The following is a 56,817-nucleotide window of genomic DNA, read 5'->3' as shown; positions in this document are numbered from 1 at the left end:
CGAATTGCCACTAGCGCGTCCGTGCTGTAGGCCGCCGCAGCTTGGAGTATCTTCTCGACGATGCGACGGGTTGCGAGCTCGGCGTTTCGCTTAGTCTGGGCCAAACCTGCAGGATCTGTGGCATTTAACCTTTCCCCCAGACTGTGCAGTTGCGCAGCATCTTCATCCGACCAACGTACAAGGGCGTCCAGGGCTTTGGCGTCGATCGTAGCCTTTAGGCTGTTGTAGCTCTGTACTGCCTCCGAAGCAACGTGCTCTGCCGGCGATACGGGCAGGGCCGAAATGTCTCGATCCTGATCCTCCTCCAGAAGCCGCTTCACATCATCACACGCCGCAGCTAGCGCGACGAACATCGCGACAAGCGGTGGCGTATAAGACGCACTACTTTCACTGCGAAGGTAGAACCCGGCTTCTTCACTGTCGAAGACATCCAGTGCAATCAGCGCATCGATTGGTGCTCCGCCAGCATGCCATTCCGACGACTTCACCGCTCCTTGGCTGGCGTACTCGATCTGGCACTTTTGTTCTGCTGGCGCCGCTTCGAAAACATTCGCGTATAGCAACTGCGCTCGGGGCTTGCCGGACGCTTTCTTAAGCAGCCGGGTATAGCCGGACTTTCCTGACCCGTTATTTCCGTAGACGACGGTTAAATTGCCGTCACCAAACACCAGCGGATGCGCGGGAGAAAGGTTCTCAATACCAATCACCTGACTGACGCTGCGTAGACGCACATCTGACCCAGCGGCGACACCGTTGAGTAACTCATGAAATGGGCGCGTCTTCGTAACTGCTCGGCCCGCGTCTGTTTTGATAAGTGCGTATAAATCGGCAAGATCGTCGCGACCTAACTGCCCTTTCTTTAACAGTCGGTCCGCAGCCTCCTGTATCCAGTCGGCTTGTCGGTGCAACCACGCACGTATGTCATCATGAATAGCACCCATCGTAATTCCTCAAGAGATAACTACGGTAAAAAGTGCCTTACTGTAACAGAGACAAACAATTTGCTAGATTGGCTTAGGCGCACCACTCGTATCACTGAGCACTTTTAGGGCCATGGGACAGAGGGGTCGACTGATGACAGGACAAGAAGCGTCGGGTCTCGAAGGTTCGGTAATATTTTTTTATGGTGGCCAGGTGTGGTGAACGGTCTCGCTGAGTTCCGGAACTGAGCGAGTAATCAGCTATCCAGCGCGTGTTTCTTTTGATTGGTCATCCAGTTGTGGGACGCATTGGTGCTGTGAACTGGTCCTGGTCGCTGTCCCAGGTATGCTTGACGATACAGTGCGCAGTAAGTAGCTACGACTGCGACATGGTCTACGTTGGCTCGGGTGGCCAACAAGCCTCCCGCGCGGCAATACCGGGCATTCACCTTCCTGTCCAAGTGTTCGATCGGTCAAGGTCCCCTAATGGCCGATAGCAGTAGGTGCGAATTCAACGCTAACGCATCTGGCTGTACATGTATGCGTACCACTTTGCTCGTATGCATCAGCTTTCTTCATGCTGAGAATATGGCGGGTCCGCTACGCCAGGCCTTGCTCCCGATGTGCTAATCATTCCACAGTCCCAACGGCCAAAGATCCCCAGGTAGGCAATCACTGCATCAGATCGAAATAGGAATGCCGCCCGCTTAGCGTTGCCGGTCATCTCTGTGGCAATGGTCAGTACCCGAAGCAGGTCTTATTTTTCTATGCGAGAAGGGGGCAGACAGTATGCCGCATTGTTAAGCCACGTAGGTAGTCCAGTATGTTCGACTAACGCATCTGCACCCGATTTACATCTTGTCTGGGAACTACGATGCGACCACGGACGCCTTCCTTTCGCGATACGTTGCGCCGCTTGATCTGGCCTGTCGCCGTCATGGTGCTGATACTTCTCGTGTTTTGGCGTCCTGCCGTTCCCATTGCCTCGATGGAGCAGAGCGCCCAACTGTCTGCAGACGATGGGGCGGCGATGTCTGAAGCATCTGGACCGCCTTGGCATTATGGTTCCACCTTGGCTCGCTATACCTTGATCTTATATGCCGATCTGGAATGCCCCTACTGCAGGACTTACGTCCCGCCGTTGATGGCCTGGATCGATCTGCATCCTGACATCCGCCTGCAGTGGCAACATCTGCCGCTATCTATGCATGAGCCTGCGGCTTCTGAACTGGCTGCGCTGGCCGAGTGTGCTGGCGAGGCCGGCGGCCCCCAGGCCTATTGGCGGACGATATCCTGGATTTATCAACACACGCAGGGCGAAGGACTGGGGTTGCCAGATGGCATCTACCCGCCTGATCACGACGCCTTACGTGCTTGCTTGGCGAGCGAGCGCCCGTTAGCAATTGTGAGGGCGCAAGCCGATGGCGCAGCCGACCACGGTATAGCGGCCACGCCGACGCTGCAGTTGCGCGACGAGCGTACCGGCCAATCCTTGTGGCTACAGGGACCGATTCCAGGTGACTCGCTGCTGTCAGCGATGGACCTGCTTGTGACCGATGATCCGGTCTCCGAACTCGCAGAAACGACTGAATTGTCCGCCGTCCCAGACGGTAACAAGCCCAGGTAGCCGGCACTCTTAAAGGCTACGGCGTGGCGTAGACCGCGTTGATTGCACACCCCGTTCCGCACCGCATCCCCTGCGCGGATACCCACCTGATACGAAGGTGGTGGATGCTGATTGTTCGCTCATTGTTCTTTATCGTCCCTGGAGGGTTTGCCCTCTTGGGTACGCGTCCTCCGATCTTATCTATTGGAGGTTTGTTATGTTCCCCACCCCTAATGTCGCCGATTCCGGCGCGCAATTAAGCATTGATCTTACCGATCAGCAGGACGATCGGATCATCCAGCAAGCCATTGCACTCTTGGAACATCGCGTGTTCAAGGCGGGGCCGACACTCGATGGCCCGAAAGCGGTTCGGGATTATCTGCGCTTGAAGTTGATGGCCGAGCCCAACGAGGTCTTCGTTGTGGTGTTCCTCAACAGCCAGCACCAAGTGTTGGCGTGTGAATGTCTGTTCAAAGGCACGGTCACCACGGCGTCGGTCTATCCGCGAGTTGTTGTGCAGCGCGCTTTGGAATTGAACGCCTCTGCGCTGATTTTTTCGCACCAGCACCCGTCGGGCACGACCGAGCCCAGTACGGCAGATCGCGCACTCACTAATCAATTGAAATTCATCTTGGGGATGGTCGATATCCGGGTCGTGGATCATTTCATCATCGGTAAAGGTGAACCGTTTTCCTTTGCTGAGTCCGGCTTGCTGTCGTAGTCCCCCCGGCCGCGCCTACGCTAGCGTGGCACTTTTCTCGTTTCAGTGTTCAACCCCTGTGCGGGCTCTCCAGGCCCGCATGGGTCGGCATAGAGCTCGCACGCCTTCTCAAATATGGGAGTACATCATGCAGCTCAAAACTCATCACTTCGAGGGTGTTGCTTTCATCGCCACCCCGTATCGATCTGGCACCTACCTGCGCAAGGATGTGTTCTGGCGTCAGTTCACCATCACTTGCCAGGGCAATGTGGAATATCCAGAAGACGATCCCGTCTATGGCAGTTGGTGAACGCCGCAAACCCACGTCCTGGGCAGGTGCGGCTTGATTGAGGATGCCATGTCGCTGGCCAACACTCGAGTATTGCACCACGACTTTGATCTCACCGATGCTAGCAACGCATTGAGCTTCGCACCCGAGTTGATCATCGTCCGGGACAGGGGGCAACGCTTGGTGCTCGCCGGACAGGTTCGGGGAGATACCGTGAGATGGTGTATTCCGGTCGCTTCTGATGACGAAACCGAGCAGATCGTCAACGAGGTCGCAGAACTGCGTAGCGAAGCATCGTACGAAGCAGGTTGGGATAATTTCTCCACCGCGCAAGGCCTGCGCTTTCGCGCCCGTGTCCTGGAGGGTCGGCTGGTGGACCGCTTCTGGCGCCACTACACGCATAAGGTCGTGCTGGAGGCAACTTTATAATCCTAGTGGGAGCCTCGCGCTCCCTTCTTTTCGCGTAGTCGGTGGCTTAACGTCACGAGGAACGCTTCAAACCGGACACCCCTCATTTCCGATTGTTTGTCGCTGTTTTGCACACGATGCGTTGCACTACCAGGGTCATGAACTACGGGTGCCGCTCCATGCTTCGTTCTCTATCTCGTGCCCCGGCGATGTGCCTGCCGCTGGCAATAGCCTTGACTGCAGCGCTGTTCGCCTGCACCGCTACCGCAGCGGATGTCTGGATCATTACCGACCGTCAATACCCCGTCCAGGGTACGCCAGACCGGCTGATCGAGTTGGATGCGCCCATGCGCATTGAAGCCGAACTGTCGGCCGATCTTCCGAGCGATAGTCGCCAAGCCGCTGAACTGGTCCAGCACCGTTTGAAGGAAGGAGGCTCCTTGTTGCAGCAACGGCTGGCTGAGGCCTACCAAGGTGTAGCCGACGCCTGGAGCCTGGGTATTACGACCATTCCGGCCATCGTGGTCGACCAGCGCTATGTGATCTACGGCGATACCAATCTCGATCAGGCGCTGACCCGAGTCGAGCAATACCGCAAGGAGCAGCCATGAGCTTACCCCACCTGCGATTCGGAGTCGCCGTGGCGCTCTTGTTTGCCGCGACATCCAGCTTCGCGCTCAACACCGCCACCATTGTGGCTTCCGCTTTGTCGCCATCCTGTCTGGAGTACCGCGTAGTCGGCATCTGCTACTGGCTGTCCTGTGGAGTGGGCGGTTGCCGGATACGCACCTCCATCAAGGTGCGCCACTACGTCCCGGATGCGGTGGTGTCGAGCTATTCAAACACCGGCGCGAACCCCTGGGTGGAAGTACGGCCCATGAGTCTGCCCAATCCCACCGCGCAGGCGGGGGGCGACGGCACGACCAACGAAGGCCATGAGAATAATCTCGCCAAATTCAAGAATAGCGACGTGATCGGTCATCCCGGCGGCGACGTGTTCAACGAGTTCGTCGCGGGTTCTGGATACTTTTGCCAGGGAGCAGGTACAGCCTTCGTGCCGTACCTGCTCAGCACCTTGGATACGTTGGCCTGGCGCTACAACATGCCGGAGGCCGTGTACCCCGAGGCATTGATACCCGGCCAGCGCGAGGTGGGTTCGCGCAGTGGCATGAATCTGTGGGGCAATGTGTACCCGCGCGGTGGCTTTCTGCACCAGACCGATGACTACAAGGCGGGCGCCGTGGTGGCCCAGCGTGCGGGCGACGTCGTGACCCGTCGCGGGCAACCCCATGTGTATCAGCCACTGTTGGCCAATTCTCGGGCGGGTTACTGGCCAGCGGGAGCGCTCATAGAGAGCGATAGCTCAACGGGCAAATGGCAGGAGCTCACACCACGTCTGTCCAACACCTGCACGGTGTTTCCCCATAACGAATCGATGACGCAGGCCCAGCAAGGCGACTACGCCTGGGCGCTGTGGCGTCCGTATAGCTGCTGCCAGCGCCGGGGCCAGACATTCCTGGGCAGTGTGGATTTCAACTGAGCATTCGAGGGCACAACCATGAACCGTCCTGATATGACAAAACCCGCGAGCCTGATCCCGCGCTCATGCCGCCCAGCGGTGCTGGCCTGCGCACTGGCTCTGGCCTGCGGTTTGGCCTCGGCCCAAAGCGGTGGATTCCAGAATAGTGGCAGCGTCATCGGTGATGAGGTCATGTATTCGATTGGTGGCGGGAACGCCGTCTCGATGAGTGGTGCAGCCGGTATGCGCTCCATCGGTGTGGGCGCCGGTTGGAACAGCAACCTGATTTGTGGCGACATGAATATCAGCACGACGATCCAGAACCAACTGAACGGGATCACGAACGGCTTTCAGAACATCATGAGCAGCGTTATACAGAGTGCGACCAGTGCGGTGGCATCGCTTCCCGCGCTGATCATCCAGCGGGCTGATCCAGGGCTGTATAACCTGCTGACCAATGGTGTGCTGCAGGCCCGGTTGGACTTTGACCGGTCCAAGCTCCAGTGCCGCGCCATGGCAGAAAAAATGGCCGACATGGCCGGTGGGCAGATGGGCTGGAACCAGCTTGCCCAGGGTATGGCGCTGCGCGAGGCGGTGGCCAGTAGCGATGCGGTCTCGGCGATCGAACAGGCCGAAACCAGCCGGGGTAACGACGGCGTGCCGTGGGTCGGCGGTGGTAATGCCGGCGGCGCGGGCCAATCTCCGATCAAGGTGGTGGGCGATGTGACTCGCGCCGGGTACAACCTGGTCAATGGCCGTAGCGTGTCTGACACGTCGGCCATCGCCCAATCCAGTTGCGGCAGTCTTTCCTGCCAAACCTGGTCGTCGCCCGATGCGGCGGTGGCCTGGGCGACGCGAGTCTTGGGTGAACAAGAACAACGCACCTGCGAAGCCTGCACCAAGACCCAGACCGTACCGGGCGTGGGCTTGACGCCGCTGATCCAGGAGGAATACGACGCCAAGCTCCAAGCGTTGCAAGAACTGATTACGGGCGCTCGCAACACGACGTTTGAGAACCTGCACGAAGCTGGCAGTGCATCGCTGCCGATCACTCGCGGCGTTGTCGAAGCCCTACGCGACGAACCCGACCAGGACATTCTGGCCCGCCGTTTGGCGTCCGAAGTCGCGCTGGCCTCCGTACTGGAAAAAGCGCTGCTGTTGCAACGCACGTTGTTGACCGGCAAGAAGGAACCCAACGTCGCGGCCAACCAAATGGCGGTGGATGCGGTGAACCAGGAAAGCGACACGCTGGATCGGGAAATCCAGAACCTCAAGACCGAACTGGAACTGCGTCGTGAACTGGCGAATAACTCGCCCATGGCGATTATCCAACGGCATAGCACACGGGCGGCGGGCTCACGCGGTGTCTACCAGGGCGACCCAGTGCCCGACCGTCTGCAGCAATTGCAGCGGTCCGCACCGGGCGGCACACCATGAACGCCGCGTGGCTACGTAAGTGGTTCAACCGGCGCGCTGCTAGAGCGCTGCTGTGGACAGTATTGCTGCTGGTCGTGGCGGTGGCAGCTAATGTCGCGGGCATCTACTTCCTGGGAAGCATTGCTAGCTGGGAGCAGTGGCTGGCAGAGGCCTCTGGCTTTTTCCTGCTGTGGCGCCTGTGCCTCTACGCGGCGACCGCCTACGGGTGGCGGTGGATGCGCCGACGGCTGCTCGCCAGGCAATCCGATGCGGCAACCCGACGCCGATTGCTACGCACGGAGATCGCTGGCGTCCTGGCGCTGGTCACACTGGAGTGCAGTCTGCTGATGCAGAGCACGTAGCGGGAGCGCTGAACCATGACGCTGTTCACGACCGATTACCTGGAGTATTACCTGACGCTGGTGGGCTGGATCGTGCACAACGGCATCTGGTCGGTACTGGTGGCCAGTGGCGTGTTTGCCATCCCCTTTATTGCCATCATCCTGCAGGAGTGGCTCAAAGCCCGTGGCGAAGGCGCCGACGAAGGCAATAAGGGTCTGCTGTCGGCCGCACGTATCGAAACCCGCGTGTGGGTGGCGGTTGTTGTGGTACTTTTCGCTGGCATCCCGTTCATCGACGTGGACCTGAGCCGGGTGCGCTTTGACGATGCCCGTTCCCGCCAATGCGGGGTGAGCGTACCGCAGCCTTCCGATACCGGCTGGAGCCAATCCTTCACCACCCTGAACGACCAAAGCGCCAAGGTGCCTGTGTGGTGGGGGTTTATGCACGCGCTTTCTCGCGGCCTCACCAGCGCATCGGTCGCCGCGATTCCCTGCGGTACCGAGTTGCGTCAACTACGCATGGAGATCGATGCCACACGAATCGATGATCCGGTACTGGCCCAGGAGGTATCGGATTTCTCACATGACTGCTACGGTCCGGCCCGCGCCAAGCTGTTCATGAGCCGTCCAGAACTGGATGACGTGCAGATGCACGATGTCACCTGGATCGGATCGCGGTATTTCGTGGACTCGGCGGGCTATTACGACACCTACCGCTCACGCACCCCGCGCGACGCCTGGCCTTATGACAGCATCCGCGATGCGGGTCTCGCCCAGGTACCCAGTGGCGGTGGCTATCCGACCTGCCGGCAGTGGTGGAGCGACGGGAGCAGCGGGCTGCGGGCGCGCCTGCTGTCCCAGGTTGATTCCGGCCTGCTCAACCGCGTCGCTGGTTGGGCCGGGTTTCTCACCCGTGCCGAGGTCGATGATTCGGTGATCCGCGCGGTCGCTGCGCCGCGCCAGCAAAAACTGAATCAGGGCGCGGTCTATACCGACTACGGCGGCCAGATCGACAAGACGCTGCCCAATGTCGTGACCCGCGCCGCCAGCGACCTTGGCATCACGATCGGCTCGATCGGCTTTTTCCCCGCCATGGATGTGGTGCGCCAGGCGCTGCCCATGGTGTTGTCGTTCCTGAAGATGGCGCTGGTGATCTGCATCCCGCTGGTGCTTATCATCAGTACCTACGAGCTCAAGGCCGTAGTGACGGTCAGCGTGGTGCAGTTTGCCTTGTTCTTTGTGGACTTTTGGTTCCAGCTGGCACGCTGGATCGACAGCACGATCCTAGATGCGCTCTATGGCAGCGGGTGGGGATGGAATCGGCCAGTCACCAATTTTGATCCGCTGATGGGGCTAAATAACAGCTTTGGCGATATGTTGCTGAACTTCGTGATGGCGACGATGTTTCTGGTGCTGCCCGCGTTCTGGATCACTGCGCTAACGTGGGCGGGAGTTAGGGCTGGAAACGCGCTTCAAGGCTTGGCCGATGGTACGCGCGGAGCGGGAGAGGCTGGTCGTGGGGGTTCAAGCGTGCTGATGAGCGCAGCCAGGAAAAGCTAAGGAAGCACCAGTTCAATCGTCTTCAAAGCGTGGGTCTGGATCATCGTTGAACGAAGCGGGGTGATAAAAAATGCTTTTCCGATGATCCCTTTCTTCTGCATTACGCCCTAAGAAGTCATCTTCATCCTGCTCGTTTGAATGCCCCGCAACCCAGGCTGCGGCTACTGCGAACCCCAGCAGCAGCGCCAGCCAGAACGCGGTATAAAGTAGCCCTACCACCACGGCCAACGTGACGATCCACAGCAACGTGCTGACAATAGGAGCAGGTAGACCTTGAGCCACCAGCCAGCCCGACACTTCACGTTCACTGCGCAGATAACCACGCCGTCCGCGAGCAAGCCAGCGGCCAACGCGTTCTGCTTTACTAATGCGGGTTGTCTGGTTCATGATCATCACCTATCCAGGAGACAGAGTTTCGAAAGCGGGTTCGGCTAACTTAGCAGCGCGATATTCAGGCCTTGAACACGCTGAAACATGACGTCGCCCGTCAAGAACACGTGATTCTGGCCCAGTTGCAGGCAGCTGGCCGCCTGCAATGCATCTGGTGTACGCAGCCCATGGCGTACGCGGATCGCCGCCGCTAACTCGACGACCTCCCGGTTCATCTCCACCCACACGAGATCAGGGCGAGCGAAGAACGCATCGAATAGCGCCAATGTGCCCATGTCGTTGGCTTTCATCGGGCCTACGCGACACTCAAGCCAAGAGAGACGGCTGACAGCCGATTCGATTCCTGGGTACGTCTGCGTCGCTTCGGCAAGCTGGTTGCGCACCCGGCTGGCGAAGGGCTCATTGCCTTCGATCAGATAGATGAGGGCACAGGCATCGAAGAATGCAATCACCAGGCGCGCTCTTCCGCCAACGTAGCGTTAATATCATCCTTCTCACGTGTGCCCGCAGATGGCTGCGTCAGCAGCCACTGCAACGCCGTCATCCCTGGGACGACCGATGGTCCCTTGCCTGTGAGGCGCTGGTATTCCGCTTCAGATAACACTACTGCTGCCGACTTATTGCGCTTGATGATATGCACCGGACCTCGCCGCAGGCCTTCTTCAATGGCGGCCATACCTCGGCGCTTAATCTCGGCTACGGTCACGCTATTGTTCATGAAAGCCTCCAAAAAAAGTACTGAAACTGTTTAAATAGTATCAATTTCAGTATCAAACGGCAAGAGGGACGAAGATGTGCACCATTAGCTTATCAATCCGTGGTGTATCTTGAGCGCACCATTGATGCTGCGGGCTGTCATTGTCATCGATTCCTTATTGGCCTGACTAATCAGTAGAAAATGGATTCCTGAGTGTCAAGCTGTCCTCCAGAATCTGACCATGGTTCATATCTTCACTATAGAGCGTCTGGCAACCAGCCGCCGTAGCCGCCGCGACGATGCATGCATCATAAAACGACAGTTTATGACGTTCAGCGATCAATATGGCTTGGTCGTGGATGGTTTCTGTGAGCGGAACAACCTTGCAAAAGCCCCGTACCAGTTCCAGAAACTGCGCAATCTCATCCCAGTTCATCGTCAGCTTGCGGCGGCATACGTGCGTGACCTCATTGAGCACTTGCACACTGATGACCGGTCCAGCCTTCAATAGGCTTTCGGCCTTATCCGCCTTGGTTGAATCCTCCGACAGCAGGTACAGCACCACATTGCTGTCCATAAAATGCTTGAACTTAGTCGCGCGCATTCGCCTCGTCCCGGCTGAAACGGAAATCCGCAGGCAGTTTGCCCCGGAAGGTACGCAGACGCTTCAGCAAGGCTTCAGAACCCGGCTTCTTGCGAACCGCAAACGCGCGCGGGCCGTCCACGACGATCTCAATATCGTCACCTTCTTGCAACTCCAGGGCTTCTACCAGGCTGGCCGGAAGGCGCACGGCCAAGCTGTTACCCCATTTGGCGACTTGCATGCTAATAACTCCTACATTTGATATACATTTCAATTGTATATCTATAGATGCAAATTGCAAGATATGTGCTGACGGGTACAACAGGTTTGGTTGCCAATCCGAGTCTGCCTGTCCCGCATTGATACTGGCGTAGCAAGACCGGATTGCCCTATACCCAAAGGGTTCAAAGGCCAAAGGGCCAGGAAGGGGGAAGGGAATGGAGCCAAGGGGAAAGGCCCTACCTGAAAAGGCAAAAAAGGCTCTCTTGCCTGCCCATTACCAGAGGTTTTACATGCTCTCGCTGTTCCAGCGCAAACGGCTACTGCCAGTTATAGATACGACCGCTATACCCCTGACCGAACCACTCAAAGGGCTGACGCGGCCAGAGTCGGCTGCTTCACTGTTGTCCACGCCTCGACGCCAACGTCTGCTGGAACACATTTGGCAACGCACGTCACTCTCGCGCCAGCAGTTTGCATTGCTGTACCGCGCACCGCTGGAACGTTATGCCGAGCTGGTGCAGCTATTTCCCGCCTCGGAAAGCCATCACCACGCCTATCCGGGCGGCATGCTCGACCATGGGCTGGAAATCGTGGCCTATGCCTTGAAACTGCGCCAGTCTCATCTGTTGCCTGCGGGAACAACACCCGAAGACCAGGCCGCCCAGGCAGAAGCCTGGACTGCGGCGACGGCCTATGCCGCGCTGCTACACGACATCGGCAAGATCGCGGTGGATCAGCATGTGGAGCATGAAGACGGTAGCGCCTGGCATCCCTGGCACGGCCCGCTGACTCGGCCATACCGTTTTCGCTACCGGGAAGGGCGTGAGTATCGACTGCACAGCGCCGCCACCGGACTGCTCTACACACGGGTGCTCGATGGCAGCATTCTGGACTGGCTTAACGGTTTCCCGCTGCTTTGGTCGGCATTGCTCTACGTGCTGGCCGGTCAGTATGAACACGCTGGGGTGCTGGGCGAACTGGTCATTCAGGCTGATCGTGCGTCGGTGGCCCAGGCATTGGGGGGCGATCCCGCACGCGCCATGGCCGCGCCCAAGCACGCACTGCAGCGCAAGCTGCTGGAAGGCCTTCGCTACCTACTAAAGGAAGAGCTGAAGCTGAACCAGCCCCAGGCCTCCGATGGCTGGCTTACCCAGGATGCACTCTGGCTGGTCAGTAAGACGGTTTCGGATAAGCTACGTGCGCATCTGCTCTCGCAGGGCATCGACGGTATCCCAGCGAACAACACTGCCGTTTTTAATGTGTTGCAGGATCATGGCATGTTGCAACCGAACCCGGAAGGCAAGGCCATTTGGAAGGCGACGGTCACGAGCGAGAGCGGCTGGTCGAACACCTTCACCTTCTTGCGCGTGGCACCCGCGTTGATCTGGGAGTCCGGAGAGCGGCCCGATCCATTCGCGGGCACGGTGGCGATCGATACCACGTTGACCAGCGAGGCGGCGGACGCGGCTGTGGCCGAATCGGCACCCGTGGTGGGCCAACCGCCAGCGGATCAGGAAGCTTCACCATCAGCCGGTGATACTGTAATTGTATCGACTTCGGCAGTGTTCCCGGTGCCGCCTCGGGATACGGCTAGTGCGCCGGACGCCATAGACGATCTATTGACGATGATTGGCATGGACGGATCTTCCTCTGCGGTCCACGGCGAGGACTCTTCGTCCAGGGCGACCCCAAATCCAACCGCGCCATCTCCGCTTACTCCAACCACGCAGTTGACGCACGTTGCCAGTTCGCCAGCCCTGGGGGGGCAACCGTCTGGCGAGCATTTCATGGTGTGGCTGAGGGAGGGCATCCAGTTGCGCAAACTCATTATCAACGATGCGAAGGCGTTGGTGCATACAGTGAGCGATACCGTTTACCTGGTTAGCCCCGGCGTGTTCCAGCGTTACGCACAAGAGTATCCGCAGGTCGGTGCGCTAGCTAAACAGGAGAAGCAGCAGGACTGGCAGTGGGTGCAGAAGCGTTTTGAGAAGCTACATCAGCATCGTAAGCAGCCCAACGGACTGAACATTTGGACCTGCGACGTTCTTGGACCACGGAAATCTCGAAGGCTTCACGGCTATTTGTTGGGTGACCCCAGTTTGTTATTCACTGAGTTACCTCCCAGTAATCCCTATCTCAATCTTGTATGATTTAATTTGACCCCTCAACGGACTAACCAGCAATCGCAGTGGGCTTGCTACAACTGTTGCCTATCGGCCGTGTTCTCGAGGTCGGCCAAAATCGGACAATCGGGACGATCATCGCCAGAGCAACACTCGATCAGCGTCTGAAGCGTATTGGCAATTTGTTCCAGGCTGTCGATCTTTTCGCGCAGCTCTGTCATGTGAGCCGTAGCGATACGTTTTACCTCAGCGCTCTGGCGCGATTTGTCGCGCCAGAGGCCCAGAAGCTCATTGATCTCGGCCACCGGAAAACCAAGGTCACGCCCCCGGCGGATAAACCGCAGCATGTGTATATCAGATGCAGAATAATTGCGATAACCCGACTCCCTGCGATTCGCTCGGGGGATCAGTCCAGTCTGTTCATAGTATCGGATCATCTTCGCTGAGACGCCAGAGGCTTTCGCTACTTCCCCAATATTCATTTCAATATCTCCTTTCCAATTACGCCGCCGTCGGCAGTTGAGAGGGTTTGGTGGCCTCTATCGGTGAGCGAAACCCACGCAAGCGTAGCGCGTTGCCCAGGACGAAGACACTGGAAAGCGCCATTGCCCCCGCCGCGAAGATCGGCGACAAGAGGACGCCCCAGGCCGGGTACAGCACGCCCGCGGCCACCGGGATCAGCGCGGTGTTGTACGCAAAGGCCCAGAACAGGTTCTGACGGATGTTGCCGATCGTCGCCCGCGACAGTGCGATGGCGGTGGGCACGCCCATCAGGTTCCCTGACATCAACACCACGTCGGCCGCCTCGATGGCGATATCCGTGCCGGTGCCCACTGCCAAGCCCACATCCGCTTCGGCCAGCGCAGGGGCATCGTTGATACCGTCGCCGACGAATGCAAGCTGTCCATGAGCAGCTTTCAGCTTGCGCACCGCCTCGACTTTGCCTTCCGGCAGGACCTCGGCGATCACTTCGTCGATGCCCAGCTGGCGCGCGATGGCTTCTGCCGTGCGACGGTTGTCGCCGGTGATCATCGCGACCTTCAGGCCTAGCGCGTGCAGCGCGGTGATGGCAGCCGGCGTCGTTTCTTTGATCGGGTCGGCAACCGCGACGATTGCCGCCAGCCGGCCATCGATGGCGGCATAGAGTGGCGTCTTGCCTTCATTACCCAGGCGCTCGGCGGTTGCCGCGAAAACGTCAACCTTGATTCCCAGTTTGCGCATGTAGCGGTCCGCTCCGACTTCAATCAGTTCCCCGTTTACATGTGCTTTCACGCCGAAGCCGGTGATCGATTCGAAGTCCGTGATCTCGGGAATGGCGATGCCTTCGTTGCTGGCGGCGTCGACGATGGCGCGGGCGATGGGGTGTTCGGACTTCGCCTCGACCGCGGCGATCCGGGCTAGCACATCTTGGCGCTTGAAACCTTCGGCGATGTCCAGATCGGTCAGCGTCGGGCGGCCTTCGGTTAGCGTGCCGGTCTTGTCCACGGCGACGACCTTGGCGTCTTTGAGCAATTGCAGCGCCTCGCCTTTACGGAAAAGAACGCCAAGTTCCGCGCCGCGCCCGGTTCCCACCATGATAGAGGTCGGTGTTGCCAGGCCCATGGCGCAAGGGCACGCAATGATCAGAACGGCCACGGCATTGACGAGCGCGAAGGTCAGCGCCGGTTCGGGCCCGAAGACCAGCCAGACCAGGAAGGTCAGCACGGCAACACCCATAACGGCGGGCACGAACCACATGGTCACCTTATCCACCAGCGCCTGGATGGGTAGCTTGGACCCTTGCGCCTGTTCGACCATGCGAATGATCTGCGAGAGCACAGTTGCGCCGCCCACCGCCGTTGCGCGGAAGGACAGTGCGCCTTTCTGATTGACGGTGCCCCCGACCAGCTTGCTGTCCACCGTCTTTGCTACTGGGATGGGTTCGCCGGTGATCATGGATTCATCGACATAGCTTAGTCCCTGAGTGACCTCGCCATCGACGGGTATGCGCTCCCCGGGACGTACCTCGATGATGTCGCCGGCCACGACGTCGGCGATCGGAATTTCAAGCACGGTACTGTCGCGCTGGATGCGCGCGGTTTTCGCCTGCAAGCCGACCAGCCGCTTGATGGCCTCCGAAGTACGGCCCTTGGCGCGCGCCTCTAGAAAGCGGCCCAGCAGGATCAGCGTGACGATGACCGCCGCCGCTTCGTAATAGACGTTGACGGTGCCAGCGGGTAGTAGCGACGGCGCGAAGGTGGCGACCAGGGAATAAGCATAGGCCGCGAGGGTACCGACCGCGACCAGTGAATTCATGTCGGGCGCAAGACGCCAAAGCGCCGGGACGCCCTGGCGGTAAAAGCGCCAGCCCGGCACCGCCAGCACCAGCGTCGTCAGCGCGAACTGGATGTACCAGTTCCATTGCGCGCCGATGGTGCGCAGGATCAGGTCGTGCACGCCGGGAATCAGGTGTGAGCCCATTTCCATCACGAAGACCGGCAGCGTGAGAACGGCGGCAAGGGTCAGGTCGCGCTTGAGCGCCGCGCGCTCAGCGTCTTTGCGCTCGTTGGCGGCGTCCTCGTCGACGGATGTCCCAACGTCTATGGGTTGCGCCGCGTAGCCCGCTGCCGCGATCGCGGTGATCAGAGCGTTGGAATCCACGCTGCCGCGCACGTGGGCGCGTTCAGTCGCCAGGTTTACTGTGGCTTCGAACACACCGGGAACGGCTTTGAGCGCGCGTTCGACCCGGCCCACGCACGATGCGCAGGTCATGCCCTCGACCGCAAGGTCGATGGAGGCGGCGGGTACGCTGTAACCTGCCGCCTCAACGGTGTTGACCAGCGCTTGGCGGTCAATGGGGCTGCGCGCCTTGATGTCGGCCCGCTCGGTCGCCAAATTGACGGTGACCGAATCAACGCCTTCGACTTTGGCTAGGGCTTTTTCGACACGACCCACGCACGACGCACAGGTCATGCCTTCGATCGGCAGACTAATCGCGGTTGTCAACGCGCTTTCCTGTATGGTCAGGGTATTCAAATCCCACCTCCTTGTCGTTCAGTTCAATTAGATAAAGAGAAGGATGCGGCTTCCCATCGTTGGAAGGTCAAGCGTAAAAAACTATGCCCTGCGGTAATTGTGCAAAGAATGCCATCGCCTCATAGTGTCACGCTCATCAATCGCCATTGTGAGCGCAAGGTTGCGGGCGTAGTGGGGCTAATGCTGTATTCCAAAAGAGTAACGGTGCCGTCATCGTCCGGTCAGTGGCCGGCCAATATAGTTGTCATCAAGCGGCTCTACTGCCTCTTTTGAAGTCAACTCACCTTACTCTATTGGAGATGTCACGATGTTTAGAATGCGTCCCGTACTTGTTGCCATTGCCTTTGCCCTGTCCGCAAGCGCAGTCCACGCTGCAGGCTTGCCAAATGGCGTTGTGTATAGCGCCAATGAGGGAGATGGCTCTATTAGCGAAATTAATCTAACTACAGGTAATGTGCGTACGGCTCAAATAGCTGTCGTACCACATAATGTCCAAATCTCCCCCGATGGCAAGACACTGCTTGCCGTTGGTACACCAACCGTGAGGACTGGTGATCATGGGACGCATGGCGGCGCAGGCGAGACTTCGACTTCTGTTAACGCCGATTCGCACGCGGAGGGTGACGCTGGGTTACTAATTCTCAACGCTAGCGAGCTCGGACAGGTACTGGAAGCACTACCTGCTGGGAGCCACCCTTCGCACGTCGTCACCAGTCGGGACGGACGCTACGCCTATATCACGAACGCCGATACAGATCGGGTATCGGTAGTCGACATCCAAGGGAAGAAAGTCACCGCTGAAGTTGCTACTGGAGGTTATCCGCACGGCTTGCGGTTAAGCCCGGACGGACGGGAGCTTTATGTAGCAAACGTTACCGACAATACGGTATCGATCATCGATACCCAAAGCCTTAAAGAGGCTGAGCGCGTTTCTGTCGGCAAAGCACCGGTACAAGTGGCCTTTACGCCCGGTGGCAAACACGTCTATGTGTCGCTACGAGATGAAGATAGTGTGGCAATCATCGACACTTCCACCAGGAAAGTCGTGAAGAACGTAAGCGTTGGACGTAACCCCATTCAGCTCTATGCAGCAGCTGGCGGCAGCAAAATGTACGTAGCTAACCAAGGAAGCGATAGCAATCCTGATGACACGGTATCGGTGATCGACACGAAAAGCCAAAGCGTTATAAACACAGTGGTCACTGGCAAAGGCGCGCATGGCGTAGTCGCGAGCACTGATGGCGGTTTCGTATTCATAACCAACACCAAAGACAACACCGTAAGTGCGATCGACACAAGTACTCAAAAAGTGGTTGCTACCTATCCAGTTGGCCCCAATCCCAATGGGATCACATACCGCAGCATTCGGTGAGGCCAGCACTTTCGATGTAGCCCCGGTATGCTGGGGCTACTCAATCGCAAGCTCGGTTTGGCAAACTAAATTCGGGTTTTTAGCGACACTGGAATGTGTGTAATTGTGATCAGGAGAATTCAGTGAACCAACAACCAGACCTTAGTCCGGCAGAAGTATATGAGCGCTACCTTAGCCGTGCTATCGCAGATCCTTGGACGCGCGTACTGCTTGAATTGGCGTTACCCAAACCCGGCGAGCGAGTTTTGGATATTGCCTGCGGTACGGGCAGTGTCGCACGACAGGTCGCTCCCATGGTTGGGATAAGCGGGCAGGTCCTCGCCCTGGATATCAATTCAGAAATGTTGGAAGTAGGTCGGGCACAACCTTCACCGGCTGGTGCGTCGATACTTTGGCAAGAGGGTGATGCAACTCGCCTCGAACTTCCCGGTGACGCGTTTGATCTTGTGCTGTGCCAACAGGGATTCCAGTTCTTTCCCGACCGAGTGGCTTCAGGTCGTGAAATGCGTCGCGTGTTACGCGATGGCGGTAGAGCGGTTATCAGTGTCTGGCAGTCCCTGAGCCGACATCCCTTGTATGAGGAGTTGTTTACGGCAACCGCTCGCGTTCTCGATGCGCCCATCTCGGATGTCGACGTTGCCTTTTCATTATCAAACCCCGAGGAGCTATACACGTTGCTCAGCGAGGCGGGCTTCCACTATATCGAAATCACTCCACGGTCACTGTTTATTCGCATGCCAGAGCCGGAAAGGTTTGTTCAGTTTTCGATACTGGGTGCCGCAACCTCCGTGCCAGCATTTGCATCTATGGATGCCATAGAGCGCTTCGCTCTTGTGGAGAAAGTAAGGGCGAAGACGCACGCTATCATCCAAGGCTTTCGGGATGGGGATTCTCTTGCATTTTCTATGGAAACAAACATCGCGATTGCAAAATAACCGACCCCCGACTGCGACTTTTCATACCTTCGTTTGTAAGACACGCTTTTCACTTGGTACAATCGTTCCTGCAATGAAGAAATTTCTCCTTATTTTTATGCTGGTTATGCTGCCGCTTCAGGTCTCCTGGGGCGTCGTGAGCGTGTATTGCCAGCCGGAAAGGGAGATATGCATCGAGCCTTGTTATAGCGAAGCTCAAGAGCCGCGTGTCGCTTTAACTGACGGGTCTGAGCAAACGGGTTCAACCTCGGGGTTCTTGGGCCAGTATGAGCATTCGTGCCAAGCGCCTGCGGCGTCGATTATTTCATCTGCACATCAAACTATCCCTTCCTTATCGTCTAGCTTGGCCCCCCAGTTTCAAGAGGCGCTGCTAAGCTTACCGACCTTTTCCGAGCGGCCCGAGCGGCCCCAGTGGCTTTTCCTTGCCTAAGCTGGCACGCCGCTGATTCGACTTCCCTCCTGCTCCACACCTACGTCCTCAGCGTCGTCGCGTTCAATTGAATTTGAGCGTGCGCCCAGCTACTTGCGACGGTAGCGCTTAGTGCCGCATGTAACGGATGGTCCGTTGCAGATCGGCGCTTAGCCTAAATACCGATATCACCTGGTGATTAACGTTTTTGCGAGCAAAGGTCGACGGTGCTTGAAGCCATCAATCTGGACTGCGTGCGCGGTGAGCGACGCCTATTTCATAACCTGAACTTTCAGCTTAAGGCAGGCGAGTGCCTGTTGGTGCGCGGTGAGAACGGTAGCGGCAAAACCAGCCTTTTGCGCATGCTGGTGGGGCTCATGCCTCCGGCTGCCGGCGCCATTGATTGGCGCAGTAGTCCGATTAAGAAGCTGGGCGATGAGTACCGTCGCGAGCTACTGTATTGCGGACACCCGTTGGGCCTGAAGGATGATCTAAGTGCGACGGAAAACTTAATTTTCAGCATGGCGTTGACGGACGAGCTCGTTACCCAGGACGCTGTGTACGAAGCCTTAGGCAAGGCTGGATTGCAGGGTAGGGAGCATCTATCGGTGCGAGCCTTGTCGCAGGGGCAAAAGCGCCGTGTCAATCTGGCCAGGCTCTTGCTGCAAAAACGTACCTTGTGGGTGCTCGATGAACCCCTGACCGCGTTGGATACTCAAGCGGGCCAATGGGTAATACGGGTGATCGACCAGCATCTGAGTGAGGGCGGGATCACTGTCTTGACGACACACCAGGATTTGACCTTGGCAGGCGCGACACACGTTATACGGGTAGGCGTATGAGCGACTCCATTGGCTTATCCGTACTTCGCGGGGTAGTACGTCGAGATTTGAGGCTTGCCATGCGACGCAAGTCCGATGTGCTGACACCGCTTTTTTTCTTTGTCATCGTGGTCAGCCTGTTTCCGTTGGGCATTGGTTCTGAGCGCGACACGTTGCGGCAGATCGCGCCGGGCATTCTTTGGGTGTCGGCGTTGCTGGCGACTATGTTGTCGCTTAATCGGTTGTTCGAACAGGATTATGCCGACGGCACCCTGGAGCAAATGGCCCTTTCACCGGCTCCGCTGGGAATGCTGGTGCTCGGCAAGGTGGTCGCGTATTGGCTGTTGACGGGTTTGCCCTTGACGTTGCTGGCTCCCCTGCTGGCATTGCAATTTGATTTACCAACCCCGTCGTTATTGGTGCTGGCTGCGTCGCTGGCCCTTGGTACGCCGGTGCTTAGCTTTATTGGCGCGATCGGAGCGAGTTTGACCCTGGGCCTGCGAGGCGGCAGTGTCCTGGTCGCCTTGCTTGTACTTCCGCTTTATGCGCCGGTGCTGATCTTTGGCGCGGGTTCGGTAGACGCCGCCGCAGCCGGCCTGGGCGCTACGGCGAATCTGTCGTTGCTGGGCGCCGTGCTGGTTTTAACTGGTTTTTTTGCACCGTTGGCCACGACCGTGGCACTACGGATTGCGTTGGAATAATGAGCAAGTGAATGATTAATTGGTTTAAGTATTCATCACCAAAAATGTTTTATCCCCTTGCCGGCAAGCTGATTCCATGGTTTGGGGTCGCCGCTGCGATTCTGGCGATCATAGGGATGTACGTGGGTTTCTTCATGGCGCCCACTGACGCCCAGCAAGGCGAGGGCTATCGCATCATCTTCTTGCATGTGCCGGTTTCCTGGATGTCGATGTTCATTTATTTGGTCATGGCTTTCTGGGCTGCTGTGGGATTGGCATTTAACAATCGTTTAGCCGCCATGATGGCCTCGGCCTTGGCTCCCACCGGCGCCATGTTCACGTTTCTTTCACTCTGGACGGGCGCATTGTGGGGCAAGCCTATGTGGGGGACCTGGTGGGTCTGGGATGCGCGCCTGACCTCCGAACTGATTCTATTGTTTTTGTACATCGGTTTTATGGCGCTTCAGTCAGCGGTTGATGAGCCGCGGCGCGCGGATAAGGCCGGTGCTGTCCTTGCCCTTGTCGGCGTGGTCAATATTCCAATTATTTATTTTTCAGTGCAATGGTGGAACACCCTGCATCAAGGCGCATCTGTTTCGTTGACACAAGCCCCTTCAATGGCCGCGCTCATGCTAATCGGCATGTTGCTTATGGCCTTGGCGTCATGGATGTATACGGTGGCGATCGTGCTGATGCGCGTGCGCTGCATCATTTTAGAACGCGAACACCATGCTGGGTGGTTAGATGAATTGAAGGAGGTAAAGCAATGAATTGGACAAGTCCTGCTGAATTTTTTGCGATGGGCGGCTATGGGCAATACGTGTGGGGGTCAGTCGCCGTCACCCTGGTCGCTCTTTGCACTGAATGGCTCCTGCTGCGCCAGCGCCGCAAAGCGGCTTTATCGCAAGTGAAGCGCAAGTTAATCCTGAGGGAAGAGGGATCTCGATGAAAAATCGGCATAAACGTATCGCGCTCATTGCTGGTGGCGTGGCCGCATTCGGCATTGCCACAGCCTTAGTGCTCAATGCTTTTCAAAGCAATCTTGTGTTCTTTTTCACGCCTACGCAGGTGAGTGCCGGTGAAGCACCCCAGGAGCGGACGTTTCGCGTCGGTGGCATGGTGCAAACCGGCAGTGTGCAACGCCAAAGTGATGGGCTCACGGTGAAGTTCGTTGTGACCGATACCGCCAAAATGATACCGGTCAGTTATACGGGAATATTGCCCGACCTGTTTAGTGAAGGCAAAGGGGTAGTGGCTCAAGGCAAGCTCGGGGCCGATGGATTGTTCCGCGCTGAAGAGGTGCTCGCCAAACACGATGAGAACTATATGCCCTCTGAAGCGCAGCATGCGCTGGATGAGGCCGCCAAGAACACGATTACTGCGAGGCCATAACGCTCATGATTGCTGAACTCGGTCATTTTTCACTGATTCTGACGCTATTTGTAGCGCTTGCGCAGGGCTGTTTAGCCCTCGCGGGTGCGGCGCGTGGCAATGATGTCTGGATCGCCTTTGCTCGACCTGCCGCGCGCGCGCAGTTTCTTTTAATTATTGTTAGCTTCGCGACGCTGGGCTGGTCCTTCATCGTTAAGGACTTTTCGGTGGCTTACGTCGCCCAGAACTCCAACTCGCAATTGCCCTTGCTTTACCGTATCGCGGCGGTCTGGGGCGGCCACGAAGGATCGCTCTTGCTGTGGCTGCTGATGCAAACAGGCTGGGCGTACGCTGTAAGTGTGTTCTCCAAGCAACTGCCCGATGTCATGGTGGCACGCGTATTGGGGGTGCTGGGCCTGGTCACCGCTGGATTCCTGCTCTTTGTGCTGCTTACCTCTAACCCGTTCGAGCGCCTGGTACCGGCACCCTTGGACGGTATGGACCTGAATCCGCTCCTGCAAGACATTGGACTGATATTTCATCCGCCCCTGCTGTACATGGGGTATGTCGGATTTTCGGTGGCGTTCGCATTTGCCATTGCCGCACTGCTGGCGGGGCAGCTCGACTCGACGTGGGCCCGTTGGTCCCGGCCCTGGGCGACGGCAGCGTGGCTGTTCCTGACCTTAGGTATCGCCTTGGGGAGCTGGTGGGCCTATTACGAACTGGGTTGGGGCGGCTGGTGGTTCTGGGATCCGGTAGAAAACTCCTCTTTTATTCCGTGGCTGGTGGGTACCGCATTAATTCACTCCCTGGCGGTAACTGAAAAGCGTGCCAGTTTTAAAAACTGGACGGTGCTGCTTGCCATCAGTACGTTCTCGCTTTCATTGCTGGGGGCTTTTCTCGTACGGTCAGGCGTATTGACGTCAGTACACACCTTCGCCACCGATCCGCGCCGCGGCGTGTTCATTTTGATGCTGTTCGCCGTGGTGGTGGGCTCGTCCTTGCTTTTATTTGCGCTGCGCGCGCCCAAGGTGGGCATGGGCGGAAGGTTTGAACTGATATCGCGTGAATCCCTCTTGCTGGTGAACAACGTGTTGTTGGCGGTGGCAGCGGGGGCCGTCATTCTCGGGACCTTGTATCCGCTTTTCATCGATGCGCTCGGGCTAGGAAAGCTTTCGGTGGGACCACCCTACTTTAATGCCGTTTTCATACCGCTGATGGTGCCCGCGCTGCTTCTTATGGCGGTAGGCCCGGTTGCTAACTGGAAGTCGGCCAAGATAAGCGCTCTGATGAAACACCTGCATGTTCCGGCTATGGCGGCGCTTGTGGTCGGTGTCGGCGCACCGTTCATGCTGGGGCGTTGGTCGGCGCTGGTGGCTTTAGGCTTGGCACTGGCCACGTGGATTGCCACTGCGGTAGTTAAGGGCATCGTTGACCGTATGCGGGCTACGCGCACTGGGCTGCGAGCCCAACCGCTTAGCTGGCTAGGCATGCATCTGGCCCATTTAGGCATTGCTGTGTTCGTAGCGGGCGTGACGCTCGTCATGGGCTATGAAACCGAACAGGACGTGCGTATGACGCCTGGCAGCACGGTAAGCGCAGGGGGCTATGACTTGAAGTTTCTAGGCGTCAATAAAGCACAGGGACCTAATTATGTCGCAGAAATCGGTGATATCGAGCTGTCACGCGATGGTCGAATCTTGCGTCTGCTTCACCCTGAAAAACGCAGCTACATCTCCTCGGAAATGCCTATGACCGAAGCGGCCATTGACGCCAACGGGTTGCGTCACGTGTACGTCGCCCTGGGTGAGCCGCTCACCGACGGTGCCTGGAGCGTACGGGTTTACTACAAACCATTCGTTGATTGGATCTGGATTGGGTGCATCTTGATGGCGTTGGGTGGGCTGTTAGCCATCAGTGATCGCCGTTATCGACTTAAGCGTCGCGAACGAAAGGCTGCCTTGGTTGCAGGAGGGGCTACATCATGAGCCGCTTTGTATGGCCGTTGGTTGCTTTTGTCGTGCTGGTGGGCTTCCTGGCTTTTGGTTTGACCCTCAAGCCCAGCGAAGTCCCTTCGCCTTTTATTAACAAAGCGGCACCGAGTTTCACGTTGCCTCAATTGGCGTCCCCAGAGGAAACGTTTTCACCGGAAGCCATGAAGGGCAAAGTGTGGCTGCTTAATGTGTGGGCCTCCTGGTGTTATGCCTGCCTTGAAGAGCATCCCGTGATTACGGCGTTGGCTAAGACACATGCAGTGCCCATTGTTGGCCTCAACTACAAGGATGTGCGCGGGGAAGCGATTTCGTGGTTGGAACGCCATGGCAATGGGTATGTGTTGTCCGTATCCGATACGCAAGGGCGCGTGGGTATCGACTATGGCGTTTATGGCGTGCCTGAAACCTTTGTTATCGACAAGGCCGGGTTCATTCGCTACAAGCACATCGGAGCGGTAACCGATACTGCGGTGCGCGACACGCTTTTACCCCTGATACGGGAGCTTGAAAAATGAAATATTGGTGGCTGACATTGTTGTGTGCCGTCATCGCCTTGCCATCGTGGGCGAATAGCGCGGCGACGGAAAAGCGCATGCTGGACATCGCCGCTGAATTGCGCTGCTTGGTGTGCCAGAACGAATCGATCGCGGCCTCGCGCGCCGACCTGGCCGTGGACTTGCGGCAACAGATACGTGAGCAGATTCAGGCTGGTCAAAGTGACACCCAGATCAGGGCATATATGGTTGATCGGTATGGTGATTTCATACTCTATCGCACGCCCTTAAAAGCCACCACGCTATTGCTCTGGTTTGGTCCCATGCTACTGCTGGCCTTTGGACTGCTCGTTCTGGCGACAACATTGCGACGCCGCAAAAGCAGTGTGGCTGACGCCTTGTTAAGCGACGATGAGTGTAAAAGAGCGCAGGCGCTGCTCGCGCAAACCACGGACACCGGAACATCACCATGAATTTGATTTTTACCCTAATTGCCGCTTTACTTGCTGCTGGCGTCACCTGGTGGCTGGTGTTTGTTCTGTGGCGTGGCCCCAAGCTGGACAGCAGTGTCGAGCATCACGCCGTCAATGCGGCGGTACTGCGCGACCAACTGGTTGAACTGGAGCAGGATCGCGCCAACGGTATATTGTCTGTGCCCGATCACGCTGCGGCCCAACAAGAGCTGCAACGACGTGTGCTTGATGAGGCAACACCCGCTCAGGATACCGGGCAACGGCGCCAGAGCAGCAAGTCAGCCGCGATAGCGCTGGCCATCGTCTTACCCGTGGCAGCAACGCTTACCTATCTGGCGATAGGGAACCCCGCTGCGATTACGCCACCGCCGGCCCAAAGTGCTCCCGCTATGACACAAGCCGATGTGCAGGCGATGGTGGACTCGCTCGCTGCGAGGCTGGCGCGCAATCCTGATGACGCGCCTGGTTGGCTCATGCTGGCGCGCTCATATCGCTATTTTGAAAAATATGAAGACGCGGCTGCCGCCTTTGCCAAAGCGGCGACCGTCATCCAGTCGGATCCTTTGGCGCTATCCGAATATGCTGAAACACTCGCCAGAAGCAATCAAGCTGGCTTTAAAGGGGAGCCGACGCAATTGCTGGAGCGCGCACTATCGCTCAATCCCCGGGAACCATTCGCCCTGACTTTGGCGGGCGCCGCAGCGCTTGAGCGCCAAGACTATCCGGCAGCGATTGACTATTGGCAACAGTTATTCGACCTGCTTCCGCCTGACTCGGACGCCGCGCGGGCTGTCGCAGACAGCATAGAGCGAGCTCGTCGAGCACAAGCCGAAACGGTAACCCCCAAGAACTGATGGATGCTGAACGTTAACAATGAAGAACTCTTTTAAGATAATTGCTTGGGCAGCAGTGGCGTTAATCAGCGTGATCGCCATCGCGACCGCCTTGTTTTTGTACCAACGTAACAATGCCTCGAAAAATCTCCTAGGTGGAGTACTTAATGTTGCGGTGGACATAGGGGGGCAGCGATTCATGCGCTGGCATACGCCACGCGAACTGCCTTTGCTCTCCTTCCAGGATCCGACGGGCAAGACCGTGACTTTGGCCGATTTTGAAGGCCGTGTCATATTGCTTAATGTCTGGGCGACCTGGTGCCCCCCGTGTCGGGAGGAGATGCCATCGTTGGACCGGTTAAATGCCAAGCGTGGCGGTCCAGACTTTGAAGTCGTTGCCCTGTCGATTGATCGGGATCCTGATTTGATCAAACCGTTCTATCAGGATTTTGGTATTCGAACGTTAAAGCATTACGTTGACCCGACGACAAGGGTTTCAGACACGCTGCGTGCGCCGGGCGTGCCAACAACGCTATTGATTGATCGAGAAGGGCGCGAAATCGGCAGGGCGATGGGGCCCGCTGCCTGGGATGGCCTGCAAGTTGAAGCCTTGATTGATGGCGCACTGCTGCACGCCTCTATTCGGGACTCAAAGTGATGCGAGATAAGAATAAAGCAGACTACCAACTGGGGATGATGCGATGCTTGAATTAACTGTCATTGGGCTATTAACGGCGTTTTTCGCCGGTATTGCTTCCTTCCTATCGCCCTGTGTTTTACCGCTCGTGCCAGGTTACCTCTCCTATATTGCGGGCGATTCGGTTCAGTCCAGTACCTCTCATACTGAAGCACGTGTGGCTCGCTGGCGAGCATTGGGCCTTAGTGCGTGTTTCGTTGCTGGCTTCTCCATGGTGTTTCTGATTTTAGGGGCCAGCATCACCGCAATTGGGCGTTTGTTTCTATCGTATCGCTATGAACTGAATATTGCCGCGGGCGGCGTTATTGTCGTCGCTGGCCTGATGGTTATGGGCGTTATACGTGCCCCGCTATGGATGCAACGATACTACCGCTTTGAACCGCAGGGCGGCGGCGGTAAGCCTTGGTCGGCGACCGTGCTTGGCATGGCGTTCGGTTTCGGTTGGACGCCGTGTATTGGCCCCGTACTTGGCGGTATTTTGATACTCGGGGCCACGTCTGAGAGCCTTGGGCAGGGAATATTGCTTTTGGGTATTTACGCACTGGGCTTAGGTGTGCCGTTCTTGCTTTCCGCGTACTTCATGACGCCGTTTATGCGTCGAATAGGTTCGTTGCGCCGAACGGGTCGTTATCTTCAGATAATCACCGGTGCGATTCTGGTGCTGATGGGCATTGCGGTGGCAAGTGGACAGTTGGTGCGTTTTGCTATTTGGTTACTGAGGACGTTTCCGGCGCTTGGGGCGATTGGGTAGTTGCGTGGCCTTCCGTGTTTTGCTTCTTGATATCCGGTCAGCCACAACAGCCGTGCTGTTTGCCGTTTTCTTGAACTGGCGGGCATGGCTCGGACCCGTATGAACAATAAACACAGCAGTCGCCGGGTTGTGGTTTCAGAATAGCCCGGCATTGCTTGCACTCGTAGAACCATAGGCAGGCATCGGTCGGCATGGTTTCCGTTTTGACATTCCCACATCGGGGGCAGGTTAGCGTGGACTTTAGGACAACAGCACTCATTCCATATTTCTCATCAGCAGTGTGTGCACATGATCGTGCTCAAGAAAGGCGTGGCGATAATTCGGCGCGCGAAATGCTTCCACGTGCTCCAACAAGAGAGTATTGATTATCTTATTGAACTGCAGTGTTATGGCGCTGACGCCAACATAACGCAAGCATTAAAAAATTGTAATACGAGGCGCATGTAGAGCACAGATCGCGTGAAGATAACGAGATTTTAGAACAAAGTACGGCGCTCAAGGCATTCAACTTGCTGGATAAGGCAAGTGGCATCGCGTAGCGAAGTCGCTTCCTAATCACAGCTTAAATTCTTTGGAGATTAATATGCCTCATGAAAAGTTTCAATCATGCATCGACGCTTGTTATGCTTGCGCTACCGAATGCGACCACTGCGCTGTTTCATGCCTGGGGGAACAAGACGTCAAAGCGATGGCACGCTGCATAAAGCTAGACATGGACTGCGCGCAAATTTGCCGCCTAGCGGCCAGTTATATGGCCAGGGACAGTGAGTTTGCCCAAGCCCTTTGTCGCCTGTGCGCCGATGTTTGCCAAGCTTGCGCGGATGAGTGCGCCAAGCACCAAATGGATCACTGCCAGCGCTGCGCCGAGGCTTGCCGCAAATGTGCCGAAGCGTGTAGGCGGATGGCATAAATGAACTACTGGGCGTACAGTACGCCCGATGCACGATGTGCTTTTTGATCAGCGCCTAGTCTGGCCAGAATGACCGGACGGCGCTGTAGCGCTGTCCGCTTAACTTGGTCCTCATCACGTTTATCAGCAGAGTAGACGTCCCCACAGCGACAATGTCAACCGGCAGATTTTTCGCCCACTGTATATATGGAACGCTTTGTCTTTTGTTCACTAGTGCTGCTGAAACGGGGCGACCGCTTTGTACATATAGCAACAAATTTTTTCCTCCCTCGAGCTCCTTTTCAAAGATGACGAAGATGTAATGTCCGCGCAATCTGCCTGACAGCAGCGAAGTAGTACAGTAGGCTCGTCGCTGGATTTCTGCATAACTCATCCGCCACGCAAGTATAAGGAGCCAACAATGAAATGTGATATGAAGACGATGCTCAAGGCCGGTCTTGGGCTAGCCGTGTTGATTGCTGTCGCCTATGCAGCGTTGCCGGATGCTCGTGAGTGGATTACTGCGGCAAGCCCGTTCTTATTCTTCTTGATCTGTCCGTTGATGATGTTTTTCATGATGAAAGGCATGCAGTCGGGCCACAGCGATAACGAATCAAAGACGAGTGAACCCGCCCAAGCGCCAATGCCGGAAGTCGCTAATGTTGGGGACTACCCACGTGCACTAGAGCACAAGAAAGCACCTTGATACTGGAGCAGGCCATGGGAACCAAACTCACACGAATAGCTCTCCTAATGCTAGCTGTAATTGGGTTGATCGCTATTTTTCGCCTTCGTTTTCATGGGCATCATGATGTTCTGGATGATGAGTAATTGAAGTGAACTCTATGCGTTTTCTGATAGCCATGCTGGTGTTGGCACTGGCGTGGTTACCTGGTATCAGCTCCGCGCAATTTTCTGAAATGCCAGCCGAGTCCACCGGTACTACAGTGTTGGCTTCTGCTTCCTCGAACAGTGGGATTCTGGGCTCCATGCGAAGTTGGTTTGGCGGCGAGAATTCTGATCAAGAGCTGTTGCCACTAAACGAAGCGTTCAAAATCTCGGTGAGGGCACGCGACGCCGATACGCTAGTCGCTACGCTCACTGCAGCAGACGGCTATTATCTTTATCGGGATAGGATTGCGTTCGCTCTTCAGGCGTCATCCAGCGCAGCGATCAAGAACGTCGCGCTACCCCAAGGTAAGCTTAAGGATGACCCCACTTTTGGGCATGTCGAGGTGTATTACGGATCTGTCCAGATCCCAATTACGTTAAATCGGCTGTCTGGATCCATTTCCGATCCGCTGATTCTGCAAGCCTCCTATCAGGGTTGTAACGATCCGACCGGAGTCTGCTATCCACCAATAAATAAAACGCTGTCCGTAGTGCTTGTCGAGGCAGCTCAGACCAGCGCCGCCTCCGCGGGTGCTAACGTCGCGCCAGCGCAAGCTCAAGCAAGTAGCGGCATCCCGCGAAGCACTGCCAAGGTCCAAGTCTCGGAAAAAAGCCTCGTACGAGATCTGTTCGCTCAGGACAATGCGTGGGCGCTTATAGCCGCCTTCTTTGGTTTTGGCTTGGTTCTGGCGTTTACCCCCTGCATGCTGCCCATGATTCCGATCCTGTCGGGAATGATTATTGGGCAGGGGCGCTCGTTAAGCCGCCGCCACGCGTTTGGACTTTCTTTGGTCTATGTGACGGCCATGGCCATAACTTACGCGCTCGCCGGTGTGGCCGCGGGATTAGCAGGGACGATGCTCTCGGCATACCTGCAAAACCCATGGGTGTTGGGCAGTTTTGCGATCGTATTTGTACTGCTTGCACTTTCTATGTTCGGCTTTTATCAGCTTCAGATACCCGCTTCCATACAAAGTCGCCTAGCGGGCGCCGCAAACCGGTCGGCTGGTGGCAAGGTCTTGAGCGTATTCGTCATGGGTGTGTTGTCTGCCGTCATTGTCGGGCCGTGCGTAGCGGCACCTCTGGCCGGAGCACTGCTTTACATCGGGCAGACAGGAGACGTCGTGCTGGGTGGCTTGGCGCTTTTCTCACTCGCCATAGGGATGGGGGTCCCGCTTCTGATTTTTGGCACCACAGCAGGCGCACTTTTGCCTAAGGCTGGCCCATGGATGAAATCCGTGCAGCATTTTTTTGGCGTCACGATGCTGGCTGTGGCCATCTACCTAATTTCCCCGGTCATACCTTCCGTCGTCCATATGAGCTTATGGGCCGTCTTGCTCATTATTTCTGCGATGTACCTGAAGGCGTTGGACCCGTTGCCCGACGGCTCGCCTGGTTTCGTGCGTTTTGGCAAAGGGGTTGGGGTCATTGCACTAATTTCGGGTTTGGCGCTGCTCATCGGCGTGCTGTCAGGAGGCCGCGATGTGCTGCAGCCCCTGAGCGGTTTAAGAGGTGCAGATGCTGCGGCCGCACAGAATATCAGCTCACCCGAGCTGCAGTTCAAGAAAGTCACGAGCCTTGCCGACCTTGAGTCGCAATTGCAGGGGGCTGAAGGCCGCTATGTCATGCTCGATTTCTGGGCAGACTGGTGCATCTCGTGCAAGGAGATGGAGCGCTTCACGTTTACCGATGCCCAGGTGAGAAAGCGCCTGAAAGACGTCGTGCTGCTTAAAGCCGATGTGACCGCGAACGATGCCGAGGATCAAGCACTGCTTAAACGTTTTGGGCTCTTTGGCCCGCCCGGCATTATCTTTTTCGACAGACAAGGGGCGGAGATCGACTTTCAGGTTATCGGGTTTCAGGCGCCCCAGAAGTTCTCGCGCTCTTTAGATTCGGTCATGCCACGTCAGGGAGGTTGAGAGCCAGACGCTCAGTTAAGTCAACCTGGGGCTTTACTTCAGGTAGGATCGCAGCACCTCAGCCAGCTGGTTGACCTCTTGTTCGCGCTCCTTCGTTGTCAAACCCTCGGCAGCGATGTGCTCGCGAATCTGACCTTCCAGCACCTGAACCATGAGACCGTTTACCGCTCCGCGGATAGCTGCAATTTGCTGGAGTATCCCATGACAATCGTTCTGCGCTTCTATCGCTGCTTCCAAGGCCGCCGTCTGTCCATGAATTCGACGTACCCGCGCTAGGAGCCTGTTCTTGTCTTTAACTGTGTGCGCCATTCGAATCTCGCTACGATTTATAGGGTACTGGGGTATAGTATATATTGATATAAATTAAAGGTCCTCCATGAGTCAGACATCGCCTCATCATTGGCAGCATTCCCACGTATTTGATCAAGGCAATCCTGTTGCGCAACGTCGGACCCGCTGGGCCGTATGGCTGACGGCTACCATGATGATCGCCGAGATAATAGGCGGTTGGTGGTACAACTCCATGGCGCTCTTGGCGGACGGCTGGCATATGAGCTCGCACGCCTTGGCGCTTGGGCTTTCCCTCGTCGCCTATGCCGCCGCCAGGAGATACTCGGAAGATCGTCGGTTCGCCTTTGGAACATGGAAGATCGAGATTCTAGGCGGATACTCCAGCGCCATCCTGTTGTTGGGCGTGGCCGGTTTAATGCTTTTTCAGTCAGTTCAAAGGCTCTTTTCTCCAGCCGAAATCCACCACAACCAAGCGATCAGTATTGCCATCGTCGGTCTGCTGGTGAACTTGGCTTGTGCATGGCTGTTACGAGAGGATCATGGGCATCATCACGCGCACCATGCAGGAGAGCACACAGCGCACCACCATCATCATGACCTGAACCTGCGTTCAGCGTACCTGCATGTCATTACCGACGCGGCGACCTCTGTCCTAGCGATAGTGGCGCTCTTGGGTGGAAAGCTTTGGGGCGCCGACTGGCTCGATCCTCTCATGGGGATCGTGGGTGCAGTCCTTGTGACCATGTGGGCGCAAGGGCTACTGCGGGAGACGGGGCGCGTGCTGCTGGACGCGGAAATGGATACTCCGGTGGTGAACGAGGTCCGTGAGGTTTTGCGCCAAAATCCCACAGTGCAAATCACCGACCTTCATGTATGGAGAGTCGGCAAAGGAAAGTATGCGTGTATCGTCTCGCTCGCCACGTTAAGCTCGATCACGGCAGACCAGATTCGGCAGCAACTTAGCATTCATGAAGAACTTGTCCATGTAACCGTGGAAGTAAACACGCTGTATACATGAGAACCAGGCGTAGCCGCTTAGCGTCGCCTAAGTTCATTTGCTTCTTACATGGTGAGGTGTTCATACAGAATGACCGTACCGACACCTATCAGCGCTAACCCGCCAAGAATCTCCGCCCACTTGCCGGCTACATTGCCGACTAATCGGCCTACCATGACACCTAGCGTCACCATCAGGAACGTCGCTAAGCCAATGGCCGCTGCCGTGACCAAAATATTGTTATCGATAAAGGCCAGACTGACGCCCACGGCCATCGCATCAATGCTGGTGGCGAACCCCGTGGCGGCAAGTAACCAAAACGAGTGACGGATCGTAGGAGTGGCTTCGGGCTCTTCAGCCCGAAGGCCAGTGCGTATCATCAACGCGCCCAAAATCAAGAGGAGGGTAAAAGCGATCCAATGGTCCCAATCTGCGACGAACTCAGCTGCGATGGAACCTAGAGCCCATCCAACTAACGGCGTGATGGCTTCGATTACACCAAAAATAATACCGGTTCTTAGCGCTTCTGATATGCGAGGATTGCGAAGGGCAGTACCTTTGCCCACGGCGGCGGCAAACGCGTCGGTTGACATTGCCAACGCCAGGATCATCGTAGAAACAAAATTCATACGGGAGTGGTTCCAGCCGAGCGACACATGGACTTTCCGGTACGACTCGGCAGCGCACTGGAAAAGTCTATGGTCTCGCCATGCCTTTCGGCCGCTTGCGCCATGGCGTTGGAGCCAAGAATGTTGACGCAACCCTTTCGCGCGAAGTCGAAAGTAGGCTACTCCCCAAAGAGGAAACTGAATTCTAACACTTGACGGCATAGGAGCCGATGTGGGTGCTCGCAAGAGCTCAAAGGACTAGATTGGCAGATCTCCAAATTTAACGAATGGATGGATTTTCCCCTAGTAGTCGCCTTTTGTGGATCTATTGTTTGGGATTAAAAGAGTTTCGATACTCGTGCCGAGAGCGTGTTCTTGGATTACAAAAAAGTAATCGGGCTGTTGCCGGTGTGACGGTTATGGTTAATTAATATTAATAGTTACCAGCTTGTTGCTTCCGCCGAGCCGATAGCTTTGAGCTCGATTAGCGCCCCCATACAGGATTTTCTTTGCGTGAAAAGTTCAACAACTTTAGCCATTGCTTGCCGATTATATCGGGCCGTGGTTTGTTAAAGATTCATTAGTGAGAATCGGTATAATCACGTTGAAATGAAAAAGCTCGTGTTAATCCTTGTGCTTGTCCTTCTGCCGCTCCAAGCTTCTTGGGGCATAGTCAGCATATACGTCGCACAAGAGCATGATGCCTGCCTCCATCCCTGCTCCGAAACTCAAGAAACTAAAGCCGGGCAGGGCGATGAGCGCGGCTCAACCACTGCGAGTGCTCATCACGAAGACCGCTTTTGTGGTTTGCATGCCTTAAGCATTGTCGAGACTTATCCCCCTCGAGTAATACCCGTTTTATCTTCCCTCCCTCCTGAAGCCGACGAGCCGCAGCTCCTACGGCAATCTCCCATCGAAAGGCCAGAACGGCCTAAATGGATGGCGTCGGCCTGAAGCGGCACGACGCGCAACTTTTGACCGTGTCGTCCCGTCATCCTTGCAGTAGCTGGGATCGTCAGCGCGGCAGTCTCGTTGAACCGAATCTCATGGGGCAGCCTGATCTGTAGGCGATACCGCTTTCGCACCTACCCGCTCCCAGCACTGCTCAAGAGTCAAGTACCTCGAACGACTATCTTGGAGCAATTCCATGCGCAGCGCATTAGTTCTATTTGGAGCCGCGACGGCACTATGGAGCGCGGCAATGGCTCAGCCGTTGCCGTCCTATATCGACGCGATCCCAGGGAAGCAAACTGAACCAGTAGCTTCGCTGACGCTCAGCCAGGCAGTGAAACTGACCCTGGAAGCCAACTACTCACTTTCTTCCGCTCGTTATACGGCTGAGTCGACTGAAGGCCTCGTCCTTCAGGCCGGCGTGAGGCCAAATCCGATATTGGACGTCGAAGTAGAGGACACGTCCCGTAAGACCTCACGCACCACAACGACCAAACTCAGCGTGCCCATCGAGCTTGGGGGCAAGCGCGACGCGCGCATTGCCAAAGCCGAGCTTACCCGCGATATTGCGCGCCAGGAGTTGCTGCAGACTCGGGCGGATGTTCGGTCCCAGACAGTGGCCAGTTTCTTTGATGTACTGATCGCGCAAGAGCAAGTCGAATTGTCGACTAAAACTGTCGAGATCGCGCGCGACGCATACCGTATTGCAGATCGTCGCGTTGAAGCGGGAAAAGTCCCGCCGCTGGAAGCTGACCGGGCACAGGTGGAACTGGCGAACGCCGAATTGGAGCAGGCCCAGGCGGCCAGCTCCCTGGAGTTGTCTAGGCGTAACCTTTCGGCGCTGTGGGGCAACCCTTCACCGCAGTTCGCCAAAGCGGAGGGGCAGCCCGCTGTTTTGCCGGGGCGCCCTGATTTAGATGACTTGACCGCCGCACTGGAGCGCTCTCCTTATGTGCAAGTTGCACGGCTTGAGTTGGAACGAAGTCGGGCACAGATTCAGGTGGAACGGAGCAAAAGATACCCAGATTTGACTGTAAGCGCTGGCGTAATCCGCAATAACGAGCTAAGCCGAAATCAGGTGATGGTGGGGGTGTCGATTCCGTTGCCATTTTTCGATCGAAATCAAGGAAACGTCTATGAAGCGTCGATGCTGGCCTACAAGAGTCAAGACGACTATCGGGGTCTAAAGGTTCGTTTGCAGACGCAGCTACAACAAGCCGCCAGCCAGTTCGACATTGCCAAAAGCAGATCGGTCAGGCTTGAATCCGAAATTTTGCCCAAGGCCAATACGGCGTTTGAGCGAGCAAAAAGAGGATTTGAGGTAGGAAAGTTCGGTTTTACCGAAGTACTGGACGCGCAGCGAACGTTGTTTCAAGCGCGTGTTCGCCATCTTTCCTCGCTGTCCGACGCTTACCAAGCTCTTGCACAAATAGACCGTATTCTGGGATCGGATTCACTATGAAAAGTACACAAAACAATGCCGTTTCGGGTAACCGCATGAGGCAGTCCGTCTTAATTGCCGTTATTGTCCTGATCGGCGCCCTGCTGAGCACCTTGTTACTGGCAGGGACCACGACTGAGGACGGCGGATCAGAGCATGGAGAACACGCTCATTCCACTGAAGGCACCGACAAGAAGAACGACGGCAAGGAAGCTGAACGTGCTGATGAGAGTGGTGAGGCGCATGGTGGAGAAGGGCAGCACGAGCGCGAGGTGACTTTCACCGAGGCGCAGATTAAGGCGGCGGGAATCACCATGGCCACGTCTAAGCCCGCGCGCATTCAGAGCGCCATCCAGTTGCCTGGCGAAATCGTCTTTAACGCCGATCGTACTGCGCAGGTCGTTCCGCGCCTTGCTGGCGTTGTCCAGGCCGTTACAGTCAATCTGGGTCAAGAGGTTAAGCAGGGTGATGTATTGGCCGTAATAGCCAGCCCCGAGTTGTCCGAGCGACGCAGCGCGTTGAGCGCCGCGCAAAAGCGTCTGACTCTGGCCCGGACCACCTATGAGCGCGAACTGCAATTATGGAAGGAGAAGGTGTCGGCCAAGCAGGACTACCTTCAGGCTCGCCAGCAACTGCAAGAGGTGCAGATCTCTGTGGCCGATGCGCTCGAGCAGCTTCAGGCACTCGGGGCTGACGCGGGCAAACCGGGGGGCTTTAGCCACTTGGAAGTGCGAGCGCCTTTCGATGGAATGGTCATCGAAAAGATATCGCGCTTGGAGAAACGGTAAGTGCTGATGCGCGGATCTTCAAGATATCGGATCTGTCGACGGTATGGGCTGACATTATCGTGCCAGCTGAGGCGCTCGGAGCTGTACGCGTTGGCAGCAAAGCAATCGTAGAGGCTACCGCCTTTGACTCGCGATCGGAGGGCACCGTTTCCTATGTCGGCTCGCTGTTGGGTCAGCAAAGTCGGGCGGCTACGGCTCGAATTAGCCTTGCCAATCCCGATGGGGCCTGGCGGCCTGGTCTGTACGTAAACGTCCAAGTGCTTTCAGGTGAGTCCGAAGTTCTTGTCGCTATAGAGCCCGAGGCAATCCACATCTTGGAGGAAGAGTCAGTGATATTTGTGCGGCACGATAACGAGTTTGTTGCGCAAGCTGTGACGACCGGCCGCCGCGATGCCAACGCGGTGGAGATTGTCGAAGGCTTGAAAGCGGGTGCGCGTTACGCCGTGAAAAACAGCTTTGTCATCAAATCCGAGTTAGGCAAGGCTAGCGCCTCGCACAGTCATTGATCAGGAAATAAGCCATGTTCGAACGTATCATCCGTTTTTCAATCGAGCAGCGCTGGCTGATCATCTTAGCCGTGCTCGGGATGGCCGCGCTGGGCATCTATAACTACCAGCGCCTCCCCATCGACGCCGTACCCGATATCACCAACGTACAAGTACAGATCAATACGCCCGTACCTGGCTATTCGCCGCTAGAGGTCGAGCAACGCATTACTTACCCGCTCGAAACTGTCATGGCGGGCATCCCGAAGCTGAAGGAGACCCGCTCGCTCTCACGCTATGGGCTGTCCCAAATAACCGTCATATTCGAGGAAGGCACCGACATCTATTTTGCCCGGCAGTTGGTGAGCGAACGGCTACAAGGAGCCAAGGATCAGCTGCCCGTTGGTATTACGCCAGCATTGGGCCCGATTTCCACTGGCCTTGGCGAGATTTACTTCTGGACAGTGGAGGCAGATGAAGGGGTGCTCAAGCCAGATGGCACACCTTACACGTTAACGGATTTACGCGAAATTCAGGACTGGATCATTAAGCCGCAGCTGCGCAATGTTCCCGGCGTGACGGAAATCAACACCATTGGAGGGTTCGCCAAGGAGTACCTGATCGCACCGGATCCGGGAAAGTTGCGCTCTTTTGGTCTTACCTTGCAAGATCTGATGGATGCCGTAGATAAGAACAACAACAACGTGGGCGCCGGCTACATCGAACATCGTGGTGAGCAGTCCCTTGTCCGTGTCCCCGGCCAAGTGCAGTCGATGCAGCACATTGGCCAAATCCTTATTGCCAATGTGGACGGCGCACCTATCCGGATTCAAGACGTTGCGCACGTCGGCCTTGGCAAGGAGTTGCGCACCGGCGCGGCGACCGAGAACGGCCGTGAGGTGGTGCTGGGAACGGCTTTCATGCTTATGGGCGAGAACAGTCGGACCGTATCCCACGCGGTTGATAGGAAAATGCAGGAGATCAACCGCAGTTTACCCCAGGGTGTGAATGCAGTGACTGTGTATGACCGCACTGTACTCGTCGACAAGGCGATCGCCACTGTTCAGAAGAACCTGCTCGAGGGCGCGCTCTTGGTCATCGTCGTGCTATTCATGTTCCTGGGCAACATTCGCGCTGCCGTGCTTACTGCGCTTGTTATTCCGCTGGCCATGCTGTTCACGTTTACGGGCATGGTCACCGGCAACGTCAGTGCCAACCTAATGAGCCTGGGGGCACTGGATTTTGGCATCATCATTGACGGCGCTGTCGTGATTGTTGAAAACTGCGTGAGGCGCCTGACACATGCCCAAGCTCGCCATGGCCGACCGCTCTCACTGTCGGAGCGAATGCACGAAGTGTTCGCTGCGTCAAAAGAAGTGCGCCGCCCGTTGATATTTGGGCAGCTCATTATCATGATCGTGTATTTGCCGATCTTCGCCCTTACGGGCGTGGAAGGCAAGATGTTCACTCCTATGGCCTTCACGGTAGTAACGGCGCTATTCGGGGCAATGATCCTCTCAGTCACTTTTGTGCCTGCTGCGGTCGCACTCTTCATTGGAAAGCGAGTTACCGAGAAGGAAAGCGTCTTCATTCGCGGTGCCAAGCGCGTGTATCGCCCCGCCCTGGACTTGGCTATGGCCAATAAACCCGCCGTACTGGTTTTCGCGGCCGTAACCATCGTGCTCTCAGGTCTCATTGGAGCGCGCATGGGAAGCGAATTTATTCCAAGTCTGAACGAGGGGGATTTCGCCATCCAAGCGTTGCGCGTGCCCGCCACCAGCCTGACGCAGTCCGTGGAGATGCAGCAGCAGTTGGAACGTAAACTTTTGAAGGAGTTTCCGCAAATTGAGCGGATCTTCGCACGCACGGGCACCGCCGAGGTCGCTTCCGATGCCATGCCGCCTAATATTTCGGACGCCTACGTCATGCTCAAGCCCCAGGATCAATGGCCAGATCCCGGGTTGCCACGGGATGAGCTCTTGCGCCACGTTCAAGCGTCCGCTGCGCAACTTCCTGGAAGCAACTACGAGTTCTCCCAGCCGATCGAGTTGCGCTTCAATGAGCTAATTTCGGGCGTGCGCTCGGATGTAGCGGTGAAGGTCTTTGGTGATGACATGGGCGTGCTGAATTCGACGGCGACAGAAATCGCAAGGGTGCTCGGGCAGGTACCTGGCGCTACAGGCGTCAATGTTGAACAGACCACGGGCCTACCTGTGTTGACGGTTGCTATTGACCGTTCTCAGGCTGCGCGTTATGGATTGGCCCTTCAGGAAGTGCAGGATGCAGTAGCCGTTGCTGTGGGAGGGCGTGAGGCTGGAACGCTCTTTCAGGGTGATCGGCGCTTCGGGATAGTGGTGAGGCTACCTGAGGCGTTGCGCAGCGACGTTGATGCTATCAAGCGGCTGCCAATCGCTTTGCCGGCCACGATGGGAAGCGCGGTTAGTCACATTCCGCTTGGCTCGATCGCAACGCTGGAAACGACTATGGGGCCCAACCAGATCAGTCGCGAGAACGGTAAACGGCGCATCGTCGTTACGTCCAACGTAAGAGGGCGCGACATCGGATCCTTTGTGTCGCAGGCACAAGAACGCATCCAGGAACAGGTCCAAGTACCAGCAGGTTACTGGATCGACTGGGGCGGCACGTTCGAACAGCTTGAATCGGCAACAAAACGGCTGCAAGTTGTGGTGCCGGTTGCGCTACTGCTGGTGTTCCTTCTGCTCTTTATGATGTTCAACAACATCAAGGACGGGCTGTTGGTATTTACTGGCATTCCTTTCGCGCTTACCGGCGGCATCGTCGCGCTTTGGTTGCGGGGCATCCCGCTGTCAATTTCTGCCGCGGTGGGATTTATTGCATTGTCGGGCGTAGCAGTGCTGAACGGCCTTGTCATGCTGTCTTTCATCCGGGGCTTACGCGAGGAGGGCCTGTCGCTCAATGCAGCGATCCGCGAGGGTGCCTTGACTCGACTCAGGCCGGTGCTGATGACCGCGCTTGTGGCCTCGCTGGGCTTTGTGCCCATGGCGCTGAATACGGGGACGGGTGCGGAGGTGCAGCGCCCGCTTGCCACGGTCGTGATCGGCGGCATCGTTTCTTCGACTTTTCTGACATTGCTGGTATTGCCCATACTGTATCAATTGAGCCACCGCCGTGCCGCTGCTCGAGAAACTGAAGAGTAGTTTTTGATAAGGGGGAGATAGGCATTAGGAGCCGAGTTCGCCTCCTTGCTAGGCAGTAGAACATTCAAAAAATTCGTGGCTATCTATAACTGTGATATTTGCTAGCTGTTTCGACGGACGATGGGCTCTTTTAACAGATTAACGTCGTTGGTATGTACTAAGACCCAGTCGCCGGCAAATCCGGACTAGATGTCGGCCCAGCTACTAGCTTGACGTCCATGGCAGCAAATATTGGAGCATGAACATATTGAACGCCAACTCAAATCGCGCGACTTCTGAGTCGGTGAATCCGCGAATCAAAAGGTATTTGCCAATGGGCTTACAAGCTGTGCCTTCCAGGCGGATTACAAAAAAGTAATCCAGGCGTCACGGAAATGACAGCTGTATTTAATTAAAGTTGAGAAATGGCATCGTGTTGTTTCAGATGATTCCGCAAGCCTTCGGGTTCAATAACGATTCATGCAGGATGCTCTTAGGCGAAGCATCCAACTACGTTAGCTGTTCCTGGGGCACGCAGACGGGGCCGCCCTTCGTCTAGCCACCAGTGGTCGGTTGGTTCGCCCCTATACCAACGCCGCAATTGCGGTGATGAATGTCATTTGTTACATAAGGATTGAGTTCCATGAGCGCGTTGGTCGAGATAATGAGCCCCGAGTTAGATAAGGGTGGCGCGACGGAGTTGTCGGTAGTAATTCCGCTGTACAACGAGCAGGAGGTCATCACGGTTATGTACGAGCGGTTGACTGCAGTGCTCGCCGGACTGCGCGTTGCTTATGAACTGGTCTTAGTGGATGATGGTAGTCGCGACGGTACGCCGGCTATGATGAGGCGGCTGGCCAAAGATGACCCGGCTGTCACGGCTGTATTCCTAAGCAGAAACTTTGGAAAGGAAGCGGCTCTGACAGCAGGTCTAGCGCATGCCGTCGGCGCTGCGGTCGTCATCATGGATGCCGATTTGCAGGATCCTCCAGAGTTAATCCCCCAAATGATGCAAGCCTGGAACGAGGGTGCGGACGTCGTTTGCATGCGCCGCAGCTCAAGAGCAGGCGAAACCTGGTTCAAGCGCCGCAGCGCACATCACTTCTACCGAGTGCTCAATGCTGTCAGCGACGTGGAGATCCCACCCGATACCGGTGATTTTCGCTTGTTAAGCCGCAAGGCTATCTATGCCCTGCAACAGTTGAACGAGCGGAATCGCTACATGAAAGGCTTGTTTGCCTGGATAGGCTTGCCCACGACAGTCATTGAGTATGATCGGATGCCGCGTGTGGCGGGCACTACCAAATGGAACTACGCCAGCCTGTTTAACCTCGCCTTTCAGGGCATTACTTCTTTCTCCACCGCTCCGCTGCGCCTTGTCGTCGCTGGAGGCCTGCTGACGGCATTTCTTGGCATTATTTTCGCCCTGTGGATTGTTGCCAAGACGCTTGTCTTCGGCGACCCAGTGCAAGGTTACCCTTCCCTCATTGCCATGATTACATTTCTTGGTGGTGCCCAATTGCTGTCAATTGGGCTGCTTGGCGAGTACATCGGCAAGACCTATTACGAAACTAAGCAACGTCCCGTGTATTTGGTGCATGAGGTGCTGAAGCGAGGAAGAGTAGTGGACCAAATGACTGCCAATTCCGAGCACTCACATGCAGAAAAGTAGCCTCATACAACGACCTGAACGGTAGCGCATTACGATTGGCTTTAAACATGTCAAAAATGTAATTGCAGCGACCTGTCATTGTCAGCAGCGGTTCATTAGAATAACAAACAAATGAAATAAATGGAGTCAGTGTGAAAGCTTTGCGTAGCGCATTAGTGGCGTCGCTTGCACTTGCCAGTGCATCCGCTGCAAAGAAAATCGATGGTCTGTCAACCGTGTGCCGCGAAGGGGTTTATAATCGCTTGCAGCAAGTGCAGGCAACCCTCTTTAGGGCTGGGTATTATCCCAAAGCTCCCTCCGTAATCGCTCCAATGCGTGGGCAACTGCGAGGCAAAAGGCAATAGTCTTGGGACTATTGATTAGCGCATCATGCAACTGACTCGGCCCAATGCTCGCTGGCTATTGATCGTAGTGATGCTCACTGCGCTACTATTCTCGCGCCTGGCATTGGCTAGCTATGTGTGTCCCCAACCTCAATTGCAGGCCGCTGCCTCAACCGAACAACCAGCGGGCCACGGCTGCACCCAGCCCGCCGGTAATTTGAGGATAATCGATGAGGCGCAACCATCTCTATGTGCACAGCACTCTTCAGATGAAAGCCAGCTGAACCAGGCTAGTGCACAGCCGACTGCGTCAGAGCCAGTTTTCTTATTTTCATATCCGGCCGCGCTATCGCCTGCGTCGCCCACATGGCCGATAGTCATCTACGCTGACTTGCCCGAAGGCGGCACTGACCATAACGCTGTATTTCTGTTGACACGTAGGTTACGCATTTGACTTGACTCCGGGTTCCGTTTTTTGTTCCACGGCTATAGCCGTGAGCGATCCCAAAAAACTATTTGGAGTTAATCATGTTTGCAGTTATACCTCCGCGCGCATCGTCGCGCGTTATGGTGAGTGCTGCGGTGCGCGTCGGCTTTTTGTGCGTTCTACTTGTAACAGCAAGCGGATCCGCCTATGGCCAGGGGGCCAGTCTCACTCTCGAGGAAGCTCTTGCCCAAGCCACGAACCGCTCCGCCGCCATACAGGCGAGCGAGTCATCAATATCGGCCAGTTTGAATGCTGTCGTATCGGCTGGCGAACTACCTGATCCAGTACTGAAGTTGGGTATTGACAGCGTTCCAATTGAAGGCCCAATGCGTTATTCGGTCAGTCGGGATTCGATGACAATGCGACGCATTGGTATCGAACAGGAGTGGGTTTCAGCAGATAAACGCGGGCGCCGCGAGAACCTTGCCGATCAGCAGGTGAATAGGGCGCGAGCAGATCTGACCTTGCAAACTGCTAACACTCGACAGCAGACGGCGATCGCTTGGCTTAACGCGGCCTATGCCCAACGAGCCCTTCGATTGTCTAACGCGTTAATGACTCAGATGACAGAAGAGCTTACTACGACGCGTGCTTCCTATCGCGGCTTGCGCGCGACCGCAGTTGATGTAACGCAGATGCAGATGTTGCGCTCGCAGACGAAGGATAGTCTGTTCAAAGCCCAACAGGACCTCCGTTCAGCACTGATTTCACTAAGCCGATGGGTCGCCGCACCTGTGATACGGGTAGAGGGAAAAATCCCGTCGCTGCACAGCAAGGTGTCCTCGCTCACGCTACAGGAGCTCAATCGAGTTCAACCTGAGCTGCTCCTTGCTGAGCGGGAGATATCAATAGCTGATGCTGCTACCGCCGTCACTACCAGTAATAGATCTCCAAACTGGACGTGGGGCGTGACATACCAACAGCGAGGTAGCCAGTACCAAGATATGGTATCGGTGGGGGTCAGCATCCCGTTACCCATCGCCAGAGCTAGCCGGCAGGACAGAGATGTGGCTCAAGCGGCTGCAATGGGCAATAAGGCCCGTTTTATGTTGCGTGAGACCCAGCGCCAGGTTCAAGCGGATATCGAAAACTTGTCCACCGCGCTAGCGAACGGGCGGGAACGTGTTGACAGTCTCAACACTACGCTACTGCCAGCAGCAGAACGTCAAGTTGGGCTAGCAACTGCGGCTTATAAGGCTGGTGCCGGGTCGCTGGCAGAGGTATTTAAGGCGAAGCGGGACCTGTTGGACGCGCAACTTCAGGTTCTCGAACTGGAACGGGATGTTGCCCAAATTTGGGCTCAGCTTGAGTACCAGATTATCCCAACTAATGATGAGTTTACACAAAGGGTTAGTCATGCAGCCGACTAAGTGGATACGTGTTATCACTGCGCTCGCGGGAGTAGCGATACTCCTTGTCGCCAGCTATTTGTTCGGTGTGCGACAAGGGGGTAGCGTCTCAGAGCGCCTTGGCGCAAATGTGGAAAATGTTAGTAAGGCGGCAGCTCAATCGGATCGAAAAGTTCTGTACTGGCACGATCCGATGGTGCCTGGCCAACGATTTGATAAACCCGGAAAATCACCCTTCATGGATATGCCACTTCAGCCGGTTTATGCCGATGAGGGCGTAGCCAACGGAATCAGCATAGATTCGTCCCTCCAACAGAGCCTAGGCATCCGCTATGCGACGGTCACCAGAGAACAGACCAAGCAAGGGTTTGACGCGATCGGCACGACACAGTTTGACGAGTCGCAAGCGGTGTTTATTCAGTCTCGCGTGAATGGATTCATTGAACGGCTCCATGCAGATGCACCCTTGCAACACGTCAAAGAGGGGGCAGCCATCGCATTGCTGTTCGTTCCGGATTGGCTCGCACCGCAGGAAGAATATCTTGCGCTTAAGCGCGGCGGTGCTGGTGAAGAAATGCTGTCGGCGTCGCGCACACGTATGCGGGCACTGTCGATACCGAAAGACCTGATCAGTACGCTGGAGAGAACCGGGAAGGTGCAGAGGTATATTACTTTGCATGCACCTGTCTCGGGAGTGATCACCGAGCTTTCGGTGCGCAACGGCGCAATGGTGGCACCGGGCCAGACCTTAGCCAAGCTGGTGGGGTTGAACAAACTGTGGCTTGTGATCGAGGTACCAGAATCGATGGCGTCGAGGGTTCGCCCCGGCATGACAGTTGACGCGGTATTCTCGGGCGACTCAAATCGGCGCGTTAAGGCGAGAATTCGCGAAATCTTGCCCGGAATCAGTACGAACAGTCGGACGTTGCAGGCTCGGCTGGAAATCGACAATACTGAGCTGGGATTGACGCCCGGAATGCTGATGCGCGCGCACATTAGCGCGGAAGAATCAGTTTCGCGCTTGCTTGTCCCCTCTGAGGCTGTAATAACAACGGGCGAGCGGTCGGTGGTCATTGTAAAGAACGAGGCGGGGCGGCTTCAGCCGGTAAAGGTTGAGCTGGGCATTCGTCTTGATGATATGACGGAAATCCTGCGCGGGCTGCACGAAGGTCAACAGGTCGTCGCCTCGGGCCAATTCCTGATCGATTCTGAAGCGAATTTGCGCTCTATCCTTCCCAAGCTTCAGGGAGAAACTCCATCTGGCGAGGAGGAGGTCGGCGGAACAATAGCGGTGCCCGCACCGTCTTATGAAACGACCGGAAAAATTGAGCAAATCACTGCCGACGGCATCACGTTCTCGCATCAAGCTGTCTCTGCATTGAACTGGCCCGCCATGACGATGACGTTCAGCAAGCCCGATGCTGACGCGTTCCCGGAAGTAAAGCTAGGTCAAACTGCGCGATTCTCGTTCAAGCAGTCGAGTGATGGCTATCAGTTACTGTCGGTTGAGCCTGTTATGGAGAAAGTCCGATGATTGCGCGCCTAATTCATTGGTCCATCTATAACCGCTTTCTCGTGTTGCTAGGGACCGTCGTTATTGCAGCATGGGGCATATTTTCGCTGTTGGATACGCCGATTGACGCCTTGCCAGACCTATCCGACACTCAAGTCATTATCAAGGCGTCCTATCCCGGCCGGGCGCCGCAAGTCGTGGAAGATCAGGTGACCTATCCGCTCACTACGACCTTATTAGGGGTTCCCGGCGCTAAAACAATCCGGGCGTATTCGTCATTTGGTGATGCATTTGTCTACGTGCTCTTTGATGACGAAACTGATCAGTATTGGGCTCGGTCGCGTGTACTGGAATACCTGAACCAAGTGCAGAGCCGGTTACCCCCTGGCGCAAGCGTTTCACTTGGGCCGGATGCCACCGGCGTGGGATGGGTCTATGAATACGCGTTGGTGGACCGAACCAATTCTTACGACTTGGGTCAATTAAGAGCCTTGAATGACTGGTTTTTAAAATTCGAGTTAAAGGCCGTGCCAGACGTCTCCGAAGTGGCCTCTATCGGCGGCATGGTTCGCCAGTATCAGGTAGTGGTGGATCCAGACAAGCTGCGCGCCTATGGGATTACATTGGCTGAGGTAAAAGATGCACTGGGTAAGTCGAACCAGGAGGCAGGTGGCTCAGTGCTGGAACTGGCTGAATCCGAGTACATGGTTCGCTCTTCGGGATATCTTAAGACGTTGGCCGACTTCAGGAATGTCGTACTGCGCGCGAGCGACTCCGGCACACCTGTCTTGCTAGGCGATGTCGCGCGTATTCAGATTGGGCCGGAGATGCGCCGAGGAATTGCTGAGTTAAATGGCGAGGGTGAAGTAGCCGGAGGCGTGATCGTTATGCGGTCCGGAAAGAATGCGCTCACCACTATCGACGCGGTCAAAAAGAAGCTGGCTGAACTCAGTAAATCGCTGCCGCCGGGAGTTGAGGTGGTGACGACCTACGATCGCTCGCAGTTGATCGAACGTGCTGTATCAAATCTTACGAACAAGCTACTTGAAGAATTCGTTATCGTCGGAATAGTTTGCGCTTTGTTCCTGTTCCATTTGCGCAGTGCCCTCGTCGCTATTCTTTCATTGCCGCTAGGCATACTCGCGGCATTCATCGTGATGCGCTATCAAGGCGTTAACGCGAACCTCATGTCCCTTAGCGGCATCGCGATTGCAATTGGCGCGATGATCGATGCGGCCATCGTAATGATAGAGAACGCGCACAAGCATATTGAAGCGTACGAACACCAGCACCCCGACACGCCACTCACGACATCGCGACGATGGGAGCTGATCGCGACATCGACCGCAGAGGTGGGGCCAGCCCTGTTTTTTTCGTTACTCATCATTACGCTGTCCTTTATACCCGTCTTTTCTCTGGAGGGACAAGAGGGCAAGATGTTCGCGCCCCTCGCATTCACCAAGACATACTCGATTGCAGCCGCTGCAGCCATTTCGGTGACATTAGTTCCGGTGTTGATGGGTTACTTGATTCGGGGACGTATTCCTCGTGAAATGGCTAACCCGATTAATCGTGTACTAGTTTGGATGTACCGGCCAATGCTCGAGGCAACGCTGCGGCGTCCCTGGGCTGTTATTGCGTTGGCGGTTGTCGCTCTGGCAGTGACGCTGGTTCCCATTTCACGCCTAGGCAGTGAGTTTATGCCCGCTCTTGATGAAGGTGACCTTTTGTATATGCCCACGGCACTGCCCGGATTGTCTGCCCAGAAAGCCACTGAACTCTTGCAACAGACCAACCGCATGATCAAGTCTGTTCCTGAGGTAGCAACAGTTTTTGGCAAATCCGGTCGCGCCGATACGGCCACGGACCCAGCTCCACTTGAAATGTTCGAAACCACGATCCAGTTCAAACCTCGAGACGAGTGGCGTGTAGGAATGACGCCTCAAAAACTGATTGAAGAACTGAATCAGGCCGTCAATGTACCGGGCTTGACCAATGTCTGGGTGCCACCCATCCGAAATCGACTCGACATGCTATCGACGGGGATCAAGACGCCGGTAGGCGTCAAGATATCAGGCCCAAGCCTGGAGGAAATCGATAAGATCGCCTCGCAGGTTGAAACGGCGGTCAAGGGCGTTCCAGGCGTCTCGTCGGCGTTAGCCGAACGTTTGACGGGCGGACGCTACATCGATGTCGATATCGATCGAATGGCTGCTGCGCGGTACGGCTTAGCCATTACCGACATTCAAGGTATCGTGTCCTCGGCGGTAGGGGGCGAGAACGTAGGAGAGGTGATCGATGGACGTCGCCGCTTCCCCATCAATGTTCGATACCCGCGCGAGATACGTGATTCACTGGACGATCTGCGACAGTTATCTATCGTGACTGATCGGGGCGCGCAAATTCGCCTTGAAGATGTTGCGGACGTCAGAATCTCCGATGGTCCACCGATGATCCGTAGTGAGAATGCACGCTTGACGGGCTACGTCTACGTTGACATACAAAATGCAGATTTGTCTTCGGTCGTTCAAGCGATGCAGAAGGTCGTCGCGCGCGACGTGATGCTGCCAGTAGGCTACTCCATTGCCTGGTCCGGCCAGTTCGAATACCTTGAGCGGGCGGAAGCAAAGCTGCGAACCGTCGTGCCCATGACGCTGGCACTGGTCTTTGTGCTTTTATTTCTTACGTTCAATTCCGTGGCCGATGCGATGTTGCTGATGGTGACCGTGCCGTTTGCATTGATTGGGGGGTTCTGGCTCATCTGGATGCTGGGACATGCAATTTCCGTGGCAACTGCGGTTGGTTTCATTGCCCTTGTTGGCGTGGCAGCTGAATTTGGCGTTGTAATGTTGCTTTATCTGAAAACGGCCTTGAATGATCGCCTCAATTGCGGGAAGCCATTTACTGAGTCATTGCTGATGGAAGCCATTCGAGAAGGGGCGGTAGTACGGGTTCGTCCAAAGGCCATGACGGTGGCTGTCGTACTGGGGGGCCTGTTTCCAATTATGTTGGGTCAAGGTACTGGCTCGGAGGTCATGCAACGTATCGCTGCACCCATGATTGGCGGGATGGTTACGGCGCCTATTCTGTCGATGTTCGTTATCCCAGCCGCCTGGCTTTTGTTGAAACGGCGTCAAATCCGTCGCCTTGAAAGAAAGCATCAGTAAGGTCGTACTCGCCCGGTGCATACGCACCATATTTTCCAATCTACGGAGAAATTGTTATGAAGAAACTGATCTCATTTTCGCTAGGTGCTAGCCTAGCGCTTGGCATATCCCTTACCGCTTTGGCAGCCGGTGGTAATGCTAATGGTCCGACCGCAAGTACCAATGCGGCGTCTTCGGAAGTTAGGGTGGACACCGCTTTGGCTGATGGTGTGGTTCGTAAAGTGGACCGGCCAAGCGGCATGATAACGATTGAGCACGGCGCACTCGAGAACGTCGGCATGCCACCGATGACGATGGCTTACAAAGCCAAAGATGCAACGGTATTGCAACAGGCCAAAGAAGGGGAAAAGGTTAAATTCAGGCTTGAGAACCTGAATGGAACCTATACCATCATGACGTTAAAGAAGCGCTAGTGTCTGCTGCTTGGAAGGCCACTGAGCACCATCGGCCGTATTTTTAGGTTATCTGGCATTCCTGGCGTGAGCGCCAATGTCATGATTGCTGCCGGATGGTGTGCGCCTCACATGGCGGATCCGAGTCGCAGTCTACAAAGCAATGATTCCAGAAAAGAATAGGGCAGCCGTTTGGCTGCCCTAACTATATTAGAAAAAGATCAGAACGGCTTACGCGCCGGTGTAAAAGCTTTGGATATACGCTTTTTCTGTCTCGCTCATTGATTCCAATTCCTGTCGAACTTCGGCGCGCGATTTCGTCTGCTCAGCGCCGGCCAGAGACCAAGTCCCGGTTTCTTCCCCCTGGCGGGTGGCCCATGAAGGGTCTGCCTTTGCCTGCTCGAGCTCCTCAAGCACCTGTGCACGGCTCTTCATGTTGGACCAATCGACGACTTCGGTGCCCCCCTGTTCACTGTTGTCAGGGATCCAGTAAGCGAAACTGGTAGCGGGAACGGCAATAACTGCTGTAAGCAAGGCGGCAAGAGTTTTGGTACGAAGGGACATTATTCATTCCTTTTAAAAGAGTGGTTGCCAACGGAGTCGTTGATTCACTAGCGCCGTGCTAGTTTTTCTGGCGATGGATCTACTGTATGCCCCGAGCGCCAACAGGCCGATGACGACAGCATGACATTTGCGTCATCTTCGTCAATCTGTCGTCATGATCGTTGCTGGTTGTATCGGTCGTGCGTATACACGTGCTGACTCGCTGATTGACTAGCCGGACTGGGCTGTCGCGGAGAGCTCGCTGTTTCAACCATTATTCGCGCCTACAGCCTGCGGAAATATGCCGCGGTGTGGCAGACCCAAAACTTGAGACACTGTTTCGCGACTTCATTCGACCGATTATCGGCAGCAAGAACCTTTGCAATTATTAAAGCTAATCGGGCGTTCGCAAACCCAAAGGGGCCAGAGTGTCGATCTCGACGTTATGCAGATAACGAATTTGTAATCGATGAGTTCGTAGATTGTTGGGCACCGCCGACTAAGCTCTTAGTCCCGCAGTCTTGGATTCGCTTCGTAAGCGTCCGCCAAACACACCTTGAGGGAGCGCCGCAATTTGGACGATAGTCCCCACTTGTTTTTAGTGGGGACTATCCATGGAATCAGACTCTTCAGCCCAGCGGCCCAGGCGACGCACGCACGGCAAGGCCTTCAAGGCACAGATTCTTCAGGCATGCGACCAGCCAGGCGCTTCGGTCGCGGGCATCGCCATTGCGCATGGCCTAAATCCGAACATGGTCCAGCGTTGGCGCCGCGAAGCCAGGCGGGGCGAGCTGACGCTGCCGGACACGCCAGTGTTTATTCCTGTCGTTGCCGGCCCGACACCGGCAATAGACGCACATCACAGCGCGTCGGCTCCCCCGCTGGCCATTGAGGTCCAATTACAACGAGGTGCCTTGCAAGCGTGGGTGAGCTGGCCCGCGCAGGCCGCCCACGAGTGCGGCGCCTGGTTGCGAGAGCTGTTTCGGTGATCCGCATCGAGAGAATCTGGCTGGCCGTCGAGCCCGTGGATATGCGTAGTGGCATGGATCGGCTGCTGGCTCGTGTCGTGGAAGTCTTCGGCGCCTCGCAGCCGCATCACGCCTATGTGTTTGCCAACCGCCGGGGCACACGGTTGAAGATTCTGGTGTGTGATGGCTTCGGCATCTGGTTGGCCGTGCGCCGCCTGCATCAAGGCGGTGTGCATTGGCCACGTCCCGGTGAAACGCAGATCGAGCTCTCTGCTGAACAGGCACGGGCCCTGGTCATTGGCCTGCCGTGGCAACGCTTGGGCGAGAACGGGTCGATCGCCCTCTTATGAGCACAAATTTGCAATCCGGTGCAATCCGAATAGTGCCCCGCTCACAGGCATGGCATCATGGCGGCCATGTCTGTGAAATCTGCGCCTACCCTCGAACAGCTTGATGCCAATGCCTTGCGGGCCTTGGCCAAGCGGTTGATGGGCGAGCTCGATGAGACCCGCCAACTGGTGGTCAAGCAAACGCACGACATCCAGTTCAAGGACACCCACATCCGCAAGCTCACGCATGAGATCGCGGTGCTGCGCCGCTATCGCTTCGGTAAGAAGAGCGAACAGCTCGGCGGCGAGCAGGGGCTGTTGCTGGAAGACGCCGTCGATGCCGACATCGCTGCCATCGAGCAGGAGTTGATCAGCTTGGGCGGGCAGCCGCCTGCGCAGAAGACGGTCTCTGAGCCCAAGCGTCAGGCCTTGCCGCCGGAGTTGCCCCGTATCCAGGTGCACCACGAACCACACTGCACCACGTGTACTTGCGGCTGCCAGATGCAGCGCATCGGTGAGAGCGTCACCGAGAAGCTGGATTACATCCCAGGCGTGTTCAGCGTCGAACGACATATCCGGGGCAAATGGACTTGCCGTCAGTGCGAAACGCTGACCCAGGCGCCCATGCCGGCACAGGTCATCGACAAGGGAATCGCTACCTCGGGTCTGCTGGCTCAAGTGTTGGTAGCGAAGTATGCGGATCATCTCCCTCTCTACCGCCAAGAACAGATATTTGCACGCGCCGGCGTGAAGATCCCCCGCTCCACGCTTGCTGAATGGGTAGGCGTATGCGGGGTGCGCTTGCAGCCGCTGGTCGATGCCCTGCGCGAGGCCATCCTGAACGAACCGGTGGTGCATGTGGACGAAACACCTGTTCAAGTCCTGCAACCGGGTAGCAAGAAGACCCATCGCGCGTATCTGTGGGCCTATGCCCCCGGCGCCTTCCAGGATCTGAAGGCTGTCGTTTACGACTTTACCGAAGGACGCAGCGGGGCTTACGCCCGGGCCTTCCTGGGCGACTGGCGCGGCGAACTGATCTGCGACGATTATGGCGGATATAAAGCTTGCTTCGAACAAGGCATTGCCGAGGTCGGTTGCATGGCGCATGCTCGACGCAAATTCTTCGAACTGCATCAGTCGGGCAAAAGTCTGATCGCTGAACAGGCGCTGAAGTCCATCGGCCAGCTCTATGAGATCGAAGTCCAGGGGGCAGACTTGCTGCCTGAGGAGCGCCAACGCCTACGTGAACAACAAGCCAGGCCGATTGCCCAGGCACTGCATGCCTGGATGCTGGCCCATCGTCTGAAGGTGCCCGACGGCACCGGCATTGCCCGAGCGCTGGACTACAGCCTGAAGCGCTGGGCGGCGCTGACGCGCTACCTGGATGATGGTCGATTACCCATCGATAACAATTGGATCGAGAATCAGATCCGGCCAATTGCTCTTGGCCGCAAGAACTGGCTGTTCGCTGGCTCCCAGCGGGCGGGCCGGCGTGCGGCTGCCGTGATGAGCCTGATCCAGTCAGCGAAAATGAACGGGCATGATCCGTATGCCTATCTCAAAGGTGTTCTCACGCGTCTGCCCACGCATCCGAATAACCGGATCGAAGCGTTGTTGCCGCACCGGTGGCAACCTGAAACGGCGTAGTTAACGCCGTTAACCCGATGACTAAAAACTGACGGCCGCAACTGCGGCCGTTCGTCAATGTGTGTTCACCGGGCGCTTACTTCGCTTCATGTATGGATCTCGCGTTAAAGCGTGCATGCAGGAACGAGCATTTACTGCAATCAGCGCCGTGTCTACCTCAGGGTTAAAGGAGCCTTTCATGAAAAATACGCTAAAAATAATGGCCGCTCTGGCTACGTTACTATCCAGTACTACTCAGGCGGAGACCTCCGTTACGCTATACGGAATACTCGACGCGGGCGTTGGCTACTCGAAGGTGGACGGGACGATAGTAGATCCAGTCAGCAATCAGAGAGTGTCATTAGATCGCAGCCGCTTCGGCATGACGGACAGCGTCAAGAACGGATCGCGTTGGGGTATACGGGGAAAAGAGGATCTTGGCGGCGGACTGTATGCCAAGTTTCAACTGGAGTCCGGTTTCAATCTTAGCAATGGGCAATCGACTCAAGGCGGTCGCCTGTTCGGTCGTAACGCGACTGTTGGGCTTGGCAGTGATAATTGGGGTCAGTTCAATATAGGTCGCCAGTACAACATTGGGTCGCGCTATTTTTACAGCGTTCTTGGCCCAATGTTTGGCGGAGGTTTTACTCAACTGAATATGGGCAGTGGGTCGGGCTTTAGCTCAGTAAATTGGGTACGCTACGACCAACTAGTCACCTATGAGACGCCGACGATAAATGGCTTCACCATGGGCCTTGGGTACTCATTTAGTGCGGATGATTCCAAATCGAATCAAGTGGGATTCAATACGGCTGATAATACACGCGCCATAACAGCAGCGCTTCGCTACGGGAATGGGCCGTTGTCAGCCTTTATATCGTATGATCAACTAAACCCTTCGAACAAGCTGAGTGATCAACAGACGCAGGCGACGCCCAGGTCGTATGTCGTTGGCGCAGCCTACGACTTTGAAGTAGCCAAGCTGGCACTTGCGTATAGCAGGACGACTGATGGCTGGTTCGGTGGGGCAGGCTTGCCTGGGGGGGCTGTAGGGAACTTCTCCGGTGTGCCGACTAATGTTTTCGTCGACGGTTTCAAGTCAAATTCATACTTAGTTGCAGTCTCTGCGCCGGTAGGAGCCGCGGGCAGCATGTTCGGCTCCTGGGCGCGAGCAGACGCAAATAACAAAGATCTTACCGGAGGAGATGCAAGCTCAAATACGTTCAGCCTCGGTTATACCTATACGCTCTCAAAGCGGACCGAGTTGTATGCCGTCGGCTCGTATACCGATAACTTCGCATTCTTGGACGACGCGAAGGTTAAAACTGTCAGCGTAGGGTTGCGTCATCAGTTTTGACCCAATGTGTATGGGATGCCCGCTGCGTTCACTTAGCGTAGCGGGACCGAAGAGGCTTCCGCATGGGTCCGAGAAAACTCCTCGAACGTACCGTGACGGCTCTCGGCTCCTTTGTCGCGGAATGCTGTGCATTGCCCGAGGCCGTATGGCGCAGGGCGTATGCCAGCAAGGTTACGGATTCGTAATCACCGTGTCCTGCTAATGACAGGCTGACTAACGTAACGTATACGGGTTACGAGCATACCGTGCGTTAGGGACGAGCTGCTAACGACGACTGCAGATGCGTTCTCGCCTCACGTACCACTGTGCGCTTAGCCATTTTCCATGGAGGAATCACAACAACAATGAAAATTCTTGTGGTCGAAGATGAAAGAAAGCTTGCAGACTACTTACTTCGAGCGTTGACGGAGCATGGCTATGTGGTTGATGTGGCTGGCGACGGCAGGGAAGGCCTATTTTTCGCACAGGAAACCCCATACGATCTTATCCTTCTGGATGTAATGTTGCCGGGTATGGATGGATTTCAATTGTTACGCGAGCTACGCAAACAGAGTCGTGTGCCAGTGCTCATGCTCAGCGCAAGAGATCGGGTTGAAGACCGGGTAAGAGGGCTGGAGGATGGCGCTGATGATTACCTTCCTAAGCCCTTCTCACTAACTGAGCTCATGGCTCGGATCTTTGCGTTGGCTCGCAGGAACGACCCTGCAAACTTGACTGACTCCCACACGAATATCGTTCGCGTAGCCGATCTAGAGCTAGATCTTCTGCGCCGACGCGTCTTTCGGAACGAGCAGCCGATCAACTTGACTGTGAAGGAGTTCGCTTTGCTTCAGTTATTCATGCGCAAGCGTGGCCAAGTCTTGTCCCGGCAGACTTTAGCCGAACAGGTCTGGGATATTAATTTCAACAATAATACTAACGTAGTTGAAGCGGCCGTGCGGCGATTACGCGCAAAGGTGGATGGCCCATTCGAGAACAAACTCATACACACCGTGCGCGGCATGGGCTATGTAATTGAGGCTCGGGATGGCGAATGTTGAGTTGCTCAAACTCAATTCGAGGCCGACTTTCGCGCTGGCTCGCGATACAAACCTTAGTAAGTGTAGGACTTATCTGTACAGCTGTCTATCTTGTTATTGGTTCGAATTTCGCGACCCGCCAGACCGAACTTTTGAGGGAAAAGCAGAGGGCGATTCAGCATTTAGCTACGGAAAATGCATCTAAAGATAGCCCCGACTCGTTGCAACATCAGCTCTTGGATTTCTTCCATGGCCATCCAGAGCTCTCGTTAGTTCTGCAGAGTAACAGTGTGATCCAGACGTTTGGTAAGAGACCGTTAAACGCCAAGGCAAGCATGTTTCGGCAGCTTACGTTTATGCTACCCGAGTATGGACTATCGACGGGACCGATCCAAGCGCAACTGAGCATGGACATCACTTCCGACATCCGTTTTCTCAAGCGCTTGGCACTGGCTCTGTTTATCGGCGCAATTTTAGGCGCAGCACTCGCGTCGTTAGGTGCAGCGTGGTTGGTTCGCAGGGCGCTGACCCCGATCGATGCATTGAGCAGCCAGGTGGCAAAGTTGTCCCCGGAACGGCTTGGCGAGCGGCTTGAGGCGAAGGACCCTGCGGCAGAGATTTCCCCGTTGATTACGCAGTTCAACGCGTTATTCGAACGTATCGAAGGTGCCTATGCTCAGATGGAGGAATTTAATGCCAATCTGGCCCATGAGCTAAGGACGCCGTTGGCAACGCTGATTGGTGAAACCGAGCTGGCATTAAGTTCTAAACGCTATGAGCGCTCGCTTGAAGAAATGCTCGTTTCTAATCTGGAAGATCTGCACAGAATGGAAAGAGTCATAAGCGACATTCTGCTCCTCGCACGGGCCGATGGTGGCACGAGGATTAAGACGGAACCGACCAACAGTATTGCCATTACAATCCAGGAGGTTATGGATTATCACGAAGCTCAGGCCGAGGAAGCTGATGTGAAGTTACTGCTAGTGGGCGACGCCTCAGCATTGATTAGTCGTACGCTTTTTCAACGCGCCGTGTCGAATCTACTATCAAATGCGATCCGGCACGCCGACGCGTTCAGTGATGTGCTAATCGTAGTGGAATCAGAAGGCGAAGAGGTGCGGATCGCAGTTTGTAATCTTGGCGCGCCTGTCGCACAAGAGCACCTGGTAAGGTGCTTTGAGCGGTTCGTCAGGCTACCGGCAGAGCGGGTGTCTAGTGATCAAGATCATTTTGGGCTGGGGTTAGCAATCGTTGCTGCAATAGCTCGAATGCATGGCGGCAAAACGTTTGCCCGGTCGGTTGAGCGATTGGTCACAATGGGATTTACCGTGGCTAGACCGATACATTAGTCTCGGTTCTGGTTTGAGGCTCTTAAATGCTCCATACATGAAATGGCCGGCTGGGCGCTGGATAAAAAAACCGCGCACAAGTCTAGCCGTGCGCGGTGACTACCGCCATCCCATCGCGGAGAAGAGCGTCGTCAAATCGAACTATCGTCCCGATTGCCGCTGGACCTCTGCGTTATATTCGGGGCCACTACGCAGCCGCACATACTCGGCATAGGCAGACCTGTATTCACGGCTAAAGGTATCAGGAGTGCTCTCGCCAGCCCAGAATTTATCGAGCCCTGCTTTTTTCCACAATGCTAGATCCGCACGTACCTCCGCACGCGTCTTGGGCTCTCCGAAAACATCGGCTATGTTCGAGGACGCTACCGCGCTTGCACTCACAGTGGAGGTATGCGGCTGTGCGCTGACCGCCATCGTCGTTGTTGCCAGCAGCACTGCTGCGAGAAGGTTCTTTTTCAAGTTAGTCATACGTTTACTCCTAGAATTTACGAACTCATGCGGCTGCGCAATGGCGCGTGATGAAAGTTAAGCCGCTTGAATGAATTGTAGGAAATCAGCCCGGTCAGTTTGCGAACACGCGCATTACTTTTTTGTTACCCAATTCAAAGCGTAATGACCTTTGCCTAAGTGGATTCGGTAGTGCACACAGTCGATCACGCCTGGCTTCTTCCCCGCCATGCCGTCGTTTCGGAAAGAAAAGCAGCACACCATAGCGGCTATCGAGGCAAGCACAATCGCCCATCAGCGTGCATGGAGTTTCTGCACCGCTGATGGACATCATGCCAACTTAGAAGCTGTGACGCAGGCCGACGCCAATCGACTGAGTCTTGTTACCCGAAGCGAAGGCGACATTTTTGCCATAGGCGCCTTGCGCATAAAGATTGGTGCGCGTGGAGAGCTTATAGGTGTAGGCTAGACCAAAAATGTGCTGCGATTTGAGGTCTCGGCCAGCGTAGGCCGCACCGTTGTCGCGTGGATCGACCATGCCCCAACCGGCGAGCAGCTTACCGCGCGCGCCGACAAGAGCGCTTAGGCCTACGCCGTAAGAGTTAGCACGGAAGCCGTCGTTGTAAGCGCGGATACTGCCGAAACCGAGTTCAGAATTGCGCAGTTGAGAAGGAGTGCCGAACCAGCCGTCATCAGTGATGCCGAAGCCCAGATGTACCTCGGCCACCTCGAAGTCATAACTGCCTGCAAGGTTCCAGGATTTGGCCTTGACGCCGGTGCCGGTCGTGGCGTCCTTTATCTGGTCATAGGTCAGGACCGCAGCCACGGGACCATTCGAATAGCGTAGACCAGCAGTCACGGCGCGGACATTCGGCTCGTTATGGTCCCCCTGCTTGAACTCTTGCTCGCCATCCGCATTGAACGAATACCCGATACCAGCCTGGAAGCCAGAAATGCTGGGAGTCAGGTACTGAATCTGGTTATCGTAACGTACCTCAGCCACGCTGAACGTGCCGGCGGTACGAGCTTGATTGAAGTTGTTGCCGAAGGGCGTGGCGACACCAGCCAGCCAGCGATAGGCGATGTTGCCCTGGCGGCCCAGCGTGATCGTGCCCCAAGCATCGGATTTAAGACCAAGCACCGCTTCGCGGCCATACAGACGGGGCCTGTCAGTAATTTCGTGTTCAAGGCATAACATGCGTCCAAGGAGCATTTATGCCACGCAACCCGAAGTCCAAG

56 protein-coding genes and 1 riboswitch (1 of these 57 only partly in view) are annotated in these 56,817 nt (G+C 56.0%); of the genes, 42 read left to right on the top strand and 14 right to left on the bottom strand.

The annotated features are described in order from the left end of the window. A protein-coding gene (locus tag V0R37_RS20560) for an AAA family ATPase (protein ID WP_269495629.1) crosses the window boundary here: on the bottom strand, positions 1-941 show its 5' portion. It extends 1,639 nt beyond the left edge of the window; only the first 941 of its 2,580 coding nucleotides appear in the window; it begins with the start codon at positions 939-941; the stop codon falls past the left edge of the window. Positions 942-1,857: 916 nt separating this feature from the next. Here V0R37_RS20560 and V0R37_RS20555 point away from each other — a divergent pair. The 9 genes from V0R37_RS20555 (at position 1,858) to V0R37_RS20515 (ending at position 8,759) form a co-directional block, all read left to right on the top strand. After that, positions 1,858-2,547 carry a DsbA family protein gene (locus V0R37_RS20555; RefSeq protein ID WP_420376328.1) on the top strand — a complete coding sequence of 230 codons (690 nt, stop codon included), beginning with the start codon at positions 1,858-1,860 and terminating at the stop codon, positions 2,545-2,547. Positions 2,548-2,743: 196 nt separating this feature from the next. Further along, entirely contained in the window at positions 2,744-3,247 is a 504-nt protein-coding gene (radC, locus tag V0R37_RS20550) for a RadC family protein (RefSeq protein WP_269495633.1), read from the top strand. Between the two features lie 127 nt (positions 3,248-3,374). Next, entirely contained in the window at positions 3,375-3,536 is a 162-nt protein-coding gene (locus tag V0R37_RS20545) for a hypothetical protein (protein WP_420376327.1), read from the top strand. 48 nt (positions 3,537-3,584) lie between these two features. Beyond that, positions 3,585-3,944, top strand: coding sequence for a hypothetical protein (locus V0R37_RS20540; RefSeq protein WP_420376326.1), 360 nt, complete (start codon positions 3,585-3,587; stop codon positions 3,942-3,944). 158 nt (positions 3,945-4,102) lie between these two features. Next, complete coding sequence (locus V0R37_RS20535) at positions 4,103-4,534, top strand: TIGR03757 family integrating conjugative element protein (RefSeq protein WP_420376325.1); 432 nt, start codon at positions 4,103-4,105, stop codon at positions 4,532-4,534. After that, positions 4,531-5,463, top strand: coding sequence for a TIGR03756 family integrating conjugative element protein (locus tag V0R37_RS20530; RefSeq protein WP_269495641.1), 933 nt, complete (start codon positions 4,531-4,533; stop codon positions 5,461-5,463). The genes V0R37_RS20535 and V0R37_RS20530 overlap by 4 nt, the downstream gene beginning before the upstream one ends. A gap of 33 nt (positions 5,464-5,496) precedes the next feature. After that, a complete protein-coding gene (locus V0R37_RS20525; RefSeq protein WP_442867532.1) occupies positions 5,497-6,879 on the top strand; it encodes an integrating conjugative element protein in 1,383 nt (460 codons plus the stop codon). Next, a complete protein-coding gene (locus V0R37_RS20520) occupies positions 6,876-7,220 on the top strand; it encodes a hypothetical protein (RefSeq protein WP_269495645.1) in 345 nt (114 codons plus the stop codon). Before V0R37_RS20525 ends, V0R37_RS20520 begins: the two co-directional genes overlap by 4 nt. Before the next feature lie 15 nt (positions 7,221-7,235). Next, the gene (locus tag V0R37_RS20515) at positions 7,236-8,759 is read left to right on the top strand and encodes a conjugal transfer protein TraG N-terminal domain-containing protein (protein WP_269495647.1); all 1,524 of its coding nucleotides are present in this window, start codon (positions 7,236-7,238) and stop codon (positions 8,757-8,759) included. A 12-nt stretch (positions 8,760-8,771) separates the two neighbouring features. On the opposite strand, the gene V0R37_RS20510 is transcribed toward V0R37_RS20515, so the two are convergent. The 5 genes from V0R37_RS20510 to V0R37_RS20490 form a co-directional block, all read right to left on the bottom strand. Then, positions 8,772-9,146, bottom strand: coding sequence for a DUF3742 family protein (locus V0R37_RS20510; protein ID WP_269495649.1), 375 nt, complete (start codon positions 9,144-9,146; stop codon positions 8,772-8,774). A 44-nt stretch (positions 9,147-9,190) separates the two neighbouring features. Further along, the gene (locus V0R37_RS20505; protein WP_269495651.1) at positions 9,191-9,601 is read right to left on the bottom strand and encodes a type II toxin-antitoxin system VapC family toxin; all 411 of its coding nucleotides are present in this window, start codon (positions 9,599-9,601) and stop codon (positions 9,191-9,193) included. After that, the gene (locus V0R37_RS20500) at positions 9,598-9,867 is read right to left on the bottom strand and encodes a type II toxin-antitoxin system Phd/YefM family antitoxin (RefSeq protein WP_269495653.1); all 270 of its coding nucleotides are present in this window, start codon (positions 9,865-9,867) and stop codon (positions 9,598-9,600) included. The genes V0R37_RS20505 and V0R37_RS20500 overlap by 4 nt, the downstream gene beginning before the upstream one ends. Positions 9,868-10,033: 166 nt before the next feature. After that, entirely contained in the window at positions 10,034-10,450 is a 417-nt protein-coding gene (locus tag V0R37_RS20495) for a PIN domain-containing protein (protein ID WP_269495655.1), read from the bottom strand. Then, a complete protein-coding gene (locus V0R37_RS20490; RefSeq protein ID WP_238665325.1) occupies positions 10,437-10,670 on the bottom strand; it encodes an AbrB/MazE/SpoVT family DNA-binding domain-containing protein in 234 nt (77 codons plus the stop codon). The genes V0R37_RS20495 and V0R37_RS20490 overlap by 14 nt, the downstream gene beginning before the upstream one ends. Positions 10,671-10,941: 271 nt before the next feature. Here V0R37_RS20490 and mobH point away from each other — a divergent pair, with 271 nt between their 5' ends. Next, positions 10,942-12,801, top strand: coding sequence for a MobH family relaxase (mobH, locus tag V0R37_RS20485; protein ID WP_420376324.1), 1,860 nt, complete (start codon positions 10,942-10,944; stop codon positions 12,799-12,801). Positions 12,802-12,848: 47 nt separating this feature from the next. On the opposite strand, the gene cueR is transcribed toward mobH, so the two are convergent. After that, positions 12,849-13,256 (bottom strand): Cu(I)-responsive transcriptional regulator, encoded by a 408-nt coding sequence (gene cueR / locus V0R37_RS20480; protein ID WP_420376323.1) that lies wholly within the window; start codon positions 13,254-13,256, stop codon positions 12,849-12,851. A gap of 19 nt (positions 13,257-13,275) precedes the next feature. Continuing rightward, positions 13,276-15,789 carry a heavy metal translocating P-type ATPase gene (locus V0R37_RS20475; protein ID WP_489685812.1) on the bottom strand — a complete coding sequence of 838 codons (2,514 nt, stop codon included), beginning with the start codon at positions 15,787-15,789 and terminating at the stop codon, positions 13,276-13,278. Positions 15,790-16,105: 316 nt separating this feature from the next. Here V0R37_RS20475 and V0R37_RS20470 point away from each other — a divergent pair, with 316 nt between their 5' ends. The 13 genes from V0R37_RS20470 (at position 16,106) to V0R37_RS20410 (ending at position 26,619) form a co-directional block, all read left to right on the top strand. Beyond that, the gene (locus V0R37_RS20470; protein ID WP_420376322.1) at positions 16,106-17,161 is read left to right on the top strand and encodes a YVTN family beta-propeller repeat protein; all 1,056 of its coding nucleotides are present in this window, start codon (positions 16,106-16,108) and stop codon (positions 17,159-17,161) included. Between the two features lie 122 nt (positions 17,162-17,283). Continuing rightward, complete coding sequence (locus V0R37_RS20465) at positions 17,284-18,096, top strand: class I SAM-dependent methyltransferase (protein WP_420376321.1); 813 nt, start codon at positions 17,284-17,286, stop codon at positions 18,094-18,096. Between the two features lie 636 nt (positions 18,097-18,732). Further along, positions 18,733-19,347 carry a cytochrome c biogenesis heme-transporting ATPase CcmA gene (ccmA, locus tag V0R37_RS20460; RefSeq protein WP_420376320.1) on the top strand — a complete coding sequence of 205 codons (615 nt, stop codon included), beginning with the start codon at positions 18,733-18,735 and terminating at the stop codon, positions 19,345-19,347. Continuing rightward, the gene (gene ccmB / locus V0R37_RS20455) at positions 19,344-20,027 is read left to right on the top strand and encodes a heme exporter protein CcmB (protein ID WP_420376319.1); all 684 of its coding nucleotides are present in this window, start codon (positions 19,344-19,346) and stop codon (positions 20,025-20,027) included. The genes ccmA and ccmB overlap by 4 nt, the downstream gene beginning before the upstream one ends. A gap of 11 nt (positions 20,028-20,038) precedes the next feature. After that, a complete protein-coding gene (gene ccmC / locus V0R37_RS20450) occupies positions 20,039-20,776 on the top strand; it encodes a heme ABC transporter permease CcmC (protein WP_420376318.1) in 738 nt (245 codons plus the stop codon). Beyond that, a complete protein-coding gene (gene ccmD, locus V0R37_RS20445; RefSeq protein WP_335619072.1) occupies positions 20,773-20,955 on the top strand; it encodes a heme exporter protein CcmD in 183 nt (60 codons plus the stop codon). Before ccmC ends, ccmD begins: the two co-directional genes overlap by 4 nt. After that, complete coding sequence (gene ccmE / locus V0R37_RS20440) at positions 20,952-21,398, top strand: cytochrome c maturation protein CcmE (RefSeq protein WP_420376317.1); 447 nt, start codon at positions 20,952-20,954, stop codon at positions 21,396-21,398. Before ccmD ends, ccmE begins: the two co-directional genes overlap by 4 nt. Positions 21,399-21,403: 5 nt before the next feature. After that, positions 21,404-23,365, top strand: a complete 1,962-nt coding sequence (locus V0R37_RS20435; RefSeq protein WP_420376316.1) for a heme lyase CcmF/NrfE family subunit — start codon at positions 21,404-21,406, stop codon at positions 23,363-23,365. After that, positions 23,362-23,886, top strand: a complete 525-nt coding sequence (locus V0R37_RS20430) for a DsbE family thiol:disulfide interchange protein (protein ID WP_420376315.1) — start codon at positions 23,362-23,364, stop codon at positions 23,884-23,886. Before V0R37_RS20435 ends, V0R37_RS20430 begins: the two co-directional genes overlap by 4 nt. Then, positions 23,883-24,338 (top strand): cytochrome c-type biogenesis protein, encoded by a 456-nt coding sequence (locus V0R37_RS20425; RefSeq protein WP_420376314.1) that lies wholly within the window; start codon positions 23,883-23,885, stop codon positions 24,336-24,338. The genes V0R37_RS20430 and V0R37_RS20425 overlap by 4 nt, the downstream gene beginning before the upstream one ends. Beyond that, positions 24,335-25,192, top strand: a complete 858-nt coding sequence (ccmI, locus tag V0R37_RS20420; protein WP_420376313.1) for a c-type cytochrome biogenesis protein CcmI — start codon at positions 24,335-24,337, stop codon at positions 25,190-25,192. Before V0R37_RS20425 ends, ccmI begins: the two co-directional genes overlap by 4 nt. A 19-nt stretch (positions 25,193-25,211) precedes the next feature. Next, complete coding sequence (locus V0R37_RS20415; RefSeq protein WP_420376312.1) at positions 25,212-25,829, top strand: TlpA family protein disulfide reductase; 618 nt, start codon at positions 25,212-25,214, stop codon at positions 25,827-25,829. Positions 25,830-25,872: 43 nt separating this feature from the next. Further along, entirely contained in the window at positions 25,873-26,619 is a 747-nt protein-coding gene (locus V0R37_RS20410; RefSeq protein WP_420376311.1) for a cytochrome c biogenesis CcdA family protein, read from the top strand. A 37-nt stretch (positions 26,620-26,656) separates the two neighbouring features. Here V0R37_RS20410 and V0R37_RS20405 read toward each other — a convergent pair whose 3' ends face one another. Beyond that, positions 26,657-26,878 carry a GDCCVxC domain-containing (seleno)protein gene (locus V0R37_RS20405; RefSeq protein ID WP_118995027.1) on the bottom strand — a complete coding sequence of 74 codons (222 nt, stop codon included), beginning with the start codon at positions 26,876-26,878 and terminating at the stop codon, positions 26,657-26,659. 324 nt (positions 26,879-27,202) lie between these two features. Between V0R37_RS20405 and V0R37_RS20400 the strand changes: the two genes are divergently transcribed. From V0R37_RS20400 to dsbD, 3 genes are all read left to right on the top strand, one after another. After that, positions 27,203-27,529 (top strand): four-helix bundle copper-binding protein, encoded by a 327-nt coding sequence (locus V0R37_RS20400; protein WP_118995026.1) that lies wholly within the window; start codon positions 27,203-27,205, stop codon positions 27,527-27,529. A gap of 412 nt (positions 27,530-27,941) precedes the next feature. Next, complete coding sequence (locus tag V0R37_RS20395; protein ID WP_209304329.1) at positions 27,942-28,214, top strand: DUF2933 domain-containing protein; 273 nt, start codon at positions 27,942-27,944, stop codon at positions 28,212-28,214. Between the two features lie 139 nt (positions 28,215-28,353). Then, a complete protein-coding gene (gene dsbD, locus V0R37_RS20390) occupies positions 28,354-30,318 on the top strand; it encodes a protein-disulfide reductase DsbD (RefSeq protein WP_420376310.1) in 1,965 nt (654 codons plus the stop codon). Between the two features lie 33 nt (positions 30,319-30,351). Here dsbD and V0R37_RS20385 read toward each other — a convergent pair whose 3' ends face one another. Next, complete coding sequence (locus V0R37_RS20385; RefSeq protein ID WP_420376309.1) at positions 30,352-30,627, bottom strand: metal/formaldehyde-sensitive transcriptional repressor; 276 nt, start codon at positions 30,625-30,627, stop codon at positions 30,352-30,354. Positions 30,628-30,694: 67 nt separating this feature from the next. On the opposite strand from V0R37_RS20385, the gene dmeF reads away from it, so the two are divergent. Beyond that, positions 30,695-31,627, top strand: coding sequence for a CDF family Co(II)/Ni(II) efflux transporter DmeF (gene dmeF / locus V0R37_RS20380; RefSeq protein ID WP_420376308.1), 933 nt, complete (start codon positions 30,695-30,697; stop codon positions 31,625-31,627). A 44-nt stretch (positions 31,628-31,671) separates the two neighbouring features. Here the strand turns inward: dmeF and mntP are convergent, their stop codons facing one another. After that, the gene (gene mntP, locus V0R37_RS20375) at positions 31,672-32,235 is read right to left on the bottom strand and encodes a manganese efflux pump MntP (RefSeq protein ID WP_420376307.1); all 564 of its coding nucleotides are present in this window, start codon (positions 32,233-32,235) and stop codon (positions 31,672-31,674) included. Between the two features lie 51 nt (positions 32,236-32,286). Next, positions 32,287-32,416, bottom strand: a riboswitch (yybP-ykoY riboswitch). A 945-nt stretch (positions 32,417-33,361) separates the two neighbouring features. Between mntP and V0R37_RS20370 the strand changes: the two genes are divergently transcribed. From V0R37_RS20370 to V0R37_RS20335, 9 genes are all read left to right on the top strand, one after another. Then, positions 33,362-34,627, top strand: coding sequence for a TolC family protein (locus V0R37_RS20370; RefSeq protein WP_420376306.1), 1,266 nt, complete (start codon positions 33,362-33,364; stop codon positions 34,625-34,627). Continuing rightward, positions 34,624-35,394: an efflux RND transporter periplasmic adaptor subunit gene (locus V0R37_RS23410; protein ID WP_489685811.1), complete on the top strand. Its 771-nt coding sequence runs from the start codon at positions 34,624-34,626 to the stop codon at positions 35,392-35,394. Before V0R37_RS20370 ends, V0R37_RS23410 begins: the two co-directional genes overlap by 4 nt. A gap of 59 nt (positions 35,395-35,453) precedes the next feature. After that, entirely contained in the window at positions 35,454-35,900 is a 447-nt protein-coding gene (locus V0R37_RS23405; RefSeq protein WP_489685810.1) for an efflux RND transporter periplasmic adaptor subunit, read from the top strand. A 14-nt stretch (positions 35,901-35,914) separates the two neighbouring features. Then, positions 35,915-39,058: an efflux RND transporter permease subunit gene (locus V0R37_RS20360; RefSeq protein ID WP_420376305.1), complete on the top strand. Its 3,144-nt coding sequence runs from the start codon at positions 35,915-35,917 to the stop codon at positions 39,056-39,058. A gap of 622 nt (positions 39,059-39,680) precedes the next feature. Beyond that, complete coding sequence (locus tag V0R37_RS20355) at positions 39,681-40,709, top strand: glycosyltransferase family 2 protein (protein ID WP_420376304.1); 1,029 nt, start codon at positions 39,681-39,683, stop codon at positions 40,707-40,709. Between the two features lie 851 nt (positions 40,710-41,560). Then, positions 41,561-42,889: a TolC family protein gene (locus V0R37_RS20350; protein ID WP_420376303.1), complete on the top strand. Its 1,329-nt coding sequence runs from the start codon at positions 41,561-41,563 to the stop codon at positions 42,887-42,889. After that, on the top strand, positions 42,876-44,402 hold the full coding sequence (locus V0R37_RS20345; RefSeq protein WP_420376302.1) for an efflux RND transporter periplasmic adaptor subunit: 1,527 nt from the start codon (positions 42,876-42,878) through the stop codon (positions 44,400-44,402). Before V0R37_RS20350 ends, V0R37_RS20345 begins: the two co-directional genes overlap by 14 nt. After that, positions 44,399-47,548 (top strand): efflux RND transporter permease subunit, encoded by a 3,150-nt coding sequence (locus V0R37_RS20340; RefSeq protein ID WP_420376301.1) that lies wholly within the window; start codon positions 44,399-44,401, stop codon positions 47,546-47,548. The genes V0R37_RS20345 and V0R37_RS20340 overlap by 4 nt, the downstream gene beginning before the upstream one ends. A gap of 56 nt (positions 47,549-47,604) precedes the next feature. Continuing rightward, on the top strand, positions 47,605-47,961 hold the full coding sequence (locus V0R37_RS20335) for a copper-binding protein (protein ID WP_420376300.1): 357 nt from the start codon (positions 47,605-47,607) through the stop codon (positions 47,959-47,961). Between the two features lie 210 nt (positions 47,962-48,171). Here the strand turns inward: V0R37_RS20335 and V0R37_RS20330 are convergent, their stop codons facing one another. Further along, the gene (locus V0R37_RS20330; protein WP_420376299.1) at positions 48,172-48,504 is read right to left on the bottom strand and encodes a DUF4148 domain-containing protein; all 333 of its coding nucleotides are present in this window, start codon (positions 48,502-48,504) and stop codon (positions 48,172-48,174) included. 593 nt (positions 48,505-49,097) lie between these two features. On the opposite strand from V0R37_RS20330, the gene tnpA reads away from it, so the two are divergent. From tnpA to V0R37_RS20300, 6 genes are all read left to right on the top strand, one after another. After that, positions 49,098-49,472, top strand: coding sequence for an IS66-like element accessory protein TnpA (gene tnpA, locus V0R37_RS20325; protein WP_420376298.1), 375 nt, complete (start codon positions 49,098-49,100; stop codon positions 49,470-49,472). Further along, positions 49,469-49,801, top strand: coding sequence for an IS66 family insertion sequence element accessory protein TnpB (tnpB, locus tag V0R37_RS20320; RefSeq protein ID WP_420376297.1), 333 nt, complete (start codon positions 49,469-49,471; stop codon positions 49,799-49,801). The genes tnpA and tnpB overlap by 4 nt, the downstream gene beginning before the upstream one ends. Positions 49,802-49,873: 72 nt before the next feature. After that, the gene (gene tnpC / locus V0R37_RS20315) at positions 49,874-51,427 is read left to right on the top strand and encodes an IS66 family transposase (protein WP_420376367.1); all 1,554 of its coding nucleotides are present in this window, start codon (positions 49,874-49,876) and stop codon (positions 51,425-51,427) included. A gap of 178 nt (positions 51,428-51,605) precedes the next feature. Then, positions 51,606-52,763, top strand: coding sequence for a porin (locus V0R37_RS20310; RefSeq protein WP_420376296.1), 1,158 nt, complete (start codon positions 51,606-51,608; stop codon positions 52,761-52,763). A gap of 344 nt (positions 52,764-53,107) precedes the next feature. Further along, complete coding sequence (locus tag V0R37_RS20305; protein WP_420376295.1) at positions 53,108-53,803, top strand: heavy metal response regulator transcription factor; 696 nt, start codon at positions 53,108-53,110, stop codon at positions 53,801-53,803. Continuing rightward, positions 53,797-55,131, top strand: coding sequence for a heavy metal sensor histidine kinase (locus V0R37_RS20300; protein ID WP_420376294.1), 1,335 nt, complete (start codon positions 53,797-53,799; stop codon positions 55,129-55,131). The genes V0R37_RS20305 and V0R37_RS20300 overlap by 7 nt, the downstream gene beginning before the upstream one ends. A 141-nt stretch (positions 55,132-55,272) precedes the next feature. Here the strand turns inward: V0R37_RS20300 and V0R37_RS20295 are convergent, their stop codons facing one another. Then, positions 55,273-55,599: a DUF4148 domain-containing protein gene (locus V0R37_RS20295; protein WP_420376293.1), complete on the bottom strand. Its 327-nt coding sequence runs from the start codon at positions 55,597-55,599 to the stop codon at positions 55,273-55,275. A gap of 319 nt (positions 55,600-55,918) precedes the next feature. Then, positions 55,919-56,776 carry a porin gene (locus V0R37_RS20290; RefSeq protein WP_420376292.1) on the bottom strand — a complete coding sequence of 286 codons (858 nt, stop codon included), beginning with the start codon at positions 56,774-56,776 and terminating at the stop codon, positions 55,919-55,921. Between the last annotated feature and the right edge of the window lie 41 nt (positions 56,777-56,817).

The sequence above is a fragment of the Pollutimonas rozaliensis genome, from assembly GCF_048751585.1.
Taxonomy (GTDB): domain Bacteria; phylum Pseudomonadota; class Gammaproteobacteria; order Burkholderiales; family Burkholderiaceae_B.
The sequence above is the reverse complement of the archived record's forward strand: the minus strand, read 5'-3'. Positions and strand labels throughout refer to the sequence as shown.

Excerpts from the sequence above, each read along its gene's own strand:
- V0R37_RS20555 (WP_420376328.1), top strand. The coding sequence starts at position 1,858 with ATGGTGCTGATACTTCTCGTGTTTTGGCGTCCTGCCGTTCCCATTGCC.
- radC (WP_269495633.1), top strand. The coding sequence starts at position 2,744 with ATGTTCCCCACCCCTAATGTCGCCGATTCCGGCGCGCAATTAAGCATT.
- V0R37_RS20545 (WP_420376327.1), top strand. The coding sequence starts at position 3,375 with ATGCAGCTCAAAACTCATCACTTCGAGGGTGTTGCTTTCATCGCCACC.
- V0R37_RS20540 (WP_420376326.1), top strand. The coding sequence starts at position 3,585 with ATGTCGCTGGCCAACACTCGAGTATTGCACCACGACTTTGATCTCACC.
- V0R37_RS20535 (WP_420376325.1), top strand. The coding sequence starts at position 4,103 with ATGCTTCGTTCTCTATCTCGTGCCCCGGCGATGTGCCTGCCGCTGGCA.
- V0R37_RS20530 (WP_269495641.1), top strand. The coding sequence starts at position 4,531 with ATGAGCTTACCCCACCTGCGATTCGGAGTCGCCGTGGCGCTCTTGTTT.
- V0R37_RS20525 (WP_442867532.1), top strand. The coding sequence starts at position 5,497 with ATGACAAAACCCGCGAGCCTGATCCCGCGCTCATGCCGCCCAGCGGTG.
- V0R37_RS20520 (WP_269495645.1), top strand. The coding sequence starts at position 6,876 with ATGAACGCCGCGTGGCTACGTAAGTGGTTCAACCGGCGCGCTGCTAGA.
- V0R37_RS20515 (WP_269495647.1), top strand. The coding sequence starts at position 7,236 with ATGACGCTGTTCACGACCGATTACCTGGAGTATTACCTGACGCTGGTG.
- V0R37_RS20510 (WP_269495649.1), bottom strand. The coding sequence starts at position 9,146 with ATGAACCAGACAACCCGCATTAGTAAAGCAGAACGCGTTGGCCGCTGG.
- V0R37_RS20500 (WP_269495653.1), bottom strand. The coding sequence starts at position 9,867 with ATGAACAATAGCGTGACCGTAGCCGAGATTAAGCGCCGAGGTATGGCC.
- V0R37_RS20495 (WP_269495655.1), bottom strand. The coding sequence starts at position 10,450 with ATGCGCGCGACTAAGTTCAAGCATTTTATGGACAGCAATGTGGTGCTG.
- V0R37_RS20490 (WP_238665325.1), bottom strand. The coding sequence starts at position 10,670 with ATGCAAGTCGCCAAATGGGGTAACAGCTTGGCCGTGCGCCTTCCGGCC.
- mobH (WP_420376324.1), top strand. The coding sequence starts at position 10,942 with ATGCTCTCGCTGTTCCAGCGCAAACGGCTACTGCCAGTTATAGATACG.
- cueR (WP_420376323.1), bottom strand. The coding sequence starts at position 13,256 with ATGAATATTGGGGAAGTAGCGAAAGCCTCTGGCGTCTCAGCGAAGATG.
- V0R37_RS20470 (WP_420376322.1), top strand. The coding sequence starts at position 16,106 with ATGCGTCCCGTACTTGTTGCCATTGCCTTTGCCCTGTCCGCAAGCGCA.
- ccmB (WP_420376319.1), top strand. The coding sequence starts at position 19,344 with ATGAGCGACTCCATTGGCTTATCCGTACTTCGCGGGGTAGTACGTCGA.
- ccmC (WP_420376318.1), top strand. The coding sequence starts at position 20,039 with ATGATTAATTGGTTTAAGTATTCATCACCAAAAATGTTTTATCCCCTT.
- ccmD (WP_335619072.1), top strand. The coding sequence starts at position 20,773 with ATGAATTGGACAAGTCCTGCTGAATTTTTTGCGATGGGCGGCTATGGG.
- ccmE (WP_420376317.1), top strand. The coding sequence starts at position 20,952 with ATGAAAAATCGGCATAAACGTATCGCGCTCATTGCTGGTGGCGTGGCC.
- V0R37_RS20435 (WP_420376316.1), top strand. The coding sequence starts at position 21,404 with ATGATTGCTGAACTCGGTCATTTTTCACTGATTCTGACGCTATTTGTA.
- V0R37_RS20430 (WP_420376315.1), top strand. The coding sequence starts at position 23,362 with ATGAGCCGCTTTGTATGGCCGTTGGTTGCTTTTGTCGTGCTGGTGGGC.
- V0R37_RS20425 (WP_420376314.1), top strand. The coding sequence starts at position 23,883 with ATGAAATATTGGTGGCTGACATTGTTGTGTGCCGTCATCGCCTTGCCA.
- ccmI (WP_420376313.1), top strand. The coding sequence starts at position 24,335 with ATGAATTTGATTTTTACCCTAATTGCCGCTTTACTTGCTGCTGGCGTC.
- V0R37_RS20415 (WP_420376312.1), top strand. The coding sequence starts at position 25,212 with ATGAAGAACTCTTTTAAGATAATTGCTTGGGCAGCAGTGGCGTTAATC.
- V0R37_RS20410 (WP_420376311.1), top strand. The coding sequence starts at position 25,873 with ATGCTTGAATTAACTGTCATTGGGCTATTAACGGCGTTTTTCGCCGGT.
- V0R37_RS20405 (WP_118995027.1), bottom strand. The coding sequence starts at position 26,878 with ATGAGTGCTGTTGTCCTAAAGTCCACGCTAACCTGCCCCCGATGTGGG.
- V0R37_RS20400 (WP_118995026.1), top strand. The coding sequence starts at position 27,203 with ATGCCTCATGAAAAGTTTCAATCATGCATCGACGCTTGTTATGCTTGC.
- V0R37_RS20395 (WP_209304329.1), top strand. The coding sequence starts at position 27,942 with ATGAAGACGATGCTCAAGGCCGGTCTTGGGCTAGCCGTGTTGATTGCT.
- dsbD (WP_420376310.1), top strand. The coding sequence starts at position 28,354 with ATGCGTTTTCTGATAGCCATGCTGGTGTTGGCACTGGCGTGGTTACCT.
- V0R37_RS20385 (WP_420376309.1), bottom strand. The coding sequence starts at position 30,627 with ATGGCGCACACAGTTAAAGACAAGAACAGGCTCCTAGCGCGGGTACGT.
- dmeF (WP_420376308.1), top strand. The coding sequence starts at position 30,695 with ATGAGTCAGACATCGCCTCATCATTGGCAGCATTCCCACGTATTTGAT.
- mntP (WP_420376307.1), bottom strand. The coding sequence starts at position 32,235 with ATGAATTTTGTTTCTACGATGATCCTGGCGTTGGCAATGTCAACCGAC.
- V0R37_RS20370 (WP_420376306.1), top strand. The coding sequence starts at position 33,362 with ATGCGCAGCGCATTAGTTCTATTTGGAGCCGCGACGGCACTATGGAGC.
- V0R37_RS23410 (WP_489685811.1), top strand. The coding sequence starts at position 34,624 with ATGAAAAGTACACAAAACAATGCCGTTTCGGGTAACCGCATGAGGCAG.
- V0R37_RS20360 (WP_420376305.1), top strand. The coding sequence starts at position 35,915 with ATGTTCGAACGTATCATCCGTTTTTCAATCGAGCAGCGCTGGCTGATC.
- V0R37_RS20355 (WP_420376304.1), top strand. The coding sequence starts at position 39,681 with ATGAGCGCGTTGGTCGAGATAATGAGCCCCGAGTTAGATAAGGGTGGC.
- V0R37_RS20350 (WP_420376303.1), top strand. The coding sequence starts at position 41,561 with ATGTTTGCAGTTATACCTCCGCGCGCATCGTCGCGCGTTATGGTGAGT.
- V0R37_RS20345 (WP_420376302.1), top strand. The coding sequence starts at position 42,876 with ATGCAGCCGACTAAGTGGATACGTGTTATCACTGCGCTCGCGGGAGTA.
- V0R37_RS20340 (WP_420376301.1), top strand. The coding sequence starts at position 44,399 with ATGATTGCGCGCCTAATTCATTGGTCCATCTATAACCGCTTTCTCGTG.
- V0R37_RS20335 (WP_420376300.1), top strand. The coding sequence starts at position 47,605 with ATGAAGAAACTGATCTCATTTTCGCTAGGTGCTAGCCTAGCGCTTGGC.
- V0R37_RS20330 (WP_420376299.1), bottom strand. The coding sequence starts at position 48,504 with ATGTCCCTTCGTACCAAAACTCTTGCCGCCTTGCTTACAGCAGTTATT.
- tnpA (WP_420376298.1), top strand. The coding sequence starts at position 49,098 with ATGGAATCAGACTCTTCAGCCCAGCGGCCCAGGCGACGCACGCACGGC.
- V0R37_RS20310 (WP_420376296.1), top strand. The coding sequence starts at position 51,606 with ATGAAAAATACGCTAAAAATAATGGCCGCTCTGGCTACGTTACTATCC.
- V0R37_RS20305 (WP_420376295.1), top strand. The coding sequence starts at position 53,108 with ATGAAAATTCTTGTGGTCGAAGATGAAAGAAAGCTTGCAGACTACTTA.
- V0R37_RS20300 (WP_420376294.1), top strand. The coding sequence starts at position 53,797 with ATGTTGAGTTGCTCAAACTCAATTCGAGGCCGACTTTCGCGCTGGCTC.
- V0R37_RS20295 (WP_420376293.1), bottom strand. The coding sequence starts at position 55,599 with ATGACTAACTTGAAAAAGAACCTTCTCGCAGCAGTGCTGCTGGCAACA.
- V0R37_RS20290 (WP_420376292.1), bottom strand. The coding sequence starts at position 56,776 with ATGTTATGCCTTGAACACGAAATTACTGACAGGCCCCGTCTGTATGGC.